The 57,671-nt window shown below is 53.5% G+C and carries 48 protein-coding genes and 1 pseudogene (1 of these 49 running past the window's edge); 26 read left to right on the forward strand and 23 right to left on the reverse strand.

The genetic code is table 11. From position 1 onward, the window contains the following. Nucleotides 1-383 precede the first annotated feature (383 nt). Nucleotides 384-1,550: a DUF418 domain-containing protein gene (locus BC440_RS04210; protein WP_007092559.1), complete on the forward strand. Its 1,167-nt coding sequence runs from the start codon at nt 384-386 to the stop codon at nt 1,548-1,550. A 77-nt stretch (nt 1,551-1,627) separates the two neighbouring features. On the opposite strand, the gene BC440_RS04215 is transcribed toward BC440_RS04210, so the two are convergent. Genes BC440_RS04215 through BC440_RS04225 form a run of 3 tightly spaced genes read right to left on the reverse strand, consistent with a single transcriptional unit; the run spans nt 1,628 to nt 5,261 of the window. Then, a complete protein-coding gene (locus tag BC440_RS04215; RefSeq protein ID WP_071239617.1) occupies nt 1,628-2,824 on the reverse strand; it encodes an aminotransferase class I/II-fold pyridoxal phosphate-dependent enzyme in 1,197 nt (398 codons plus the stop codon). Beyond that, nucleotides 2,821-4,179 (reverse strand): MATE family efflux transporter, encoded by a 1,359-nt coding sequence (locus BC440_RS04220; protein ID WP_007092382.1) that lies wholly within the window; start codon nt 4,177-4,179, stop codon nt 2,821-2,823. Before BC440_RS04220 ends, BC440_RS04215 begins: the two co-directional genes overlap by 4 nt. After that, nucleotides 4,179-5,261, reverse strand: a complete 1,083-nt coding sequence (locus BC440_RS04225) for a GNAT family N-acetyltransferase (RefSeq protein WP_071239618.1) — start codon at nt 5,259-5,261, stop codon at nt 4,179-4,181. Before BC440_RS04225 ends, BC440_RS04220 begins: the two co-directional genes overlap by 1 nt. Nucleotides 5,262-5,567: 306 nt before the next feature. On the opposite strand from BC440_RS04225, the gene BC440_RS04230 reads away from it, so the two are divergent. Further along, the gene (locus tag BC440_RS04230) at nt 5,568-8,177 is read left to right on the forward strand and encodes an amino acid adenylation domain-containing protein (RefSeq protein WP_071239619.1); all 2,610 of its coding nucleotides are present in this window, start codon (nt 5,568-5,570) and stop codon (nt 8,175-8,177) included. Between the two features lie 13 nt (nt 8,178-8,190). Next, the gene (locus BC440_RS04235; RefSeq protein WP_007092385.1) at nt 8,191-9,501 is read left to right on the forward strand and encodes a SidA/IucD/PvdA family monooxygenase; all 1,311 of its coding nucleotides are present in this window, start codon (nt 8,191-8,193) and stop codon (nt 9,499-9,501) included. 73 nt (nt 9,502-9,574) lie between these two features. On the opposite strand, the gene BC440_RS04240 is transcribed toward BC440_RS04235, so the two are convergent. The 9 genes and pseudogenes from BC440_RS04240 to BC440_RS22345 form a co-directional block, all read right to left on the reverse strand. Further along, nucleotides 9,575-10,213, reverse strand: a complete 639-nt coding sequence (locus BC440_RS04240; protein WP_139192071.1) for a sigma-70 family RNA polymerase sigma factor — start codon at nt 10,211-10,213, stop codon at nt 9,575-9,577. Between the two features lie 158 nt (nt 10,214-10,371). Next, complete coding sequence (gene fhuF / locus BC440_RS04245; protein WP_139192072.1) at nt 10,372-11,190, reverse strand: siderophore-iron reductase FhuF; 819 nt, start codon at nt 11,188-11,190, stop codon at nt 10,372-10,374. Continuing rightward, complete coding sequence (fhuB, locus tag BC440_RS04250; protein ID WP_083379299.1) at nt 11,154-13,160, reverse strand: Fe(3+)-hydroxamate ABC transporter permease FhuB; 2,007 nt, start codon at nt 13,158-13,160, stop codon at nt 11,154-11,156. Before fhuB ends, fhuF begins: the two co-directional genes overlap by 37 nt. Further along, complete coding sequence (locus BC440_RS04255; RefSeq protein WP_083379300.1) at nt 13,157-14,101, reverse strand: ABC transporter substrate-binding protein; 945 nt, start codon at nt 14,099-14,101, stop codon at nt 13,157-13,159. The genes fhuB and BC440_RS04255 overlap by 4 nt, the downstream gene beginning before the upstream one ends. A 14-nt stretch (nt 14,102-14,115) precedes the next feature. Then, a complete protein-coding gene (locus tag BC440_RS04260; protein WP_071239622.1) occupies nt 14,116-14,913 on the reverse strand; it encodes an ABC transporter ATP-binding protein in 798 nt (265 codons plus the stop codon). A gap of 98 nt (nt 14,914-15,011) precedes the next feature. Further along, the gene (locus BC440_RS04265) at nt 15,012-17,306 is read right to left on the reverse strand and encodes a TonB-dependent siderophore receptor (RefSeq protein ID WP_175484459.1); all 2,295 of its coding nucleotides are present in this window, start codon (nt 17,304-17,306) and stop codon (nt 15,012-15,014) included. Between the two features lie 347 nt (nt 17,307-17,653). Next, nucleotides 17,654-18,697, reverse strand: a complete 1,044-nt coding sequence (locus BC440_RS04270; RefSeq protein ID WP_071239624.1) for a FecR domain-containing protein — start codon at nt 18,695-18,697, stop codon at nt 17,654-17,656. A gap of 94 nt (nt 18,698-18,791) precedes the next feature. Continuing rightward, nucleotides 18,792-19,307: an RNA polymerase sigma factor gene (locus BC440_RS04275; protein WP_007092393.1), complete on the reverse strand. Its 516-nt coding sequence runs from the start codon at nt 19,305-19,307 to the stop codon at nt 18,792-18,794. A gap of 1,161 nt (nt 19,308-20,468) precedes the next feature. Continuing rightward, nucleotides 20,469-20,582: pseudogene (locus BC440_RS22345) on the reverse strand (transposase); the annotation flags it as partial. A 404-nt stretch (nt 20,583-20,986) separates the two neighbouring features. On the opposite strand from BC440_RS22345, the gene BC440_RS04285 reads away from it, so the two are divergent. The 12 genes from BC440_RS04285 (at nt 20,987) to BC440_RS04340 (ending at nt 31,394) form a co-directional block, all read left to right on the forward strand. Further along, nucleotides 20,987-21,199, forward strand: coding sequence for a hypothetical protein (locus BC440_RS04285; protein WP_175484460.1), 213 nt, complete (start codon nt 20,987-20,989; stop codon nt 21,197-21,199). Next, nucleotides 21,186-22,001, forward strand: a complete 816-nt coding sequence (locus BC440_RS04290; RefSeq protein ID WP_071239627.1) for a flagellin — start codon at nt 21,186-21,188, stop codon at nt 21,999-22,001. The genes BC440_RS04285 and BC440_RS04290 overlap by 14 nt, the downstream gene beginning before the upstream one ends. Nucleotides 22,002-22,079: 78 nt before the next feature. Next, entirely contained in the window at nt 22,080-23,768 is a 1,689-nt protein-coding gene (gene fliD, locus BC440_RS04295; protein WP_071239628.1) for a flagellar filament capping protein FliD, read from the forward strand. Further along, nucleotides 23,761-24,231, forward strand: coding sequence for a flagellar protein FliS (locus BC440_RS04300; protein ID WP_071239629.1), 471 nt, complete (start codon nt 23,761-23,763; stop codon nt 24,229-24,231). Before fliD ends, BC440_RS04300 begins: the two co-directional genes overlap by 8 nt. A 7-nt stretch (nt 24,232-24,238) precedes the next feature. Beyond that, nucleotides 24,239-24,850, forward strand: coding sequence for a sigma-70 family RNA polymerase sigma factor (locus BC440_RS04305; protein WP_139192073.1), 612 nt, complete (start codon nt 24,239-24,241; stop codon nt 24,848-24,850). 59 nt (nt 24,851-24,909) lie between these two features. Next, nucleotides 24,910-25,593: a hypothetical protein gene (locus tag BC440_RS04310; protein WP_071239631.1), complete on the forward strand. Its 684-nt coding sequence runs from the start codon at nt 24,910-24,912 to the stop codon at nt 25,591-25,593. Next, complete coding sequence (locus BC440_RS04315; protein ID WP_065702077.1) at nt 25,590-26,096, forward strand: periplasmic heavy metal sensor; 507 nt, start codon at nt 25,590-25,592, stop codon at nt 26,094-26,096. Before BC440_RS04310 ends, BC440_RS04315 begins: the two co-directional genes overlap by 4 nt. A gap of 163 nt (nt 26,097-26,259) precedes the next feature. Next, nucleotides 26,260-26,955 (forward strand): FlgD immunoglobulin-like domain containing protein, encoded by a 696-nt coding sequence (locus tag BC440_RS04320; RefSeq protein WP_175484461.1) that lies wholly within the window; start codon nt 26,260-26,262, stop codon nt 26,953-26,955. A 17-nt stretch (nt 26,956-26,972) separates the two neighbouring features. After that, entirely contained in the window at nt 26,973-28,268 is a 1,296-nt protein-coding gene (flgE, locus tag BC440_RS04325) for a flagellar hook protein FlgE (protein WP_071239633.1), read from the forward strand. Nucleotides 28,269-28,294: 26 nt separating this feature from the next. Then, a complete protein-coding gene (locus tag BC440_RS04330) occupies nt 28,295-28,717 on the forward strand; it encodes a hypothetical protein (RefSeq protein ID WP_063096052.1) in 423 nt (140 codons plus the stop codon). A gap of 31 nt (nt 28,718-28,748) precedes the next feature. After that, nucleotides 28,749-30,470 (forward strand): flagellar hook-associated protein FlgK, encoded by a 1,722-nt coding sequence (gene flgK / locus BC440_RS04335; RefSeq protein WP_071239634.1) that lies wholly within the window; start codon nt 28,749-28,751, stop codon nt 30,468-30,470. 12 nt (nt 30,471-30,482) lie between these two features. Then, nucleotides 30,483-31,394 (forward strand): flagellin, encoded by a 912-nt coding sequence (locus tag BC440_RS04340; protein ID WP_071239635.1) that lies wholly within the window; start codon nt 30,483-30,485, stop codon nt 31,392-31,394. Nucleotides 31,395-31,823: 429 nt separating this feature from the next. On the opposite strand, the gene BC440_RS04350 is transcribed toward BC440_RS04340, so the two are convergent. The 3 genes from BC440_RS04350 to BC440_RS04360 are packed head-to-tail and all read right to left on the reverse strand — an operon-like array spanning nt 31,824 to nt 36,444. Next, entirely contained in the window at nt 31,824-33,260 is a 1,437-nt protein-coding gene (locus BC440_RS04350; protein ID WP_071239637.1) for a TolC family protein, read from the reverse strand. 14 nt (nt 33,261-33,274) lie between these two features. Beyond that, nucleotides 33,275-35,257 (reverse strand): MacB family efflux pump subunit, encoded by a 1,983-nt coding sequence (locus tag BC440_RS04355; protein ID WP_071239638.1) that lies wholly within the window; start codon nt 35,255-35,257, stop codon nt 33,275-33,277. A gap of 2 nt (nt 35,258-35,259) precedes the next feature. Then, nucleotides 35,260-36,444: an efflux RND transporter periplasmic adaptor subunit gene (locus tag BC440_RS04360; protein WP_071239661.1), complete on the reverse strand. Its 1,185-nt coding sequence runs from the start codon at nt 36,442-36,444 to the stop codon at nt 35,260-35,262. A gap of 223 nt (nt 36,445-36,667) precedes the next feature. Here BC440_RS04360 and BC440_RS04365 point away from each other — a divergent pair, with 223 nt between their 5' ends. Further along, entirely contained in the window at nt 36,668-37,378 is a 711-nt protein-coding gene (locus BC440_RS04365) for a response regulator transcription factor (RefSeq protein ID WP_247643528.1), read from the forward strand. Continuing rightward, nucleotides 37,375-38,724, forward strand: a complete 1,350-nt coding sequence (locus BC440_RS04370) for an ATP-binding protein (protein WP_071239639.1) — start codon at nt 37,375-37,377, stop codon at nt 38,722-38,724. The genes BC440_RS04365 and BC440_RS04370 overlap by 4 nt, the downstream gene beginning before the upstream one ends. A 636-nt stretch (nt 38,725-39,360) precedes the next feature. Here BC440_RS04370 and BC440_RS04375 read toward each other — a convergent pair. Beyond that, complete coding sequence (locus BC440_RS04375) at nt 39,361-40,071, reverse strand: linear amide C-N hydrolase (RefSeq protein WP_071239640.1); 711 nt, start codon at nt 40,069-40,071, stop codon at nt 39,361-39,363. 35 nt (nt 40,072-40,106) lie between these two features. Next, nucleotides 40,107-40,379: a hypothetical protein gene (locus BC440_RS04380; protein WP_071239641.1), complete on the reverse strand. Its 273-nt coding sequence runs from the start codon at nt 40,377-40,379 to the stop codon at nt 40,107-40,109. A 298-nt stretch (nt 40,380-40,677) separates the two neighbouring features. Between BC440_RS04380 and BC440_RS04385 the strand changes: the two genes are divergently transcribed. Both BC440_RS04385 and BC440_RS04390 read left to right on the forward strand, forming a co-directional pair. Next, on the forward strand, nt 40,678-41,595 hold the full coding sequence (locus tag BC440_RS04385) for an SPOR domain-containing protein (RefSeq protein ID WP_071239663.1): 918 nt from the start codon (nt 40,678-40,680) through the stop codon (nt 41,593-41,595). A 2-nt stretch (nt 41,596-41,597) separates the two neighbouring features. Beyond that, nucleotides 41,598-42,491 carry a DUF1849 family protein gene (locus BC440_RS04390; protein ID WP_071239642.1) on the forward strand — a complete coding sequence of 298 codons (894 nt, stop codon included), beginning with the start codon at nt 41,598-41,600 and terminating at the stop codon, nt 42,489-42,491. A 97-nt stretch (nt 42,492-42,588) separates the two neighbouring features. On the opposite strand, the gene BC440_RS04395 is transcribed toward BC440_RS04390, so the two are convergent. Continuing rightward, nucleotides 42,589-42,906 carry a metalloregulator ArsR/SmtB family transcription factor gene (locus BC440_RS04395; protein WP_007090865.1) on the reverse strand — a complete coding sequence of 106 codons (318 nt, stop codon included), beginning with the start codon at nt 42,904-42,906 and terminating at the stop codon, nt 42,589-42,591. Between the two features lie 465 nt (nt 42,907-43,371). Between BC440_RS04395 and BC440_RS04400 the strand changes: the two genes are divergently transcribed. The 6 genes from BC440_RS04400 to BC440_RS04425 all read left to right on the forward strand — a co-directional run bounded on the left by BC440_RS04400 (nt 43,372) and on the right by BC440_RS04425 (nt 49,783). Continuing rightward, nucleotides 43,372-44,301 (forward strand): histone deacetylase family protein, encoded by a 930-nt coding sequence (locus BC440_RS04400; RefSeq protein ID WP_071239643.1) that lies wholly within the window; start codon nt 43,372-43,374, stop codon nt 44,299-44,301. A gap of 141 nt (nt 44,302-44,442) precedes the next feature. Then, on the forward strand, nt 44,443-44,706 hold the full coding sequence (locus tag BC440_RS04405) for an exodeoxyribonuclease VII small subunit (protein WP_071239644.1): 264 nt from the start codon (nt 44,443-44,445) through the stop codon (nt 44,704-44,706). Between the two features lie 14 nt (nt 44,707-44,720). Beyond that, nucleotides 44,721-45,617: a polyprenyl synthetase family protein gene (locus tag BC440_RS04410; protein ID WP_071239645.1), complete on the forward strand. Its 897-nt coding sequence runs from the start codon at nt 44,721-44,723 to the stop codon at nt 45,615-45,617. A gap of 16 nt (nt 45,618-45,633) precedes the next feature. Continuing rightward, nucleotides 45,634-46,602: an alpha/beta fold hydrolase gene (locus BC440_RS04415; protein ID WP_071239646.1), complete on the forward strand. Its 969-nt coding sequence runs from the start codon at nt 45,634-45,636 to the stop codon at nt 46,600-46,602. A 113-nt stretch (nt 46,603-46,715) separates the two neighbouring features. Further along, complete coding sequence (gene dxs, locus BC440_RS04420) at nt 46,716-48,635, forward strand: 1-deoxy-D-xylulose-5-phosphate synthase (RefSeq protein WP_071239647.1); 1,920 nt, start codon at nt 46,716-46,718, stop codon at nt 48,633-48,635. Nucleotides 48,636-48,706: 71 nt separating this feature from the next. Beyond that, nucleotides 48,707-49,783, forward strand: a complete 1,077-nt coding sequence (locus BC440_RS04425; protein WP_139192074.1) for a hypothetical protein — start codon at nt 48,707-48,709, stop codon at nt 49,781-49,783. A gap of 127 nt (nt 49,784-49,910) precedes the next feature. Here the strand turns inward: BC440_RS04425 and BC440_RS04430 are convergent, their stop codons facing one another. Continuing rightward, nucleotides 49,911-52,151 carry a TonB-dependent siderophore receptor gene (locus tag BC440_RS04430; protein ID WP_071239649.1) on the reverse strand — a complete coding sequence of 747 codons (2,241 nt, stop codon included), beginning with the start codon at nt 52,149-52,151 and terminating at the stop codon, nt 49,911-49,913. Between the two features lie 177 nt (nt 52,152-52,328). Beyond that, nucleotides 52,329-53,111 carry a glucose 1-dehydrogenase gene (locus tag BC440_RS04435; RefSeq protein ID WP_071239650.1) on the reverse strand — a complete coding sequence of 261 codons (783 nt, stop codon included), beginning with the start codon at nt 53,109-53,111 and terminating at the stop codon, nt 52,329-52,331. A 35-nt stretch (nt 53,112-53,146) separates the two neighbouring features. Here BC440_RS04435 and BC440_RS22580 point away from each other — a divergent pair, with 35 nt between their 5' ends. Further along, entirely contained in the window at nt 53,147-53,650 is a 504-nt protein-coding gene (locus BC440_RS22580; protein WP_139192075.1) for a hypothetical protein, read from the forward strand. A 617-nt stretch (nt 53,651-54,267) separates the two neighbouring features. On the opposite strand, the gene BC440_RS04445 is transcribed toward BC440_RS22580, so the two are convergent. The 3 genes in view from BC440_RS04445 to BC440_RS04455 are tightly spaced (at most 9 nt apart) and all read right to left on the reverse strand, a layout consistent with a single transcriptional unit that may run on beyond the window. Further along, nucleotides 54,268-55,809, reverse strand: coding sequence for a malonyl-CoA synthase (locus BC440_RS04445; protein ID WP_071239652.1), 1,542 nt, complete (start codon nt 55,807-55,809; stop codon nt 54,268-54,270). A 9-nt stretch (nt 55,810-55,818) separates the two neighbouring features. Beyond that, entirely contained in the window at nt 55,819-57,135 is a 1,317-nt protein-coding gene (locus BC440_RS04450) for a malonyl-CoA decarboxylase (RefSeq protein WP_071239653.1), read from the reverse strand. 1 nt (nt 57,136) lies between these two features. Continuing rightward, nucleotides 57,137-57,671 carry the 3' end of a TRAP transporter large permease gene (locus BC440_RS04455; RefSeq protein ID WP_007090879.1) on the reverse strand. The gene runs 782 nt beyond the window's last position, so only the last 535 of its 1,317 coding nucleotides appear in the window; its start codon lies beyond the right edge, outside the window; it ends in the stop codon at nt 57,137-57,139.

Genomic DNA, 57,671 nt, shown 5'->3' on the forward strand with positions numbered 1-57,671 from the left:
GGGGTGGAGCAGCCCGGTAGCTCGTCAGGCTCATAACCTGAAGGCCGCAGGTTCAAATCCTGCCCCCGCAACCACTTTTGTTATAACTCGCTCCTGTGCGAGATATAGCAGTGCTCTAGATTAAAACACCCTGCTCGGTGAAAGTCGAGCGGGGTGTTTTGTTTCATAGGTTACGGTTTACGAGTTGCGAATTTTATTTGCTTTAGGGATGGTTGCCTCAATTCGGGGCTATATTGATCGGTAGCTCTACTGTTCACGTAACGAAATTGATCGTAAAGATAGAGATGCGCTCTCGCTTTGAGATATAGCGACCGTCTTTAGCCTGAACTTACCGATATCCCAAACGTCTTTCCTTTAACGCGTTATCATCAAAGGAAAGATAAATGTTCAAGCAACGCGAACCTTCAATTGATGCACTTCGTGCGTTTGCCCTGTTTGGGATACTCGTGGTCAATCTGCCATTTTTTGCCATTACGTATGGCTTTGCCGGTGGGGTATGGCAGGATGCAACGCCACTTTGGGCGAATGTCATCGCTGCTGGTGTGATTCAGGGGCTGTTTGAAAGCAAGTTTATCCTGATCTTTTCTGCGCTGTTTGGTTTTGCTGCCTTTCAACAGTTTCAGCGTTACGGTCTGTCATTCTACATTCGACGTCTCGTGGTCTTGGCATTGTTTGGCGTGGTGAACCTGACGCTGCTGTTTGAAGCAGATATTCTTTTACCCTATGCGGTCATTGGCCTGTTGTTGGTCTTTGTGCGCAATCATTCGGTACGTTCTCTTCTGACCTATGCCATCGGACTATGGGCTTGGGCTGTTATTGGCAATGCCTTGTTTGGTGTAAACATGACGGTAAACCCTGTACCTTATGTTGCGCCGGACATACCGGTTTCCGAAGTGCTGGCGTCGGGGAGTTTTGTTGATGTCATGGCCATCCGGCTCGATAGCTGGAGCGGGTTCCAGCTTTACTGTCTTTGGAGCAATTACCTGTTGGTGGCGGCAGCGATGTGCGGCGGGTTGGCCGCCGCGCGATATTGTGATGCACTTGGATTTGATGTTCTGATTGGCAGGTTGCGATTGATTGCATCGTTTGCGGTCATTCCGGCAATTCTGGGTAGCGTGGTTTATGGCGTGTTGGCCGCCTTGCCAGCATCAGCAGAGCCAGAACGCTTCTTTATGATGGCCCTGATTTTGCGTCCGTTGTTCGCTGTGCCGCTGTCTCTTGTTCTGGTGTCAGTAGCGATGTGGGGCTTCATGTCGAGATCATGTAACGGTTTGACATCATTTATTGCGCCAGCAGGACGCATGTCACTGACCATCTACCTTGGCATGTCGTTGATCATGGGGTTTGTATTTTTTGGATATGGTGCCGGATTGCACAATCAGGTCAGTTTGGTCGACTGTTTGTGGATTTCATTGGTGATGTATCTGGGATGGGTTGTATTTGCACAAGTCTGGTTCAGGGTGGCATCGCGCGGCCCGCTTGAATGGATATTGACGTTGTTGACTCGACCCGGATCGCGACGGATTGAGGTTTCGGTGAGCAGCAGTTAGTTCTGTCTGTTTGGCAAAGAACGAAAAGGGCGCCGTCTGGGCGCCCTTTGCTTTTGGTCGTTCCGGAAAACCTGCGTCTACCGTTTCAGACCGACGGCAATTGCCTGTTTGAGGTCGGCAAGCAGGTCTTCGGGGTTCTCAAGCCCGCCATAGATGCGGACAAGTTGGGGGTTGAGTTTGAAGTGACGGAACGCGCTGACATCGTATTTCTGATGAAGTACCGCAGCCGCAGGCACGACAAGGCTTTCAGGGCCGCCCCAACTGACACCCAGGCGAAATATTCGAAGTGCGTTGCTAAAAGCCCGGATATCAACGGCGTCATCAAGAATGATCGAAAACAGGCTGGAATGACCGTGCAGGGTTTTACTTCCGGGGTGGTCACTGAAACCGGAATAAAGCACGGATGAAACCTGTGGATGCACGGCAAGATTTCTGGCCAGATATTCTCCGTTCAGGGCGTGCCTTTGCATGCGCAATTCGAGGGTATCAAGCCCACGCAGAAGAAGCCATGCTTCAAACGGCCCAAGCTTTCCACCAAGATAGGGGAAGGTCGATGCATTGATACGGTCGATCAATGATTGACGCCCTGTAACAACGCCTGCCACGGTATCGCTATGCCCTGACAGGAATTTTGATGCGGCATGAATGACAAGGTCAATGCCGTGATCCGCAGGTTTTTGAAAAACAGGTGTCGCCCAAGAATTATCAATGACCGTAATGACATCGTTTGCCCTGGCAGCAGTGGCGAGTTTTTCAAGGTCCTGTAGCTCGAAGGTCAGCGATGTCGGGCTTTCCAGAAACAGTAACCTTGCATCCGTAATAGCGGCAATAACGGCATCGGTATCTTTGCCATCGACATAGTCAATCTTGACCCCCATTGGCCTGAGCATCGTTTCAAACAGGCGATAGGCATCCGAATAGACATTATGGACAGTCACAATTCGATCACCTGGCGCAACAAGAGCCATGACCGTTGCGCTGATAGCACCCATCCCACTGGCAAACGCGCGGGAGGCTTCGGTATTCTCCCGCCGGGCGATTTCGCGCTCGAACGCCATGACAGTCGGGTTGTCGCCACGGGCATAGATCGGTCCCCCCGGATTCCCGGCATAGGCATTTGCCATGTCGTCAAAATCACTGAATGCGAAAAGGGATGTTTGATAAATCGGTTGAGAAACAGCACGGAAATGTCGTTCATAATTTGGGTCATGCGCACCCAAATGCCGTATTTCGCCCTGATGTATACTCAATGGTTTTGTGGGCAGTTCATTCATGATGAAAGCTCCTTGATGGGAAGTGATCTGATCCCCGAAAAGGTAAGGAAAACCGCAAGCAGGGTCGTCAGCACAGCGGCAAGTGCCGGTGCCATGACAATTCCATCAAACCCGACGGCCATTGGTAAAAGGATGGCGAGCGGGATCTGGATGTAACCTTGTGGGGCCATGCTTACCATCGCGGCGTGCCGGGCATTGTTGGCGGCCTGAAACCGCGATACCATTGGTTGGTAAATCCCGATGCAGGCGATCTGAATGGCGAGAATATCAAGCAGATGCCCTCCAAATTCGACAAGCTCTGCACGATCAACAAATGCCGTGATCAGTAGATCACCAAACAGAAATGCAATAAGGGCACAGCTTAACGAAAAACCAGTGCAATAAAGAACGATCCCTTTGAAAACGGCATCAAAGCGATTTTGATTATGGGCACCGGCCGCATAACTCAGGATCGGTTGTGCTCCAAGGCAAAAGCCGATGATTGGCAGGATTGCCAGCAGCACGATGCGAAGAGAAATGGCCAGTCCGGCCAGTTCATCCTCGGTTCCATGAACGTTTGCCGCCTGCATCAAAATGGCAAAGCAAACGGATGCAAGTACAGTCGTCGAGCTTGCCGGTATGCCGAGCTTTGCGAAAGGATAAAGAGCAGGCCGCCATTTCAGTTGACGAAGAGCCGATAACGCTGGGTGCACGCGGCCCAGACGTTTCCGGAAGTAACAGAGATATGCCCCAAGGGCAGCGATCTGTGAGATAACGGTTGCCCAGGCTGCACCGGCAACGCCCATGTCAAAACTGAAAATCAGGATCGGATCCAGGGCCATGTTCAGACCAAATGATCCGATCAGGGTGTACATGGAGAACCGGCTGTTGCCTTCGCCGATTGCAATGAAATCACATACGATCTGCAAAAGTACAAGGACGGCACAGGCTCCAAGGATGCGCATATAGATAGCAGCTTCACCAAAGACATCGCCGCTTGCACCAAGGATATGCAGGATCGGAACATGAAAGAGGAAGATCAGGGCCGCAACGACAATCCCGAATATGATCGCCAGCGCCAATGCGAGTGAAGCCGCACGGGTTGCATCATTTGCATTTCCGTGACCAAGCGCCCGACCAATTTCGGTTGAGGCCGTGATACCCAATCCATGGCCAATGGCACCGACAAGCATGAAGCACGGGATCGAGAGCGTTACACCGGCCATGGCACTGAGCGCATAATGCGAGACGAAAAAAGCGTCGACAACCTGATTTATCGCATTGATCGAAAGCCCCGCCACAGAAGGCAAGGCCAGTCGCAGGATCAAACGCATGATCGCAGGATCATTCAGGTCCGGAAGTTCACGTTTGCGCATCAGGATATATCCTCGTTACGAACAAAGTCCGGAACATAAAGGCGGTCATCAAAGAACCGTTCACGCAGCAGCATCACCAGAAGAGATGTCTTGTGCGGGAAGCGAACCTGTTTGAGACCGGCAAAGCCTGAACGTAAAAGATTGCGGATTTGCTGATCATGACCAGCGTCGGGCTCGCCGACGATCCGCTGGGTGCGAGGATCATCAAGGAACATATAGTGCATCAGTGATGGCAACCATGCTGTAAGGTATTCCTTGCCGCGAAAAGCTTCCTCACCGATTGCAACATGCCAGCCACGATCAAAATCCTCGGCCGTGTAGTGTTCGCCCAGCCGGTCCTCCTGGGCCCAATAGAGTTCGAAATACCCGAAAGGTGCATCATCAAAAAATCCGATAAGCGGTTCTGTCCGGGGATCATTCAGCCGGTTTTCAAGGAAGGCCTGATGCTTCGCTTCCGTGCCAGATTCTTCCCAGAAAACATCTACGCGTGGGTCATTCATCCATTTATGGAAATACCCAAGGTGGCGCGTTGGATCAGCCCGTTCAAAACGGATCGTTTTATTGATCCATGGAATGTAGCGGGAATAGAGCGTCTGGTGCGCGCTTGGTCGACGAACCGGATGGCGACGGCCATTCGTTGAGGTGTAGCGTAGCGGAAAGCTATTCCTTTCAGGATGCTCCAGCCAGTTAAGAGACAGTTGGTATAGGTCACCTGAATAGATGGTATTGTCGCCTGCAGTGTGAGTAATCAATCCACTTCGGGCCATCTGGCTAAGCCAGTCAGGATCAAGTTGATTGGGAAGGCGGATTTCATAGCGTGCCGGATGAACGGCAAAAAGCGCCTCGGCCAAAGCAGCCAAACCATATTGGTCAAGAACACATAAAGTCATACTGGCGATATCATCAAGGACGATCTGATTTGATGTCAGTGTAAAATAAAAGTCGTGATTCTCGTTTTCGCCAGACAGGTGCAGGTGCCCACCTTCGACTACGGAATGCCGCCTGCCCACCTGCTGGAAGTGTTTGATCTGAAATGTTTTCATCGAGGATTGTGTTGGGCTTTCTTGTGTCATGACATTCATGTCCGGGACTCCTTGTTTCCATGGTACCAGCCCATCGGGGCCGATTATCTTGCTCTAGTCCGGACGAGTGAGAGGGCAGGAAGTTCAGTGATCTTTTTTGCGTTTGCGTGCAGAAAAAACTGAATTTACATCCGAACGGATCGTCTCCCCTGCAAATGCAATAATTGCTTTGTCAGCATGGAGACGACCATGAACGGTTCTCAGGCGGTATCTGCCGCTTCTTTTGATTTGGCTACAAAGCCCTTTTCCAAGTCAGACCAGCACTTGATTGCGAATGGATTACCTTGGGCAGAGGCCCCTTGGCCCATGACGGGGTATCCACATGAAGTCATTGACCGTTTTTGCCAAAGCGATCCGGACCGGACAGTCATTCTGGCGACGAACGATGACTGGTCGCGCAAACGTTTGAAGCAAACCTCAGACGCGATTGCACATGCGCTTGTGGCAAGGGGTGTTGGGGTTGGTGACGTTGTTGTTGTTGTTTTGCCGAAGTCAGCGATGGCGATTGCCGCCATTCTGGGGGTCTGGAAGTCGGGTGGTGCGTTTGTTCCGGTGGACCCACTGCATCCCGAAACCCGCAACCGGCATGTGCTATCTGATTGCGGTGCGCGCTTCGCCGTAACCAGCCGCGATGGTTTGGCAAGCTTGGGCAACCATGATCTTGAAGCCGTTCTGGTTGAAGATGTCGGGACAGAGGAAGTCCGGTTTGAAGCTACAACACCGAGTGCAGATCAACTGGCCTATGTCATCTACACATCTGGTTCGACAGGAAAGCCAAAGGGCGTGATGGTTGATCACGGTCCTCTCGTTGATCATTTGAACGCGACTGGTCCGCTTTATCTTATGGATGAAACATCGCGGGAACTGCCATTTCTTCCTTTTTCTTCGGACGGTGGCCACGAACGATGGATTGTCCCGCTGATGGCCGGGGGCAGCATTCTGTTGCCAGATCAGCTTCTCTGGACACCTGAAGACACGGTCGGTGCGATCCGCAATCACGGCGTTACGCATGCATCGTTTGCGACAAGCTACGTTCATGAATTGGCCGGCTGGTTACGAGAAAAGGAACAGACACTTGATCTGACGCTTTGTTCTTTTGGTGGCGAGGCAATGCCAAAAGAAACCTTCAATCGCATCGCTCGTGCGATCAATTCACGCTATCTGATCAATGGTTACGGCCCGACCGAAACGGTGATGACCCCAATGTTATGGCGGGTTAATCAGGATCAGCTTTGTGAGACAGTAACCGCCCCGATCGGGCGTCCGGTTGGTGATCGTTGGGCCTATATCCTTGACGGTGATGGCAATCCGGTTGCCGATGGCGAGATCGGTGAAATCCATCTTGGTGGATATTGTGTGGCACGCGGCTATAACAATTTGCCGGAAAAGACCGACAGCCTTTTTGTTTATGACAAATTTGCGCTTGCCGATGACGCGCGGATGTATCGCACCGGTGATCTGGGGCGTTTCTTGCCAGACGGCATGATCCAGTTTGCCGGACGTGTCGATGATCAGGTCAAAATCCGTGGTCATCGGATTGAACCAGCGGAAATTGAAACTGTCCTGCGCGGGTTTGATGATGTTGCCAACTGCGTGGTTATCGCGGCGGATGTTGCATCCCGGCTTGAACTGATTGCCTATGTGGTTCCGCGATCGGGTGCGTCGGTTGATACCCGGTCAGTTCGTGCGCGCTTGCAGCAGCTTTTACCAAGCTCAATGGTGCCTGGTTACATCATTGAGATGACGATGCTTCCGCTCAATGCCAATCACAAGGTCGACAAGGCACAGCTTCCTCTGCCACGTCGGGAAGGTACGATAACGCTTCCTGCAAATGATGATGAGATCGCTGTGCTTGCGATCTGGAAATCGGCGCTGGGACTGGATGACATTGGCGTTAGCGATAATTTTTTTGAAATCGGGGGAAACTCGATCACCGCTCTTCGGGTGCTGGGAAAGATTCGTGAACAGTTCCCGGATAGAAATGCTGAAATCACGGATCTTTTCAATTTCCCGACAGTCCGAACCTTTCTGACGGCGCTTTTTGAACCGGAATGCAAACCGGGTGCTGACATTGTGCATTTGCAGAAAGGCAGGCCAGAGCAGCCCGTTCTTTATTGTTTTCCGGGGCTTCTGGTCAGCACGCGTGAATATATGAAGCTGGTTAAGAGCCTTGGTGCGGATCAATCGGCTGTGGGGTTCATGTGCCATTCGCTTTCAGACAGTCAGGAACTTGACGTTTCTGTATCAGACATTAGCGCACGCTATGCCGAGATCGTGCATCGCGAGGCCAAAGGACGATCCTGTGCATTTCTTGGCTGGTCGTGGGGAGGCTTGCTTGCCTATGAAGCCGCCCGGATGTTGGGCCGCGATATTGATCTGCGTCTGATCGGTATGGTCGATGTTTGTGACATGGATGATGATTTTGATCTGAATGCCCGACCAAAATTCCAACCGGGGGAGCGTGAGGAGATCGAAAGCAACATTCGCCGCTGGCTACAACAAACCGCAATGCGCGAGGAATGGGAACGCCTTTTGGCGCTGATGGATGATCTTGCCTATGCGCAGTTTGTCCATTTCGTCGGTAAAAGCGAATTTGGCCTTCCGATAGATGGTCCAGGAATTGGGACACGGGAGCACACTTTTTGGGTGCTGATTGATAATGCCCTTGTCTTTCGGCGCCATGAACTTCTTCCTTATGACGCACCAATCGCATCCTGGCTGGCAGGTGATACCGTAAGTCGCAAGCTTGATCTCATTGACTGGCAGGCCCTGTCACGTCGGGCGGAGCAACCAGAACACATTCCTGGCACAGACCATTTGACCATCATTGGTGACCCTGCATTTCACAGACTGTTTGGACGACGTTTGCAACGTGCGTTTGAACAGACAGTCAGCTCCGAATTTTCAGGCAATTAGAAGGACTCAGAAGATGGATAAGCTGGATCTGGTCGGGATCGGGATTGGTCCTTTCAATCTTAGTCTTGCGGCACAACTTGATGACGTTCGCGATGTGAAATATGCATTTCTGGAACAAAAGGCTGAATTTGCCTGGCATCCCGACATGATGCTGCCCGGTGTTGAACTTCAGACATCTTTCCTGAAGGATCTTGTGACCCTTACCAACCCGACAAGCAAATGGTCGTTTCTGTCCTATATGGTCAGCCAGAAACGTATGCTTGATTTCATGAATGCCGATTTTGCAGCCGTACCGCGTCGGGAGTTTGCAGCGTATCTGAAATGGGTTGCGGATCATCTTGGCGGGCTTGTGTTCAATAATGCGGTGCGGGAAGTCGAATTTGACGGCAATGACTTCCAGGTGCGTTCAGACAATGGCACCTATGTGGCGCGCAATCTTGCAATTGGCATCGGAAAGCCTGCTTTTGTGCCCGGTTGGGCACGTCATCTGCCGGTTGAGAAATGTTTCCATACAAGCCAGGCAAAATCGCGATTGCCTGATTTACATGGCAAACGGGTCGCGGTTATCGGCGGTGGTCAGAGCGGGGCGGAGCTTGTGGAGTATCTGCTTGGCGGAAATGACGGGAATGTGGAAGAAGTCCTTTGGCTATCGCGGCGCGATAATTTTGAGCCACTTGATGATACGCCGTTTGTGAATGAATATTTTACCCCCGGATATGCTGATATCTTTGCCAGATTGCACGATAGCCGGAAGCAGGAGCTTATGTCGCGCCAGAAGCTGGCAAGTGACGGGGCTTCGCTTTCGACATTGAAGTCGATCTATCAGCTGATCTATCGGCAAAGATATCTTGATGAGGGTAACGTCATTGCGCGATTGTTGCCGCAACGTGAGGTCTTTCAGGTTCAGCATGATGGGGAAGATTTCAGGATAGCGGCGCGCAACGGCCTTAATCAGGATGTTGAATTCTTCCATGTCGATGCATTGATCCTTGCAACAGGATATGAAACGGCCTTGCCGGAATTCATGGCACCATTGCGTGCACGTCTTGAAGAAGGTGTGTCTGGTGCCTACCGGCTTGATGCGGATTTTCGTGCCTGTTGGGATGGCCCGGCTGATCGTAGCATCTTCGTTCAAAATGCCGGGCGTATTGATCTGGGAATCTTTGAACCACAGCTCAGCCTGATGGCATGGCGCAGTGCGAAGATCGTCAATGCACTGATGGGGCAGAATGTGTTCGATCTCGATCAAAACCGGCCAATTGTCGATTGGGTTGCAGATGGGACGCATGTGGCAGATGGCGCTGTGGTTCAGGCGTGGGGATAGTATGGTGTGATAATTGATCGGCAAGCGGCCGGGACAAATATTTTTTATCCCGGCTGCCGATCCTCCTTACCAATCAGGCGGGACGCAACAGTTCGGCATTTTGCAGGGCCTTGCGACAACTTTGATCGGCCAGATGAATATAGGCGCAGACAGATGCCTTTGAAACGCCGATATCTCTGGCAATGACGTTTTGCGCATACCCATCGACACGGTGGCGATAAAAAGCATTGCGAACATGGGGCGGCAGTTCCTGCAAGGTGTGTTCAATGACGCGCAGGGCCTGACATCCGCTTAGTCGTGCTTCCGGACAATTGGCAGTACCTGCCGGGCAGAACTCGGTTTGGTCGCTGCCTGAAAACAGGCTGCGTTCAAATGTCATCTGCCGCACCTTGTCAATGGCCATGTTGCGTACAATGCGGGTGATAAATGCACTTGGCGTGGAGACTTCCTCGTCAATCTGTATAGTTAGAAGTTTGGCATATGTGTCCTGAACAATATCATCTGCAAGATGTGGGCATTTGACGATGGATTGGGCAATGCGACGCAACTTTCCTTCAATGTCCCGGGTTTTGATCAGCAGTTCGTGTCTCTGTTTGTGCTCAAAGGATTTCGGCTCAAGTCGGTTTGATAGGTGCATTTTCCAATAGTCTCCATTGGTTTGCTCATAAGTGAAATTAATAGTCACTTGCAAGTTTGGGACGTGGCTTTGCACTCTCCGTGAGGTCGATACATCTTTTGTTTTTTGAGCAGGGCCTGATGGTGCTCCAAACCCGCCTCATGATTCATGAGACGGGATTTCTGATCGCTTTCAGTAAGGAAAACTGCGTGTCCGGAAAGTGAACGCAGTTATGCAAGGGGCTTGTGGAATTTCTAGAGTTTTGCGAGCGGGCAGGTGGGGCAGATTTCGACACTGGTGAGCAAATACCGCAGGCAACAGACACGCCTGGAAAGGCTGCCATCTTCTGATTGTTTGGTGCTGTATGGATTTGCCAGAGGGTTGCGCATATCGTCGGGGCGTTTTGCGTCACTGATCAGCGGTACAAGCGAGATACGGCTGTCCTTGAGAACGTGTTTTTCGACATAGGCAATTACCACCCCAACATTTGACCAGAATACTTTGGGGGAAACCTTTGATGAGGTTGAAAGCGACATAATCAGAGGGGTGAGATGCATGGATATCAAATTATCAAAATGTACCCATGGACAAGGTGCAACAGGATCGGTAACCGTTTGGCGAACGTACCCGTCGGTTAAATCAAAGCCAACCGGGCAATTGACGTCATCTGACTTCATGCTGACAAAGCCAGCCTGAAACGGCAGTACTACTTCACCCCCGGAACCCATGACCAGCATAGGCGATAGAAGAAGCCCGAAATACCACTGTGACCACATCGAAACCGCGGCACGACGATCATCATTGGGATATTTCATCTTGCAATAGTGATCCAGCAGCGGGGAAAGGCATTCGGGATCATGCAAGTCAAAACAGTCAATACCGGCCTTGGCGTCGGCAGTAACGTGATGACGTTCGCCGAGCCCCTGATAGGGGCCCTGAAAAACCTGAGCCTTGATTTCCGAAAGCAGTTTGCTTTCTGTCCCGTTGATGGAGGGCTGCCGCGGCGGCAGGTTCGATTGATTGTGTGGTGCTGACATCATGATGAGGTTTGTCCGATACGCATAAGCAGCCAAACCAGAACCGGTCCGGCAATGATCGCAGCCATCAGGCCAGCAGGTATTTCCCACGGAAAGAACAACATCCGTCCAAGCCAATCGGCACTCACCATCAGGGCGGCACCGATAAAAGCAGCTCCGATACTATGTGAAAGCGCGTGGCGGAACCCGGCTAATCGCGCAAGATGTGGGGCAATCAAGCCGGCAAAGCTGAGCGGCCCTACCAGCAATGTTGCCGCGGCCGTCAGAATGGCAGCGAACAGCAACATGCTGCCACGTGACACCGACAGGTCCACACCCATCGACTTTGTGGTGATGGGGCCTAGCGGAAATAGATTAAGCCAGCGTGCAAGCGCAGGCAGGATTGGCAGGGCGGTAACAGCAACGATTGCAAGAATAGTGGCACGGTCGAAGCCCAGCCCGTAAGTGGACCCCGAACTCCAGGCCAGAAGGCGTGCGGCACGTGGATCGCCACCTGCCATCAGGAATGCAATGAAACCATCAAATAATGCTCCGATTGCAATTCCGGCAATGAGAATGCGCTCCGGTGCATATCCCGATTTCCGCGTCAGGACAAAAATCGCAACCAGTGTCACGAATGCGCCAATTGCGGCCCCGGAAATCTGAAGCCATGTAGATGGTGCATCAATCGCAAAGATGATGGCGATCATGCCAATTGCCGCCCCGGCACTAACACCGAGACTTTCGGGGCTGGCCATCGGGTTTGCTGTCATGCGCTGCAAGACGGTTCCGGCAATTGCCAGCATTGTTCCAGCCGCGATTGCCCCCAAAATGCGCGGGCCACGCCATGGCCAGACAGTTTGCAGATCATTTGTCCATTGAAGTTGCCAGAACCCATTTACGTCACGTCCTATGAATATCGCACCCGCAATGGCCAGCAGGACACAAGTTCCAAGGATCATTCTGCTTTGCCGAAGGCTCCTATCCTTCGTCGGGATTGCTGTTGTGCTGCGTGATGGTGGGGAATTGGCACGTAGTTGCCTTATGAGAATAATCAGTAATGGCCCGCCGAAAACACCGGTCAAGGCCCCTGCAGGAACAAGAGTTCCGAGATGACCCGAAAGGACCTGTACTCCTTGGTCGGCGGCACAAAGCAGTAGAGCTCCAAACAGTGCAGATGCGATCAGTTTGTGGCGCAGGCGTCTTATACCGATCATGCGTGTGATTGCGGGACCGGCCAAGCCAACAAAACCGACAATACCAACTGCGGCAACGGTAACTGCCGTCAGCCAGCAGCCGATCAGGAGGCACAGCATACGCAGTCGGGCCGGTGATGCACCAAGGGCCGTTGCCTGATGATCATTCAGGTTCAGCATCTCAAGCGGGCGGGTCAGCATAATTGCAACGACCATCCCGATCGCGACTTTGATGGTCAGCGGATTCAAAATGTACCAGCCATCCTGAGTAAGATCACCGCTGCCCCAGATAAACAGGCTTTTGAGCCATTCATGATGAATGATTGCAAGGGCGGTGGTCACAGCCCCGCAATAAAGCCCAATGATCATACCCGTCAGGATCACCACCAACGGCGAGAAACCGCTACGTCGGGCCAAGGCAAAAACCAACATACCGACCACTAAAGCACCCAGCAGGGCAATGATATCGTGGCCAATGACAAGTGCGCCGGGAACATACAGTGTTGCCAGTGTCAGAAACAGTTTTGCCCCACCAGCAAGGCCAAGTGTGGACGGTGACGCTAACGGGTTTTTGAGTGTGTGCTGAAACAGTGCACCGGCCGTCGCCAAACCTGCACCGGCGACAAAGGAGATCAAAAACCTTGGCACCCAGCCATGGGTTAGCAACAAGGATTGTGTACCCGACGCAGATGCAAGATCGAAAATTATTGCAGGGTTCAGGCTTCCCGTTTCGATATGCAGTGAAAGGGCGCTTAGCAGCAAAGCTGCAATGAAAATCGTCGTCGGTATGGTGCCCAGATATGCGGGGTGGTTACGCAATGTTGTTGTCATGATGATGTCGCCTCGGCATTCTCCGGCGTGGCTTGGGTAAGCGACTTTGCCAGCAGGTCGGCAAAACGACCGGCGGCAAACAGGCCACCAAATGTTGCAATCGGGGGCATCCTGATCAGCCCGTAGCGTTTGATCGGTGGAAGTTCGGAAAGAATGGGACTGTGATCAATTGCCCGGTCAACATTGTCAGGCACCGGTTCGATGGCAATCATTGCGGCATCGGTATATTGCGCGACCTGATCAATCGAAACGGTCGCAAACCCCCAATGATTGGTTGGGCCAGTCCAGGCATTCTGGATGGGGAGTTGCGCAATAACATCCTGCATCAGACTGTTTTGGCCAAATACGCGCATGTGTCTGGGGGACAGCATGCTGGTAATCAAAACCGAACGGGCTTTTGGAGTTGAAAGTTGTCGGGCAGCATGTTCAATTCGCGCAGCTGTATCAGCAACCAGTCTATCGGCGGCGTTCGGGTGACCGGTGACGTCGCCAATTTTGCGTGCTGCGGTAACCGCATTTGAAAACGGGGTTTTGCTGCTGCTGTAAATGTCGATTTTTTCAATCGGTGCCAGATCACGTAGGCTGGCATATTGGTTTGCATAGAAGCTGCTGGTCAGGATCAGATCAGGTTTAAGCTGTGCCAGACGTTCAAGGCTTGGCTGGAAACGTGCGCCAAGGTTAATGACCCTATCTGGAACAGCCGGTTCCTGCACCCATGCCTGATAACCCGGAATATCGGCCATCGCTAACGGAACAATCCCCATCGCCAGTGCCGTTTCGCTGATTGCGCCGTCTGCGATCACGATGCGTTTGGGAACTGCCGCCGATGTGGTTTCTGCCATCAGGCCGGATAAAGCGTAACCGCATCCTGATATAATCGATGCCTGCGTGACAAGGCGCAGGAATGATCTGCGTGAATATAAAGGGATTGGTTTATGCATTGAAATTCGTCCCGTCACACATTGGCCAAGGCAACAGGATGCCCATTGGTTGGATGGGGCTGGACAAGCATGTCGATGCCGAAAATATCGCGCAGAATATTGGGCTGCATAATGGTTTGAGGGGATGCATCCGCAATCAGATGGCCATTTTTCAAGGCAACGATTTGATCGGCAAAGCGCGCAGCCAGATTGATATCGTGCAAAACGGCGATGATGCACAAGCCATCTTGCTTGCTGAGTTCTTCAAGCAAAAGCAGGATTTCATATTGATGGGCAAGGTCGAGTGCTGAAATTGGCTCGTCCAGAAGCAGGCAAGGTGCCTGCTGGGCCAGCGTGACTGCGATCCATGCACGTTGCCGTTCTCCACCAGACAGGGTGTGGACAGCACGTTGACGTAATGATTCCAGCCCGGTCAGAGCAATGGCACGTTCGATTGCTTGTTTGTCGTGGTCCTGTAATCGCCCGAATGGTCCGTGCCAGGGATACCGTCCCAGAGCGACCAGTTCCTCGACGGTGTAATCCGCGCCGTCGCCGGGATCTTGTGCCAGATAGGCAACATTTTTTGCAAATTCGCGTGTGCCAAAGCTTGCAATATTTTCGCCATCAAGGGTGACGGTCCCCCCCGATGGTTTGTTCAGCCCAGCCAGCATTTTAAGGGCCGTCGATTTACCAGAACCGTTATGGCCTACAATCGCGGTCAGGCTGCGCGCCCGAAATGTGACGGAGACTTCCTTAAGAAGGATTGAGCCCTCTGATGTTTGGAAATGGGTGTCCTGCATGGCAAGAACGGCGGGGCGATCAGACAAATCCATGGCGATGAACCAGTTTCTTGGAAACGCAGAAAATCCGCGTTGGACGCGGATTGCGGAAAACGGACCCGGGGCGCGGTATTGCGCCCCGGGATGCGTGGTTACCAGTCGTATTTTAACGTTGCTGCAATGGTCTGCCCCTCGTTCTGGTAGCAGTATCCGTTGTTGCAAATGTCGGCTTTGTTGTCGGCGAGGTTGGTGCCGTTGATGGCGAGTGTCAGGCCTTCAAGCTTGTCGCTGACCGCACCGAAATCATATCGGATTGCGACATCAAGCAGTGTGTAAGACTTGTTCTTGCTGGTGTTGGTATAGTTGGCATAGCTTGAGTCGATGTAGCGAACGCCAACGCCAAGTCCGAAGCCACTCAGTGGTCCGTTCTGGAAAGTGTAATCCACCCAGGTCGATGCGGTTTTTTCCGGCGTTACGAGCGGCGTGTTGCCACGGTAGGAGCCTTTGACGATCTTGGCATTGTTATAGGCAAAGTTTGCAACAAGGCTCAGGCTTTCGGTCACATTTGCCTTGCCTTCGATTTCAAGCCCGCGTGATTCAAGTTTGCCGATAGGCTCATAATACGAACCAATTGTGGCACTGTAGCCTGCATAGCGGGCAACATTGTCCTCGGTCAGCCGATAGGCAGATACGGTGACTAAACTATCGAACCCGATTGGTTCGTATTTGACGCCAACTTCATATTGTTCACCTTCGGTCGGGGTGAGCATCTTGCCGTTGATATCCTGACTGGTGCTTGGCAGGAATGAAGTGCCCCAACTGACATAGGGCGATACACCGTTATCGAACGCGTAAAGTGCGCTGGCATTAAAAGTCGTTGCGGTGTTGTAGTCTGTTGAGCCGGTATTTGTCAGGCGGCTGATGCGTTTGCGCTCTGCATAGTCGAAACGAACGCCGCCATTGAAATGCCAGTTCCCGTATTCCAGCTGATCCTGAACATAGACGCCTGTCTGGTTATAAGTAACATCATCCAATGTCGTGTAGGCAGGCGTGCTGCCGGAAATTGATCTGTTTGGGTCATCAAGATAGAAGCTGTAGTCGCTCAGCACCGCACTTGAACCAAATCGATAATCGGATTTCGAGTACATTAAATCCAGACCGGTCAGCAATTCATGAGAAACCTCTCCGGTTTCAAAGCTGGTAATTGCCTGATTGTCGACCTGTGCGCTCCAGAGCGTTTCCTGGACGGCCTGCGCCACGCGTCGATATTCGTTGGCGTCAGAAGGATTCCAGCCAGCCCCGGCAACGCCCCCGGTGAGATAGCGGGCCGTGAGGTCAAAATAACCAAATCGGGTGTTTTGAGCCAGGGTGACCGGCACGGAGTTCAGATGGTGGGTGAGTTCATAGCCGACCTGAAACTGATCTTGCTTCTGATAGTCGTAATCTGCGTCACTGGTACGATAGTCAAGGACTTCGCCATTCAGGTTCAGCAATGTCGCAGATGCGTCCGTCTCGTCATGTTGTAAAAGGGTATAAACGGTCAGGTCCGTGTTCTCATTGGGTTGCCAGCGAATGGTTGGCGAGAACATCTGGCGATCATCCTGGATGTCATTGCTTGTTTCGCCATAACGCGCCATGCCGACAAATCGCGAAGCCCATTCGCCATTCTCGCTGATATCCAGATTGTAGTCGAAACCACCTTCATAGGATTCCGTGTCGGTGAAACGTCCATAGACGTTGTTTTTGGCATCTTTGTGCGGGCGTTTGGTGACGCTATTTAGCAAGCCGCCGGGTGTCGTCTGACCATATAGTGCCGCCGTTGGTCCCTTCACGATCTCAAGCTGTTCAAGGCTATAAGGTTCGGTTCTGAAGGTTGCGTAAACGCCGGTCATCTGCCGCAGACCGTCGCGATAATCGCCATAGATATGAACCGGATAGCCACGGACATAGACCTGATCGAAGCGTGGATCATAGCCGTAATTATTGGTTGCGACACCTGCGGTATAGGCGACTGCATCCTCAATGCTGGCGACTGCGCGGTCTTCAATTTCCTGTTCGGTCACGACCGAGATGCTTTTGGCGGTTTCGATCAGGGGAGTGCTGGTTTTGGTTCCCGAACTGCTGGTTGTTGCGACGTAACCATGCGCCAGTTCGCTTGAGCTTTGTGCATTTGCTTCGACATAGACCGGATCAACAACAGTCGACGCATCAACATCGGAAGTTTCCATCTTTGACAGGGAAACAGTGCTCTCGCCCGTGAACCGATAGGTCATACCGCTACCCAGCAGCAGGACTTTAAGTGCATCAGAAGGCGTGTAACTGCCTTCCAGTTCCGAACTTTGCAAACCGTCGACACGGTCCAGATCGTAGAACAATTGCAAATTTGCCTGATCGGCAAAAGTCAACAGCGCCTGATTAAGGTCCTGTGACGGGATTGAAAATTCCATCGGTGTTGCGCTGCTCGCCGACGTTTTGTCCTGTTGTGCTTTCGCCGTGGCTGGAACCCCCGTAACGATCAACCCGGCAGCAAGTGCAAACAAACTTGCACCACATATCAACTGATATGCCAAACCTTTTACCAACCGGGCTTTGCCGGCTTTATTTACCTGCATTATGCAGACCCCCATCTTCGATATTTTCTTAATAACGCAAATGATTTGCATTTGCTGATGTTAGGTGAGACGGGATTTGCATTCTGATTCAGTAAGATAAATTTCTATTTTTTTGTTTTTCTTCAGGAGGAAGGTCGGGAAATGGCCGAAATGCGGCTTTTCCGGGAGACTGGGCGTCCGATTTAGTAAAGGAATGTCAGCAGCGGTGTGATGGAAACCTTGCGGATAGACAGCTCTGTCGCAATCAGGTCCAGCCCGATTTGTGGATCGCTCATGTCGAAAACACCACTGACAAGCTTCCGTGCAACGGCTTCATTGGCGATCAGGATTTTTCCATGCTGATAGCGGGAAAACTCGGCAACCACTTCACGCAAGGCAACCCGGTCAAAGATCAGCTTGCCCTTTTGCCAACTCAGAACACGGTCCGAATTGACGGGATAGATATCTTCAAGTGAATATCGGCTGTATCTGACAGCCTCATTGGGGCTCAGAACGAGCGATTTTGTGGGGCGCGCGCCGTTTGTCAGGCTGACTTTCACGTTGTGTTGCAATACGGAGACCGACGCATAATCATCGAATTTGTCGATGACAAAACGGGTCCCTAAAGCGCGTGCGATACCGTCGCCGGTGGACACGACGAAGGGACGATCACCGGCATTCTCCATCGGAACTGCCTGAAAGTCGACGAGGCCGGTCAAAATTTCGATCCGTCGTTCCTGTTCACTGAATTTGACGTCAATGGCGCTATCGGGGCCAAGTGTTATCTTGCTGCCATCGTCAAGGGTGATCGTTCTGATTTCGCCAGGTGCAGTATGATAATCTGCCCCCCAGACCAAAGCCGGATCACCCATCAGCACCCTGCCGGAAAACAGTGCGATGAGCAGACAGGCTGCCATCGCAATCGCAGCCCATTTTCCGATACCCGGGCGAGGCGGTTTTTTGCCTTTGCCTGTAATTACCGTAAATGGCCGGATTTGCGTGTTCTGCTTGTCGGTCTCATGTATAGAGCGCTGCGCCGCATTTACGTCGTCAGAAAACAGACTGGCATCCATCATCGCAAGTGCGTGATTGGCATCGGCGAATGCTTGCTGGTGGGAATGGGATTGTGCAAGCCAGGCATCAAGAGCTTTGTGTTCTGCATCATTCAGGCCGCCGTCAATCATCCGCGCAACCCAGTTGGCGGCACAAAGATCAATGCTTTCCTGCGTCTGTTGCGTTTGATTCACGTTACTGATCCGCGCCCGAAAATCGCTGTTTCATTTGGTCCATAACTTTAGGACGTTCAAAGTACAAGAAAAGGCTAAAAAATTTTGCACCAGATCACACGCCTTTCTTGCCCAGCCGTGCCATGACGTGGGCAATGGCACGGGCAATATGCTTTTGGACCGAACTGTCGGAGATACCAAGTCTCTCGGCAGCCTGATGATAGGTAAGCCCATCTACGCGCACCAGCACGAAGATATTGCGCGTCCTTTCGGGAAGTTCATCAAGGGCACGTCGCACGAAATCAAGTTCAGACTGATCGCCGACAATTTGTTCTGGCGAGGGAGCATTGTGAGGGATCGTTCCCAGATTGCTGTCATCAGCCCTATTCACCGGGTTACGCTTTTGTGCGCGAACATGGTCCACGGCAAGATTGTGGGCAACCCGATACAGGTAGGAGCGTACATGCGTCACATCATTCGATTTATTCTGCCGGGCGTGTTCGGTAACCCGCAGGAATGTTTCCTGTGTCAAATCCACAGCAATATCAGCGTCGCGCAACAGGCGAGTGAGATAAATCTGCAATTCCCTTTGATGGGAAAGGAATAGCGTTTTGATGTCGGTTATTGCCAAACCGAAAACCTGACTCTAATGATCCGATACTTGTTGAGTTATCAAAAATAATACTCATTCGCAATTAAATTGGGCCGCGTAACGGTTTAAAGAATGTGAAATATGCTGTTAGATCGCTGTTCTGCTGATCAATCCACGCCCTTCAAGCAGAAGAAAACGAGCAATAACTTATTCATTCTGCAGCATTAAATCCGTGCCATACGACAATTCCCTTTTCTAAGGGCAACCAGATTTCAATTGTCAATTTCAGGCGTACGAATTGGGGGCAGCCCTGGGGCATATATAAAGTTTTTCAGATTTTTCGAAAAAAGTTCTTGATTTGTTCTTTTATTTGTGGCATAAGAGACAAAGTCAACGGGAGAAAAGCACCCGGACCGAAACCCGCGCGGCCTTGAGCTTCGCGGGTTTTTGCATTTGGGGCTGGATGAAAGAGGTGATCAGGATGATGCGGCAAAGAGACGGACAGAGACACGGGCAGGGCGGCGAGGTGACCCGCAGGATATGGGGCGGCGGATGGCGGAGCCATTACGGCGGGATTCTGCCCAAGGACTAAGGGGACTAACCCGGTCATTTGTCATGACGGGAGAGGTGCGTCTTGTTGGAAAAGGAGCGTTAGATTTGCCGGGAGTGGCAGTAATGGCAGCAGCGGGCAGCGGTGATCTGTGACCCGTCGATGGTGGACCAGTGGGGGCCGTGCGCCCGAAGTGTGTCCGGGCTCCATCGGTAGCGGGAAGTGTTGCCATTGCCGGAGGTGATAGGAGCGTGCCGTGAAGCCGATGCGGCATGTTTTTGAGGTTGGGGGAGGCACGGGGTCTGCCCGGACTTCCGGGAGGCGGGCGTTTCGGTTTTGGGTTGTGTGTTCTGCTGTCGCATCGGCTATCGCTTGGCGGTGGCCCGGATGTCTTGGTCATGTTTCCGGCGGTAAAGATCATTGACCGAGGTGTCATTCGCAGCGTCAGTCCCAGGCTAGGGCCAGCGTGGCCGAGAGCCTGTGATCTTTCTGTGTTCCGGGCCGGGGCGGGTAAACGGATCAGATTTGTTCAGGGCCAGCAGCAATAACGTTTTCTTCGCTCATGCCGCGTCGCCAATCTGATCGATCTCGAGATTTCAAAGATGGGGATTGTCTCCTCCGATACCGCCGTATTTGGCTTTGTTCTTTTAAAATGTGGCTTCCGAGATGCCATGACGACGGCAAACATCCGCTGTCTTCTGCCCGGATTCCTGCTCCCGGGTCATCCCGATGATTTGCTCTTCCGTGAACCGTGATCGTTTCATATCGTCTGTTTTCTTCGTTAAGACAGACCTACTCATTTCTGGGCGAATTTTAAGGGCTCAGGTCAAACCCATTCTGCTTCAGAGTCTTTTCTAATCAGTCTCTTAGCTGAAAGTATGGGGTCAAGATATACGTGGTCGGGTATTGATGCCGTTTTGCAAGGTGGCATGCGCTGTTGAGATGCCTTGGTGCACTTGCGAGTCAGCGCCTCAACGGTTTGAAATGGGTTAAGGCTATCACTCAGGAAGGTCGTGCTAGCCCACTCTGCCTTATCCGCCGTTGGTGACAAGTTGTTGCCGCGGACCAAGGCAAAGGCAATACGTGTAAATGGTAGAAAAAACACGAACATCATAGAAAATGTTCGTGCCTCTCAATGCATAAGGTTGCCGTTTCGGCGGCCTTTTTCATGACAGGCACAAAATTTAAATCTGCTGCGAAATCCGGGAAAACAGCCATTTATCGTGTGGCATTGGCAGTTCTCGAAAAAAAAACAACAGAAGCGTCGCCAGTTTTATCGCCTGCACGCGTGGATATGAATACCGGCCCGATTTTGGGTCGGTTGGCAGGTATGTCACTTCCATTCTTCCATATAGGAGATCGCGAAAATGGCGAGCATTAACACGAATATGTCGGCGACCCTTGCGGTGTCGAACCTCAACAAGACCACCGATGAAATGACTTCCGTTTTGACGGCGATGTCGAGCGGCAAGTCCATCAACTCTGCATCGGACGATGCGGCGGGTCTTGCCGTTTATACTGCAATGTCTGTTGATTATGCGGCATGGGAACAGGCGGGTGATAACGCCGAAGTTGCCACGGCTATTTTGGAGACTGCCGACGGTGGCCTTGCCGAAATCGCCGATATTCTGGAACGTATGTATGAGCTGGCCTCAGAGGCGTCGTCTGGTTCTGTGACGGATACGGAACGTGCATATCTGGATGATGAATACGGGCAGTTGTCATCACAGATCGATTCCATCGTTGCGTCCACGACGTATTTCGATACGGCATTGCTTGATGGTGCGTATGATGAAAGCTTTGTTGTTTCAGCCGACTCAACAGTTGCTGCGATTTCCGTGACCCTGGCCCAGGATTATGACGCGGCCGGTCTTGGTATTGCGGCTGATGTGACCAGTTCCACAAACGCGACCACCGCACTTGGGGAAATCGAAGCTGCCATCGAACTGGTTTCGTCTGGCCGTGCAAACATCGGTGCGCTTGAGTCGCGCTTCGATTATGCCGCGAGCAATATCGAAACCGCTCAGACCAACCTTGAAGCAGCGATGAGCGTTTACATGGACGCCGATATCGCCCAGCTGAGCGCGGATCAAACCGAGTTGGGTGTCAAAATGGACTCTGCCATTCAGGCACTGTCAGTTTCCAATGACAATCTCGAGAAGCTCTCGCGGTTGCTGAGCTAACTCGTTGCAGGACCGCCTGGTCTTAGAGCCGCCGGGTGGTCCTGTTTCTTCTGGTATCGTGTGACAAGGGAGGGCTGAATGTCGACAGTGAACTCATCTACGTCGTCAAGCTATGTATCGTCGTCCTACGTTTCAGGTCTGACAGACCTTAATACCGCAGAGTTGGTTGAAGACGCCTATAACGCCAAGATGGAAGTTGCCGACACCATCGAGACAGAGGTTGACGAGCTTGAACTTGAAATTGCGGCGTTTGAAGATTTGCAGGATCTGCTTGAGGCGCTGGAAGATGCGGCAGAGGCCCTGACCGCCTCGGCCGAGCTTGACAGTTTGCGCGATGATGTCTGGGTTGGAAAATCGGCCTATCTGTCATCGTCGGATGCCAACACCACCGCATCGGATGTACTGGGTGTTTTGGTTGATGACGAGGCCGCGGTTGGTAGTTACACGATTGAAATCAAACAGATGGCAACCGCCCACAAGCTGGGTGGGGATACCTATGCCGATGCTTCATCGGCTGCTGGTTTGTCGGGCACCCTCAATCTTGTGGCCGGGGATGATTATACCGCAACGGATATCGAGATATCCGATGACATGTCGCTTGACGATATTGCCGATGCCATTAATGACCAGAGTAGTGCAACCGGGGTACGTGCCAGTGTGCTTCAGGTTTCCGATGATGAATATATGCTGGTGCTATCGGCTATTGATACCGGGCAGGAGATCACCTTTGATACCGATGGAGCAGACACGACGCTGGCTGCGTCTTTGGGGTTTGTCAATGACGATGGCGGTTATGCGAACGAGCTGGTGGCAGCTGATCAGGCGATTTTCTCCGTCGACGGGGTAGAGGTAACCCGCAGCAGCAATACGGTTGATGACGTGATTGATGGTGTGACGCTTTATCTGTATGCGGAGGAAGAAGGTACCGAGATTACGCTTGAAATTGATGAGGACGCGAGTTCGGTCTATGACGCGATTGAGGCTTTTGTCGACGCCTATAACGAGTTGCGCAGCTTTGTCATCACCAATCAATCCTATGAAGCCGGTCAGGGCGCGGATGAGGATGCGGTTTTGTTTGGTGATTCATTACTGAGTTCTGTTGTTTCATCGGTATATGACGCGCTTTCCTTCAAGGAAGATAGCGACACATATGCGACCTTGTCGTCGATTGGCATCACGTTTGATGAGAGCAATTATCTGGTCATTGATACCGAGACGCTTGAAGACGCGTTGGTGTCGAATTTTGACGATATTGCCGATCTGTTTTCTCTTTCCATCGATACCGGTTCCGACAATCTGTTGGTGTCGGAAGCCGACGGTTCCTATACGGGCACGTTCACGATCGATATCGAGGTAGATGTCGATGGCAACATGACCTCGGCTAGTGTTGGCGGCGATTCCAGTCTTTTTACGATCAGTGGCAACAAGATCATCGGGGTCGCAGGTTCGGCGTTCGAGGGGGTCGAACTGTATTTTGGCGGTGATAGTTCTGAAAGCGTCGATGTCACGATTTCAAGCGGCCTTGCCAATGAAATGGTTACCGCGCTCGACAAATATACCAACAGTTCGGACGGCCTGATTTCCGCCCGTATCGAGCGGTTGGAAGAACAAACCACCAATCTTGAGGATGAAATCGAAGATGTTACGGCCGACGCAGAAGAATATGCCGAGAAACTGACGGAACGTTATTCGGCTCTTGAGACCAAGATGTATCAGCTTCAACTGCTGCGTGAACAACTTGAAGCCTTGTGGGGTGAAGATGACTAAGAATTCACAGGCGACTGCACAACAGGCTTATCGTTTTGCCGGTGCCAGCGCACAATACAACAATGCATTGCGCACGACGTCACCCCTTGCGATGATGGTGATCGCCATTACCCGTACGCGCCAGCATTTGCGGGCGGCGAAACAACATCGCGAAGAAAAGCGTTTCGATCTTGAACGTCAGGAAAAGTCAATTGTCGTCAATCGATTGCGGGCTTTGCAGGCAATCGTCTCGCCGAAATCGGCCCCTGAATTGTCTCGTGATCTGTATGCGTTCTATGCGCGCATGATCAAACTTCTGGCTCGAAACGGGCGGAAAACACCGCTTGAGGAACGTTACGAAATCGTGGACCGGAACCTCGAAACACTGGCAAAACAGTGGGAGAGTTTCAAATCGGTAAATTCGCAGGCCGCTGGACCGCAACAGGTTCGTGGAACACGTCATATCGTGGAACAGGTGTTGTGAGGGGCAGTTGAGTGTAGGCATCCGTCGCGAAATGACAACGGGATCGCAAGCCTCCGAGGCGGCAAGACAGAATGCCACCCTGTCGGAACTTGCTGATCAGGATCTTGTGGCCCTGATGGTTCGGGGTGACAAGCACGCCTATCGCGTGCTTGTCGAGCGATACTATCGCGGGATTATCGGGATTGCGCGGCGTATGGGCCTTACAGGCAGTGACGCGGAAGATGTGGCGCAGGATGTTTTCGTCCGGGTATGGTTGCATCGGGAAAAATGGCGTCCGGAAGGAGCCACCTTCAAAACCTGGTTGTATCGGGTTGCGGTAAACCGGGTGATTGATCTGAAACGCAAGCCGCAATTCGTCGATGGCAGTGATCTTGAAAACGTGCCTGATGAGGCGATTTCACCAGTTGAACAGCTGGCACAACATCAGGAATTCAGGCGGCTTCGAACTGCGATCAAGCTGTTGTCTGAGCAACAACAAATTGCCATCAATCTGTTTTATGATCGCGAACTGTCCAATCAAGAAGCGGCTGCTATTATGGGGGTTTCCGTCAATGCGATGGAATCATTGTTAAAAAGGGCACGAAAGCGACTGCGTGAAGAGTTGAAAGCAATGGGATAGATCGTTAACTTCAGTTGCGTTCGAACAGGTAGGTTCGTCCTAGGAAAAAGCGGTGTGCTGTGAAGATCGAGAAATTTGAAGAATTGCTGGATCAGTACGGGTGGGACATTACATCCTGGCCGGAGCCGCTTCGCCATGAGGCCAACATTCTTGTTGCCCGGAATGATGAAGCAGCAGAATTGCTGAAATCCCTGAAATCTGTTGAAGATTTGCTGGCCGATGATCCCTTGCCGTTGGGCAAACATCGTGCGATTGACGATATTTTTGCGGTGATTGAGGCAGAAGAAAATGCGGCAGAGCCGCGACGCCATGACGCGAAAAGCGATGTCTTTTCCTTTAACGACGCGCGCCGCGGAAGTGGTGCAGAGCTTCGGGTGGCGGAACATCAGGGTGATTCTGTTCAACAGCGTCAGACTTATCCGTCCGAAAGGACCGCCAATCCGGTTGGTAGCGTGACAGGACCAACTGACCCGGCTCTTGCAATATCAGGTATCCGGGTGAAGTCATCGCGGGCATTGTTGCGGTATTCAGCGACCTTTGCTTCTGCCTTCGGGATGGTGCTTTGTGTGATGTTCGGTTTTGTGGTCGGCGTTGTGTTTACGTCCGAACAGGAAATCCAAACCAACGCCCAAGCAATCGAAATGCCGATGATGCAAGCTCTGGAAAATCATGTTTTTGATGAGGCCTCGCAAGGCATGGGAATCGGTTCGAATGGTGCAAACACGCAAACAGGGCGGGAATGATGATTTTAGATGATCGTCGCAAGCCTGATGCCACCCGAAGGTTCTTGTGGGCATCGCTTGCTTTGAATCTGTTCCTGATTGGGACAATTGCGGGAAGTATTGCCGCGGGTAGTACGATCCTCCACAGCTTTCTGGGGGGCTCGCCGCCGATGATTGGTCCGGACAATGGCCCGCCGCCGCCGGTTCGCATGCTTTCAGAAGTACGCGAGAAGCTGAGCCCGGAAGGAAAGGCCATTTTTGACGCCGAGTTCGCGCCGGTGATGGAAGATTTGATGAAACGTCGTGATGACCTGAAAAAGTTCAGAGAACTGCGCGAGGTTTTGCTGCGCGACGATGCAACGGATGCCGAAATCCGTGGCGTTTTTGAAAAAATGAAGAACGGTATCGGGGATGATTTTGGTCGTATACTTACGCACATGGCCAATGTCGCGGTCCAGCTGTCACCCGAAGATCGCGCAGAACTGGCATTGCATCGTCCTGGACCGCCACCGCCGCCGCAGTAACTTTTGCCGGGAACGAGCCTAAGATGGAAAGGAGTGCAAATGCGCTCCTTTTTTTGTTTTTGGATTTATTTTCTAAAAAAGTGAATTTGCTACGCCAGTTTTTCCGTCCGTCAGCGTGAAACGAACATAAGACCCGTTCAATGTTCGCTTCATGGAGGCGGTGATGAGTTACCTCAGCGGCCTGACATACGATAGCCTGACGGCTTCGACGACCTCGTCGTCAAGCACATCGACTTCGTCGAGTACGAGCGAGAGCTCGACCTACGAAACCTATATGACGCTGTTGCTGACGACACTTCAGAATCAGGATCCGACCGATCCGGAAGATGTCTCGGATATTACCGATCAGCTTGCCACCTTTGAACAGCTTGAACTGTCTGAGCAGAATAATGCGTTGTTGTCCGATTTGTCGGCTTCGCTGACGGCTTTGCAAGGGGTTGTCGATAACAGTGCGGCACAGTCCTATCTGGGGACTGATATCGTTGCTGTCGGGGATACTGCTCCGCTCGAAGGTGGTGAGGCCGAATGGTATTTCGTCCTTGATGATGATGCCTCGAATGTCAGCATCGAAATTACCGATGAAGACGGCAATGTTGTCTATGAGACGACGGTGACCGGTGCCGAGGGTGCGAATAATTTCACATGGGACGGGGTGACGGACGGCGGAAGCACGCTGAGTTCGGGGACCTATACCCTTTCGGTCGAAGCGACCGATTCTGACGGAAATTCCGTTGATTCTGAAATTCTCATGACCGGTGTGGTGTCGGCAATCGACCTGACCGGCGACGAAGCCGTGCTGTATGTCAACGGGGTCGATATCGCGATCTCGGACGTTCAGGGCACGCAAACAGTTTCCTGAAGTGAAGGATCAAGGCCATGAGCTTAAGCAGTGCACTGAATTCCGCCGTTTTGGGGCTGAATGCGCAATCGACGTCGCTTGGCGTGATTTCGGGCAATATCAGTAATAGTGAAACCGTCGGCTACAAGGACAGTTCGACCTCTTTCTCGTCGCTGGTAACGACACCCGGTTCGACGACGACCGGCTACTCAAACGGCGTAACCACATCGACCCAGACGAATATCAGCTCGCAGGGGTTGATCCAGGCCGACAGTACTGCGACGAGCCTTGCGATCTCGGGTGATGGTTTCTTTGTCGTGACCGATGGCAATGGTGACGTTTATTACACGCGTGCCGGTGACTTTGACACTGATGCCGAAGGCAATCTGGTTAACAGTTCTGGCTATTATCTTATGGGATACGCCCTTGACGATGACGGTAATCCGGCAAGCGGCACCGTTCCGACCAGCACATCGGCCCTGACGACAATCAATCTTGAAGATCTGACCGGAACGGCAGAAGGCACGACCGAAGTTTCGATGGTGGCAAATCTTCCGGCAGATGCGGCAGTTGGCGATACATTTTCCGTTGATGTCGAAGTGTTTGACAGTCTCGGTACCAGTCATACGGTAACCTATAACTACGAGAAAACGGCGGCGAATGAGTGGGAGCTGACTTATTCTGATCCGGTTCTGACCTCGGACGGAACGACGGTTACGGGTACGTCTTCGGGTGGTCCATTGACGATTACCTTTGACGGGGATGGCAATCTTTCGGCGATTACGGATACCAGCGGCACTGATGTGACGGACAATGCAACTCTGTCCATCACCGGCTGGACCACCGGGGCTAATGATAGCTCTATCGTTTCCGATCTTGGAACGGCTGGCGATGACGACGGCTTGCAGCAATTTGCGTCCGACGAAGAAGACGGCGACATGACGCTGTATTCGGTTGACCAGAACGGTTCGAATTACAGCGAGATCGCCGAGATATCGATCTCGGACGATGGGGTTGTTTCGGTGACCTATGAGAACGGCGAGAGCGAACCGGTCTATCAGATCGTACTGGCCGATTTTGCCAACGCGGATGGCCTGACCGCTTATAGCGATACTGTCTACAAGGAAAGCAACACATCGGGCAGCTATGTGCTGAAAACCCCGGGTGATGGCGGAACCGGAACGCTGGCGGATTATTCGCTGGAAAGTTCCACCGTCGATACTACCAGCCAGTTTTCCAAAATGATCATCGCACAGCAGGCCTATTCGGCGGCGGCACAGGTCGTTTCAACGACCAGCGATATGTATGACACGCTCATTTCGGCAGTGAACTAAGTCGTGAAGCAAGGGGATTTCAGGTTATGACAGCAATGGCTTTGGCACTTCCAAACGATAGCGACGCCGTCACGCAGATCATTGCGCGTCTCGAAGAACTTCTCGATGTCGAATGGCGGATCCTTGAACAGGGTCAGTATGACCTTTTGCCCGATATCACGGCGGAAAAGACTCTGCTGGAAGATGCTCTGAAGTCCGAACTGCGTGCTCAGAAACAGGCCGATCCGGAAAATCCGCTTGCTGGCCAGATCATCAATTTTGATTTGGTGCGCAGTCTTCGCAATAAGCTTGATCGCAATAATATCCGCCTTATGGCCAAGCGCGATGCCTGCCTGAAACGTATTCGTGCCGGTTGGGCCGCAACGGCAGGTGATCAGGCAACGTCATATGACCGCGATGGTGATTTGCATGGCAAATCAACGCGCGCCATTCTGAATTTGAAGATGTAACTGCACTTTTGACAACTGACAGGTCAGAAAAATGTCGATCCGTGCTGCCCAATCTGCTGCGTTCAGCGCATTGCAATCAAGCCAGACCGGGATTGCTGTATCTTCGAACAACATCGCGAATGCGTCGGTCGAGGGATACACAACCAAGTCGACCAGTCTGGCCAGCAATGTCAGCGGTGGTTCGGCTGTGGGCGTTTCGGTCACTTCGGTGGGATCAAGCGTTGACAGTTATCTGATCAAAGCGATCAACGAAGCCGCGTCGGAAAGTGGGTATGAATCCGTGTTTGCCGACCCGCTTGAGATTGTTTCAAGCAATTTCGGATCGGTTGGAGATGATGACGCAATTTCAACCCTGATTACCGACCTTGAGACATCAATAGCATCCCTTGCGGCCAGTGCAGACAGCCAGTCGGCCAAGTCGCTTGTTCTGACCGATGCAGAGCAGATTGCAAGCGAGCTTACCAGCCTTTCGGCAAGTGTTCAGGATCAGCGTGCGGCGGCCGATCAGTCGATCGAGGATACGGTCGATCAGATCAATTCGCTGTTAAATGAAATCCAGTCCTATAACAACCAATTGACCGGAACGGACGGTACGACACTGGCGGCAAGCGAACTTGAAGATGCGCGTGCGGTTGCCATCCAGGAACTGTCTGAACTGGTTGATGTTTCCTATTACACCAATTCATCCAACCAGACGCAGATCTATATCGGCGGGACGCTTGTGGTTGGTAGTCAGGTGCAGGAACTTGAATATAACGCGGTTGGTACGGTAAATGCCGACACGGTGTTTGGCGAAATTACCGTGAATGGTAATTCGATCACGGATGATGTCAGCGGTGGCGCGCTGGGAGGACTGATTGAACTTCGTGATGAAACCCTACCTGCCATTCAGGATGAACTTGATGCCCTTGCCGTGACTCTGATGGACAGCGTCAATGCCGTGACCAATCTTGGCACGTCCTATCCCGGCCCGAACGAGCTAACATCAAGCGAGACAACGGCGCTGACAGATGCCTTTTCCGGAACCGGCACCGTTCGGTTGGTGGCGACGGATGAGGATGGCAATGCGGTTGAAATTCTTGATATCGATCTGACTACGGTGACGACGGTTCAGGATCTGGTTGATCAGATCAATGGATCAACAAACATGAGTGCTACGGTAAATGCGGATGGCACTTTAACCATCGCCAGCACGGATGATGATTACGGTGTATCGATCATCAATATGGATGCCGAGATTGGTGCGGATGCGCAGGGATTGTCGGATTATTTCGGTCTGAACGACATGTTCACTGGAACCGGTGCCGATGATATTTCGGTTAATAGCGCGTGGCTGGCCGATTCCAGTCTGGTGCCAACCGGATCGGGATCGGACGACGCGACTCTTGCCGTTGGCGATAGCGTGATTTCGTCGGGAAGCTCGGATGTGGCAGAGGCATTGGCCAATGTTTTTGATACCAATGTCAGTTTCGATGCGGCCGGGAACCTTGGCAGTACCAAAACGACGCTTTCGGATTATGCATCAGAAATACTGTCTGATGTTGCCCAACAGGCTTCGACTGCCGAAACCAAGGCCAGTGTTGCCAGCACCGCGTTTAGCGATCTGGTTGAGAGTTTTTCCAATCAATACGGGGTCAATACTGACGAAGAGGCGCTGACATTGGCCAATCTTGAAAGTGCCTACGAAGCGGCCGCGGCGGTCCTGGAGATCACGCAGTCTCTGATGGACACGTTGCTTGAAGCTGTCCGGTAAAGGGTAAAGAACATGAGAGTTTCGACAGCCGCCATGCAGCAAAATCTGCTGAATCAGATGCGAAGTGTTCAATCACAACTTACAGATGCAACCAACCAGTCAAGTTCGGGAATGAAAGCGGACTCCTATTCCGGTGTTTCGGATAATTCCTATGTCATCAGCACACTAAGCGCGGAAATATCGGAATCGTCTGCCTATGCCGATTTAGCAGAGCAAATTCAAAGCCGGGTCGAAATGTATTATTCGACGCTGAATGATATGGTCGATCTGATGAGCGATATGCTGGCCGATATTTCGGGCGCACTTAGCACTGGAAGCACCGATGTTGCTGGGATTAATGAGTCCGCGACGGCAGCACTTTCCACCATGGCATCTTTGCTTAATACCCAATATGAAGACCGGTATCTGTTTGCCGGGTCGGCCACCAATACGGCACCGGTTTCTGTCGATGTGGCTGATTATCCGGCCATGACAACGCCCAGTGCAGCCGATACCAGTTATTATTCCGGCAATAGTGATATTGCATCGGCCAAGGTCGCGGATGGCACAACCATCGAATATGGCCTTACCGCCGATCAGGAACCGTTCGAGCAGGCATTGCGGGCGCTGAACCTGACAGCTTATGCATCATCCGATCCGATTGACGAAGCTGCCCTGACCGAGGCCATGACCCTGATCGAGGATGCAGTTGCGGGCATTGCAGATCTGCAAACGCAGGTATCCCTGACGCAGGATGAACTCGAGGCGATTGTTGACATGCATACCGACTTCCAACTGACCGCCGAGGGTATCGTGACCGACCTTTCCGAAGTCGACTTGGCCGAGGCCATGGTGAATCTTGAAACCCTGTCAGTACAGCTTGAGGCATCCTATTCGGTCGCCGGTCAAATCGTTGATATGTCGCTGTTTGAATATTTGCGCTGAATTTACCACATCGGATCTTAGTTTGGTTGCTGGTTGTGACGGTCGATAAAGGCCTCATACCTGCATGACGCTGCCAAACGCTTGCAGTTGTAGCCGAGCGCCATGAGCTGTCACTCAGCCTTGACATTTCTGATGCCGCGCACGTGGAAACGGGTGAAGCCGAGGGGGCGGATCTGATAATGTCGAATACGGGTTCGGTGGTCTATTTTCGTTTCCTGTATTCGGTTTTTGTTGGGGGCGGCTCGATCTTGCGCGTTTCAAGGAGACGATCTGATCCAGTGTCATCCTTGCAATGCTGTGCCGCCCGGCTTGCGCCAAGCAGGATCGCGGTTGCGCATAGTCCTGTACCCAAAAGGATCAGGACATGACCGATATGGTGCGAAAGGTTTTGAAAACGCATCATCATGTTTTCGTGTGTGACAGTTGCTGTCAGGCGGCTGTGGTGTCCGGTGCCGGGCTGGTTTGGGCATTGGCAGGTGTCGCATCGCCGCCCAATGCCTGATAGAGCGTGATCAGGTTGGTAATGCGATCAAGCTGATTTGAAAGAACGGCTTCCTCGGCAGTTCGTCTGGTTTCCTGCGCGTCCAGCCAATCCTGCATGGCGACCGCACCGGACCTGAACCGGGTTTCATAAATCCGTTCGGCATTGCGCGCGGCATCAAGGGCAGCTTCAAGCCTTGCTGCACGGCGATCATATTGTGTGCGGGCCGAAAGCGCGTTTTCAACGTCGCTCATGGCTTCGTAAGCTGTTTGGCGGAATTCGGCGATGGCCTGTTCATATTCGGCTTCGGATACCTTGATATTAAGCTGTCCCTCGTTCCAGTTCAGGAAAGGTAGGGCAAGGCTGGCACCCAATGTGCCAATCGGGTTTTGCAACAGATTGCGCAACTGGTCGCTGCTGGTGCCCAATTCCCCCGTCAGGGTCAGGGTCGGTAGCAAACTGGTTTTGACCGAATTCAAATCCGAAACGCGTTCCTTAAGGCGCAATTCAGCCGCCCGTACGTCCGGGCGACGCGACAGCAATTCCGATGGCAGGCCCGCCGCCACATCGGGCAGGGCACCGGACGGCAATGTCATGCGCGGAATTTCAATATCACCCGGTGCGCGGTCAAAAAGGATCGATAGCGCGTTTTTGGTTTCCGTTAGACTTTGTTCGATCTGGGTATAATCGGCCAACTGGCTTTCAAGGTTCTGGCGGGCTTCGAACAGTTCCAGCGATGATGTCGAACCGGACGCATATTGAACATCCACCAGATCAAGGGTTTGCTGCGCATAGTCGATGCTGGCCTGGGCGATATCCAGGCGTTGCTGATAATAGACAGCCTGCCAATAAAGGGTGGCGGTGGTGCCGATCAGCGATAATGCCGTGCTTTCACGATCTTCAAGGGTCGCCAGTGCTTCCCAGCGGGCGGCATCGTAATCATGGCCAAGCTTGCCCCAAAGGTCGAGCTCGTAACTGATTCCGGCATTGGTGCCAAAGCTTCGCGTACTGCCATTATCCTCGTCCAGATCGCGCGAAACCGACGCATCCGCACCACCGGAAAAATCTGGATACAGGTCATCTTCGGCAAGGCCCGCGGTCAATTGTGCCTTGCGGACTTTGATGGTGGCCGCCGCTAGGTCGTTATTGCGTTCAAGCGCACGGGCGACAAGTTCATCAAGCTGGTCATCGCCGAAATTCTGCCACCAGTTTTGCGAGGCGGTGATGGTTGCTGCGTTGCTGTTGTCCGATGCGGTGGCGGCTCCGTTCCAGCCGTTTTCCGACGTAATATCCGGACGGGAATAGCGGGTTTCGTTCAGGCTGCTGCACCCTGCAAGTGCCATCATCGAAAGGATGGTTCCGGTCTTTAAAATTCGTGTGATCATTTTTGTATTCTCCGTCAGTCGCGCGACAGGGCGTCGACCGGATCAAGCCGGGCGGCATTGCGGGCAGGCAGGAAGCCGAATGCAATCCCGATCAATGTGGCGCAGGCAAAGGCTGCGACAATCGAGGTCGTCGAATAGACCATCGAAAACGAGCTTCCCATCGCGTCAAACAGAACGCCGATGCCAAGGGCAGTCAGAACGCCAAGTGCCCCGCCAAGGATGCAGACCAGAACCGCCTCGATCAGGAATTGGCGCAGAATGTCGCTTTGACGTGCGCCGACCGCCATCCGAACCCCGATTTCACCGGTGCGTTCTGTAACCGACACCAGCATGATATTCATAACGCCAATACCGCCAACGATCAGGGAAATCACCGCAATTGATGAAATCAGAAGTGTCATGGTGCTGGTGGTTTTTTCGATGGTTTCACGGATGGTGTCGGTATTGATCGTGAAAAAGTCCTTTACCCCGTGCCGCTGGGTCAGAAGGGTTTCGATGTTCTGTTGGGCCAACGCGGTTTGGACTGCGTCATCAATACGGACGGTGATGCTGCTTAGGTAATTCTGGCCGAGAATTCGGGTCAGTGCGGTGGTGTAGGGAACCCAGATATTCAGGCTGTCATTATTGCCAAAAGTGCTGTCCTTTGGCGCGGTTACACCAATGATGCGCACCGGCACGGTGCCAAGGAAAATCACCTGCCCCAGCGGGTCTTCGCCGTTCGGGAACAGTTTTTCACGTGTATTGTCGTCAATGACCGCGTCCTGACTGCGTTTATCGACGGCTAGGCTGTTAAACCAGATGCCGTCGGCCATTTCATAGCCGCGTACCCGGTAATAATCGGTACCGACACCGGCAACCGCGGCATCGACTTCGATATTGCCATATCGCAGGGTGACGGTGCTTGAAACCTTTGGTGTGACGCTGTCGACATAATACTGGGTCGCCAGAATATCGGCATCGGCGGCGGTTAATGTCCTGATCTGGCTGGCATCGCGATCACCGAAATCCTTGCCGCGATTGACATCAATCGTGTTGGTCGCAATCGAACTGATATCGGCAAGGATGCGATCCTGCGACCCTTGCCCAAGGGCAACGACCGAAACCACCGATGCGATCCCGATAATAATGCCGAGCATGGTTAAAAAGGTCCGCAACCGATGCGCATTCATGGCCACCAGTGCCATTTTGAATGCTTCGGTAAAGCGATCTATTTCGGCCCGGATACGCGATGCGCGGTGGGTATAGTTTTCAGCTTTTTTGCTGGCGGCGCGTTCGACAAAGGCTTGCGTCTGGCGTTCATCGCGGATGATTTCGCCGTCGCGGATTTCAATGATGCGTTGGGCATGGGCGGCAACATCATGATCATGGGTGACCAGAATGACGGTATGGCCATCGCGATGCAGGTTCCGCAACAGTTCAAGCGTTTGTGCGCCGCTTTGGCTATCAAGTGCGCCGGTCGGCTCATCGGCCAAAATGACATCGCCGCCATTCATCAACGCGCGTGCGATACTGACGCGTTGCTGCTGCCCGCCTGAAAGCTGGCTGGGGCGATGATGAATGCGATCCCCAAGTCCGACACGGGTCAGGATATCCATTGCACGGTCGCGCCGGGTTTCGGCGTCAAAACCGGCATAAATTGACGGCACTTCGACATTGCCAAGTGCGCTTAGATCCGACAGCAGATGATAGCGTTGAAAGATAAATCCGAAATATTCGCGCCGAAGGGCGGCCAGTTCATCTGGTTCCAGATCGCCGGTCAGGCGGCCATTAACCCGGTATTCCCCGCCAGTTGGTCGGTCAAGACAGCCCAGAATATTCATCAGCGTCGATTTGCCCGACCCGGACGCGCCAATGATCGCAACCATTTCGCCGCGTTCAATCGTCAGGTTGACACCCTTTAACACGGCAATGCGATCCTCGCCCGCCGGGTAGTGCCGCCACAGATCGCGGATTTCGATCAGCGGGGTGTTAACCGTGTTTCTCGCTATCTGGTTCATGATCAGAACATCCCCCCCGGGCCGCGACGTATGGACTGGCTGGTTGCGACTGCGCCACTGGTCGCGCCAATGACAATGTCGTCATTTTCGGAAATGCCACTGATGATCTGGGCGTTGATATTGGTGTTCATGCCAACTGTGACCGGCTTTTCAACCGGGTCGCCTTCGTTATCAAGAACCCGAACGGTATATTGCCCGTCCTTTTTCGGGCCACTCAGCGCGGCGGACGGTATGATCAGGGCATTTTCCACTTCGTTTAACGTGATGGTGACTTCGGCCGTCATCCAGACACGCAGGCGGTGGTCCGGATTGGCGATGTCAAACAGGCCATTATAATAAACCGCCTCGTCGTCGGTATTGTCGTCATCATCCTCGATCCCGGTCGGGGCCGGTTCGATGGCGCGAAGCGTGCTTTCATAATGCGTGGCGGGATCGCCCAGAATGGTAAAGCTGACCGGTTGGCCTTCACGAACGCGGATGACATCTGCCTCGGATATTTCGGCCTCGACCGTCATGGTATCAAGCTGTGCGAGTTTTATGATGGTCGGGGTGGATTGGGCGGCGTTGACGGTCTGGCCTTCCTTGACTGGCAGGGCAACGACCGTACCGTCCATGGGGGCCAGGATTTTGGTATATCCAAGATCGATTTCGGCGGTATCAACGGCGATTTTTGCCTGATCAATTTGCGCATTGAGCGCTGCGATTTCAGACTTGGTCACATTTAGGGTTGCCTCGGCACTTTCGAAATCTTCCTGTGGCGAGGCATCAAGGGCGCGCATCTTTTTCTGCCGTGCATAATCAAGTTCCGCTTGTTTCAGTTCGGCCTGCTTGGCGGCAAGCTGTGCCTTGATGTTGGCAAGGGCGGCTTCGGCATCGCGTAAATCGTTCTGCTGGGTCGATGGATCGATTTCTGCAATCAGATCTCCTTCCTTGATTTCATCACCGAGATCGACATGCAGTGCCTTGATCTGCCCTGATACCTGTGCGCCAACACTGACCAGTTTGGAGGCTGTGATGGTGCCACTTGCCAGTACCGTATCGGCAAGATTGCCGATACGGGGTTTGGCGGTCACATAACTGGTTTTGGCTTCGGACGGGAACAGATAGGCCTGTGCCATCCATCCTGCCGCCAATATGACGATCAGGGCGATGACAAGGTTGCGTGCGGTCCTGGATGATTTCTTCATCGTGCTTTCATGTCCTTGGATGAGACGCGCCCGACGTTGAAAGGCAATTGAGCCGTCGGGCATACCAGACATAGCAACCCCTTTGTCAGAACGGGGTGAGGGGGATGAAAATGATCTGTAAGGAATGTGTAAAGTCTGGCATCCACGCCTTTCGTTAGGCGGTTTAAGCGCTAGAATGTCATCATGAACAGGAATTAACCCGCATTTGAAAGACCCGTTGCCCGTGACCAGAATTCTGCTTGTTGATGATGATGTCGAACTCGGCGCGATGCTGGGCGAATATCTTGAAGGCGAGGGGTTCGAAATAGCCAACGCCTATAACGGCGAGGATGGCCTGCGCATGGCGCTGGCTGGCGGGTTTTCCGTTGTGTTGCTTGATATCATGATGCCGGGCATAGGCGGAATTGAAGTGCTGCGCGAATTGCGCACCAAAAGCCGGGTGCCGGTGATCATGCTGACCGCCAAGGGTGACGATGTCGACCGGGTTGTCGGGTTGGAACTTGGTGCCGATGATTACATCCCCAAGCCATACTATCCGCGCGAACTGGTGGCTCGCATTCGTGCCGTCCTGCGCCGCGTCGAACCGATTGCCGAGGTGCGCCGCGATACGAGTGACTCTAATATGGACGATGAAGTCGTTCTGGGAAAATTGCGACTGAATACTGCGCGCCGGGTGGCACAGTTTGATGGTCGCGACTTGGACCTGACGGTATCGGAATTCAATCTTCTGGAAGTTCTGATGCGTGCGCGGGAACGTGCCTTATCGAAGAACGAGCTTTCAATGAAGGTATTGGGACGCACACGCGAGGTTTATGATCGTTCGATTGATGTGCATATGAGCAACCTTCGACAGAAATTGCAATCCGTCAGCAATGATGCCGGTTTGATTGAAACCGTGCGCGGCTTCGGCTATCGCTTGAGGCAGGACATATGAGAGGCCGGTTATTCTGGAAAATCCTGATCGGTTTTGCGTTGACCTTTATGGCAATCTGGCAGGGGGTGTGGCTTTTATTCACACTGTATGGCGATCCGCCGAAGCCCTATCATGTAGGATATCTTCAGGAGACCGCGCGCGGTTATGTCGAGACCGCGGCCCGCATCGTCGAGGCCGAAGGTATTGGCGCGCTTGAAAAAGCGATTGCCCATTGGCCCGAAGATGAACGCATACGTCTTAGCATCGAGCCTGATGCAAATCGCACCGCAAGGCCGGTGCCTGATTTTATTCCCGAAGAGCGGTTCGAGGAAATCCGCGAAAACGGATTTCTGTCGCGTGATGCGGTCAGCCCGGTCGGATTGCTGGTACATCTGAAATTTGATGTGTCCGATATCGTTGCCTCTATCCCGGAACGGAGGCGGTTCAATGTTCCGACACCGTTGGTGATTGCGGGTGTTCTGGGAGGGCTGGTGTTTAGCGGTGTTTTGGCCTGGTACCTGACACGCCCGATCCGGCAGCTTCAGGAGGGGTTCGAACGACTTTCGAATGGTGATCTGACATGGCGGCTGGGCGAAAAGATTGGACGCAGGCGTGACGAGATTGCCGATCTGGCGCGTGACTTCGATGTGATGGCCGTGCGGTTGCAGCAGTTGATCGAGGCACGTGACCGCCTACTGAACGACGTATCGCACGAATTGCGATCCCCGCTGGCGCGGATGCAATTGGCCGTTGGGCTGGCGCGTCAGAAACCGGAACGGATCGAAGGATCACTTGACCGGATTGAAAAGGAAACCATTCGGCTGGATGAATTGGTAGGTGAACTTCTGACCCTGTCACGGGCCGAAAGCGGTGCCAGCCAGAACCAGACATGGCTTGATATTGATCATCTGCTGGGCCGGGTTGTTAGCGATGCCCGGTTTGAGGCCGAGGCAACCGGGATCAAGGTCCAGACCAATCTTGCCATCAAACGCAACTGGCATGGTGAAGTGCCGGTGGTGGCGGGCAATGCTGAACTTTTGCGGCGGGCCTTTGAAAATATAGTGCGCAATGCCTTGCGCCATTCACGCGAAGGCCAGCTGGTGCGGATTTCTGCCGAAGCAGACGCCGACCGCAATGTGTTCTGCATCACCATATCCGATCAGGGGCCGGGCATTCCTGCTGACCAGCTTGAAAATATGTTTGAACCATTCATTCGCGGGGAGCCGGGAATAAATGGAGCCGGTTTCGGACTGGGTTTGTCGATTGCACGGCGGGCGATCAAGGCACATGGTGGAGAAATTTCCATTCGCAACCGGGATGGCGGTGGGCTGGATGTTTTGATTACCCTGCCATTTTCAATTTTGTAGACCCTAACGTGTTTGGCTCTGCAATTTGAAGGCTGTCTTATGTTGGTTGCGCATTATCCTAAGGAGGAAAGGGCTTGGGAGTAAATAAGATAGGCTCCAATGGTGATTGGCGCAGATGAGCATACTTCGGTGCGCGCGCCCGCAACCAAACGATCAAACCCCGCCATCTGGTGGGGTTTGATCGTTTTGGCTTTGGGGATGGCGGATGTTGAACCTGTAACAAGCCAATGCCTGTTTGCAGGTTCTTTGCGGAGCCCGTCGGGCGGAGCTGAGCGAACAAAGTGAGCGCTAATCCTCTCTCCGCAACCACTCTTTCCGAACCGTCGAGTTTTGAGATATCGACTCGACGGATTTGTGAAACAAGAGAAAAAGTTCGGGGGTACCCCTCAAAAAGAGGAGACAGCACTTCCGAGTTTTATTTTTTCGGACTTTTCAAATAGATAAAAACCGTCGGCTGCAACCACGGGCTTCTGAAAAGGCTTAGACTGCGTCAGCTCCAAAAACTGTGGTCAAGTTTAAAGCATTTTGTCTTTAAGCCGTCCAGTTTTACGAAGTCAGTTCATAATGCGAGGACTTTGCCAGAAGTCTGAAAGGCTCGCCATTCTGCTGGCCGTTTGTTTGTTTTTGTCGGATTGATCAGTTGTTCCGAGGCAAGTCAGCGACGCTTTTCGGGATTTCGGTTGCCCCAAGTTCTTCGCTGGTCATATTACCAAATCCGTTTGATGCGAAGGGCACTATCATGCCATTGAGTTCATCGAGCGGGCCGGATTGTTTCAGTTCGGTCAGATTGATCGGGCGGACCTGCTGGGATTGGTAAAAACGTACCGAATATATTTCGCGTGCTGCATCGCGCACAGCAACCCACTGGGTATAATCTATGTCAGGCAGGATGGATTTGTTGGCTTGGTTGCAGGCAACAAGACCTTTGGGAATATCGACAGTGTTCACAATATGAAAGGCAAGATGCGTGCCCGCGTCGAGTGTTGTGACCGGTGCGGCGAAACTTGTCATAACCGTCGCCCGAACAAACCTGCTGGGTGGGGGCGGATCGCCCGGAAGGCCCGAAAGGCCAGAGCCATGCCCCGTTTGAGTGACGGCATATCCGTTGAAGGTTGCTTCGTTGGCGTCATAGGGCGAGAGCGATGTGTAGTTGCGCAGATTCTCGAGATGCCAGGGAAATTCGGGCTGATTGGTCAGCACACTGACCGGATTATTGTAAACCATCGCTTTGCCGTCGGTGAATTCAATAACAATACAGTTTCCGTCACTGTCATGGATGGGGAAATGAAGGGGCAGTAATCCCGCTAAAAGTGTCGATGCACCGACTTGGACCGTTTCGTCCTTCAATGCCTGTTTGACTTCATCGCAGATTGGAAAGGAACTCAGTATTCAGGCTGCAAAATTATCAATGCAAAGGCCTTTTGCGGATCGGTGATGGTTTGGTACTTGCTACCGGGTAGCCAGAGGTTGCTTGTTGAAAGGCCCGCTGTGTTCATGCCATCCGTGACGATATCCGGATCAAAGCAGTTCATGGCAACGAAGCCGTATTTTCCAGTCCAGCTATAATCGAAATTCTTGCCCCACAGGTTTTGAGTATATTTGTGTCCGACGCTGCGGAAGAAGAATTTGGAATTCAGGTTCAGGGCAAACTCCATGGAGCGACCGGAAACGTAGCCTTACTGGTCAACGTGGATTTGAAAGTCCGTGCACATTGGGAAACCTCGGCTCAATGATGAATGATAACGTGAAGGCGACACAATCAATCTTTGCGTGAGTGGGGCCTGTGTTAATTTACCCTTAAGGGTGGTTGAGGCGAGTTCAGGACTCTATGCTGGGAATCGTCAATGGGGAGGGGCAGGAGCGCGTTATTTTATGGCGGATGCTTACGTAATCTTAACCCGCCGTAATCCACATTCAGGGTGGAACAATTTATATCCTGCGGGGGATTACGGTTTGAAAAAGATACTTGTGGTGGTGGCACCGTTGGCATTGGCGGCGTGCGGTGGTCCGGTGGAACTGACCGTTGCCAAGCTGGCCGGCGATCTGATCAGCTATGTGACCACGGGCAAAAGCACCACCGATCATGCGGTTTCAGCGGTTGCCGAGCGCGATTGCGCCCTGCATCGCCCGTTATTCGAAGAAGACGTCTGCCGCGATAATGTCGTGCTCGATGATGCGGTTGCTCTGGCCGAACCGGGCGCGCAATCGGTGAAACAGAAAATCCGCGACGCCGAACCTGCAATTTATGCCGTTAACGCACCCGGCGAAGACTGGTCAAACCCCAAAGCCGGTGCCCGGACATCGGCCGTGATTGTCAAAACCGATCTGCCGCCGCGCGCAACCTCCCATGCCGAAGCGACCGTTGTTCCGCAAACAACCCCGGTCGAAGTCGCCAGCGCACAGGCGCAGTTCACCCCCGATCATGACCGTACCCCGCTTCGCAACGAAGGTCCCCTTGATCCGCAGGGCGAAGCCGATGCCGCGGTTGCCGGATATGTCGCCCCGCCAAAGCCGGTCGCACCTGTTGCCAAAACCCAAACCGCCGCCCTGACCGATACCGGCATCATGACCGACGAGGTCAGCGTGATCGCGCCGGAAAACGCCGGGCAGGACAAGCTTGTTGCAGTGCCGCTGCCGGGAGACTATGTAATACTGGCAAGCTTTGCAGATCAGCTGCGCGCGCAAAATGCCCTGTCGCTTTACCGTGAATATCAGCCGCGCCTGATTAGTGCGACGGTTGCGGGCCGCGAATATCTTCGTGTTGCTGTTGGTCCGCTTTCGCATGAGCATGCAAAAGATTTACGCCATCTTGCTGCCAAAAAGGGTGTCAAAGATCCTTGGATTGTCGGGATCGACGCTGCCGGAGAATAGAGTTGCCAGTTATTACGGTTTGTCCTGAAAATCGACAGCGTTCCGTCTTCGGGGCGCTGATCTTTTGTGTTGCCCTGGCGGGATGTTCCGCGCAGGCAGGGCAATCCTTTGCCGCCGGTCCGGGCGGTTTTGACCCGGCCCATGTGCGCAAGGCGGCTGATATACAGGCCGAACTGGTGCCGCATATGGCGGAATACCGGTTTTCGATGGTGTCATCGGATGTCGGCAGCTCCGTTGTCGGTGTGCGCGGTGCGCTGGGTTACCGGTTTGAAAAGGTCTGTGATGGCTGGATCACCGAGATGCAGCATCTGATGGTTCTGCAAGGGGCCGAGGGCGGTTCGATCAATTCCGCCTATTCGATGACCCAGTGGGAAAACTTTGACGGATCGAAATACCGCTTCCGCATGCGCGATTATCTTGATGGTGTACAGGTCGACGAGGTTGTTGGCGATGCGGTGCGTGACAAGGACAAGGTTCTTGTGACCTACGAAGTCCCGGTCGAAGTGACCGAGGAACTGCCGGCCGATACCATGTTCCCGACCCAGCATTCCCTAACCCTGCTGAAGCGCGCGCTTCAGGGGGATAAATTTGCCAATGATCTGGTGTTTGATGGCAGTGGCGATACACCGACCAACCGGATTGCTGCGGTGATTTCGGCAGCCAGACCATCGCAGAACACGGCCGAAGATGCCGATGGTATCGCAAATCGGCCCTATCACAGCCTTAACCTGGCCTATTACCCGCTTGGCAATGCCGAAAACGGCCCGTCGACCGAGATTGCGGTTGATTTCGGTGAAAACGGTGTTGCCCAGGAACTGCGGATGAATTACGGCAGTTTCCGCGTGCGCGGCGACCTTCAGAAAGTCACGCGGCTTGCTGCCCCCGAATGCGGTTAGGCACAAACCGGATTATTGCCGCAATAACGGCCCGATAACGCAAAAAAGCCTGCCGGATGTCCGACAGGCTTTTTTGTGGGGGAAGTTCCATAAAGTCTTAGGCGGCGACGGCGCTGCTGTCGTCGCGGCAATACAGACCATAAAGTGTCTTGATGACGGTGACGGCTTCATCGCCTTGCAGCGAATAAAAGATCGTCTGTGCCTCGCGCCGGGTTTTAACCAGCTTGTCCCGCCGCAATCTTGCAAGATGCTGTGACAGGGCGGACTGGCTCAGTCCGACAATGCGTTCAAGTTCACCGACCGATTTTTCGCCATCGTTAAGCTGGCAAAGAATCATAAGTCTGCTCTGATTGCTCATGGCCTTCAGAAGCGCGCTGGCTTGCTCGGCCTTTTTTTCGAGATGGGTAAGTTCCATTTGGCTCCCTTTAGCCTGGCCATATTCGGCTTTTGTCCCAACTGGGGCATCGGGTGTATCACATTCGTGGTGATAATCTCCGATGGGATGTCCCCGATTTTTTCCAACCAACGAGGTCTTTGTGCCTCAAACCCATTAATGAAATTCAAGAATGGGAAGATTCCTATTCTCAAGTATAACATCAAACTGTCAAGACACTCTTTGTCTTGTGGACAGAGATTATGGCGATATTTCGTTCTGAGTCACCGAGTATACAATAGACAGTTCATACAGGGTCTTAATCTGTCATTCAGTTTGAAAACTTGCAGTATTTGTCTGATTCATGATGATCTAGAACAAAGCAGCAGATAACGTCGGCTGGCACGATGAAACAATAATAACCAGGGTCGCCGTCCGTAAGGCAAGGTGACCGGCAAAAATCAAACTTGTCTGACTGGCATCTATTCAGGAAGGTATCCGCAAAACATGGCGACATTATTTGTCACGCATCAAAGCTGTATCGACCACGATACGGGGCCGGGCCACCCGGAACAGTCTGATCGTCTTCGCGTGATCCAGCGGGTGCTTGAAGCCGAAGAATTCATGTTCCTGCACCGGGAAGAAGCCCCAAAAGCCGATCTTGATCTGATCAAAAAGGTGCATGACCCTGCCTATGTCGACCGGGTCATGGCCGCGATCCCGCAAAGCGGATATGAATCCCTTGATGGCGATACCTATGTTTCACCCGCCTCGGGCGAGGCGGCATTGCGCGCGGTTGGCGGTGTCTGCGTCGCGGTCGATGCGGTCTTGGCCGGCCATGAACGCAATGCCTTTGTCGGCGTACGCCCGCCGGGACATCATGCGGAATATGACCGGGCGATGGGGTTCTGCCTGTTTAACAATGTGGCGGTCGGTGCGCGTCATGCCCGCGATGCCCATGGCATCAAACGTGTGGCGGTGATGGATTTTGACGTTCATCACGGCAATGGCACACAGGATCTTTTCTATAACGATCCCGACCTGTTTTACTGTTCAACCCATCAATGGCCGCTTTATCCCGGCACCGGTGCCCCCGATGAACGCGGATGCGCCAATAACATCCTCAATGTCGGGCTGTCGGCCGGGGCGGGAACGGCGGAAATGAAACACGCCTTCGAACAATCGGTTTTACCCGGCATTGCCGCCTTCAAACCGGAATTGCTGATCATTTCGGCTGGCTTCGATGCGCATCGCAATGATCCGTTGGCGGGACTTTCATTCATTGAAAGCGACTTTGCCTGGATGACCGAACATCTTCTCGCCCTCGCGGGCGAGGTTTGCGATAACCGCGTCGTCTCGGTGCTTGAAGGCGGCTATGACCTGCCATCGCTGGCAAGTTCGGTTCAGGCCCATGTGCGAACCCTGATGACGGCATAATGCTTCAATCCCGGCCCAAGCTCCGGCCGGGCAGGGGCACGCTTCGCACCTGCGAATTTCCTTTGGGAATTCCGTTCTGGCCGGTTGCCCTGCCGGGACGGTCGGCGTAAACTCCGCGCCAATCAAATCAATGGAGCAGATATGTCCACGCCAACCCCATCCACCGCAATCCCCGATGATATCGCCAAACTCAGCTTTGAAGAGGCCCTTGGTCAGCTTGAAAGCCTCGTGCGGCAGCTGGAACAGGGGCAGGTGGGGCTTGATGATGCCATTGCATCCTATGAACGCGGTGCGGCGCTGAAACGTCATTGTGCCGACAAGCTGCGCGCCGCCGAAGAACGCATCGAGAAAATTACCCTCGGTGCCGATGGCCGTCCGAACGCAACCCCGACTGAAATCGAATAATTCTCGCGGAGAATATGGTGAGTTACGACCTGCTTGCTGAGCTGAGTACTGCTTCTGCTGACCTTGGCGAAACGCTTGATGGCATTCTGCCGCGTCCCAATGGCCAGATCGAGCAACGCCTGTTTCAGGCGATGCGTTATTCAACCCTGGGCGAAGGCAAACGCCTGCGTCCGTTTCTGGTGCTAAGCTCCGCCGGATTGTTCCGGGTATCGCGCCAATGCGCCTTGCGAGTCGCCGCCGCGGTTGAAATGGTGCACAGCTATTCGCTGATCCATGATGACCTTCCGGCCATGGATGACGATGACCTTCGGCGTGGCAAGCCAAGCTGCCACAAGCAGTTTGACGAGGCGACCGCCATTCTGGCCGGTGACGCGCTGCTGACGCAGGCCTTCGAAGTACTGGCCGATGAAAGCACCCATCCCGATCCGCGTGTCTGCACCGATCTTGTCCGCGCCCTTGCCCGTGCGGCCGGGCCGTACGGCATGGTCGGCGGTCAGATGATCGATCTGGCGGGCGAGGGGCAAAGCCTTGATCAGGCACAGGTCACCCATTTGCATCTGCTGAAAACCGGCCGGATGTTTGCCTTTGCCTGCGAAGCCGGGGCGATTCTGGGCAAGGCCCCCAAAAGCATGCGCATGTCATTGCGATCCTACGCCCATGACATGGGGCTGGCCTTCCAGATCAAGGACGATCTTCTCGATGTGGAATCCAGCAGCGCGGAACTGGGCAAAACGGCCGGCAAGGATATCGATCAGGACAAATCGACCTATGTGAAGCTTCTGGGCCTTGAACAGGCGCGAGAGCAGGCAACCATGCTGTGCAATCAGGCGATCAATCACCTGAACTGCTTTGACGGCGAAGCCGAACCGCTGCGCGAAATGGCACGTTTCGTGATCGAACGCGGGCGTTAAGGCCAGTCCCCCTGACATGAGCCAGCAAACCAGATATACAGCCGGTTTTCGTGACCGGCTGTTTGACAAGGACCCGTTCCCGCTGGCGATCTGGTATCCGTCGCATGCCGCCGAAGGCTCCGTGCGTCATATGGGTGTCACGTCAACCGCGGCCCGCGATGCGGATTTTGCTGATGACGGGCCCTATCCCCTGGTGATGTTCTCGCACGGGTCCGAAGGGCACCGGTTCAATCAGTTCTGGCTGGCGGAATATCTTGCACGGCGCGGCTATATCGTCGCCGCCCCGCAGCATCATGGCGACAATTACCTTGATCCGTCCGATGCGCGGCAATTGACGATCATCGAACGCCGTCCGCGCGAAATGCGCTTGGCTCTTGATCTGTTGCTGGGCCATGACGGGATCGCAACCCATATCGATACGGATCGTATTTACGCGCTCGGCCATTCGGCGGGCGGGGCGACGGTGCTTAAAATGGCGGGCTGGCGGTTTGATGCCGCCGCCTGGCAAAGCTATTGCGCGATCAATGCCGATCTGGATCGCGTGATTTGCCAGCATGTACCGGGTGATGACATGGTCGATGAGTTGCATGATCGTTATGGCGGCCCGGTTGTTTCCGCACGCGATGACCGGATTGCAGGCGTGATTGCCGTAACCCCGGCCTTTGGCGTTGCCGCGACCGATGCGGGCTTTGCCGATGTCACGGTGCCGATGCTGTTTATCGAGGCCGATACCGATGAAATCCTGCCCGAAACCGCCAATGCCGCGCATTTTCGCACCCTTCTGCGCGGACGGGCAAAGTTTGTTAAGGTCAAGGGGGCCGGGCATTATTCATTCCTGCCACCCTGCACACCCTATATTGCTGAAAACTTTGGTTATTTATGCCGGGATTTCGGGCGCGAACGCACTGATATTCACCGCACTGTTGAACAGGTGGTGCTGAAGTTCCTAAGTGACATCAAATCATGTGATTTTCAGGGTCGCTAATTATGGCGAAGCTGTTTATTTTACGCTGCTTGCAATAGGGCTTAGGAAACGTCACCCTGTTGGTTTGACGACTATATAAAAAACGCCACACAAAACTGAAAATCGAGATCGGTATGAGCACGACCTCCAAGACCCCGCTTCTGGACACGATTAAAATCCCGGCTGACTTGCGTAGCCTTCAGCCCGCGCAGATGAAGCAGGTCGCAGATGAATTGCGCGCCGAGGTGATTGATGCCGTGTCCGTCACCGGCGGGCATCTGGGGGCCGGGCTTGGCGTGGTCGAGTTGACCGTGGCGATCCATTACCTGTTTGATACCCCTGATGACCGACTGATCTGGGATGTCGGGCATCAATGCTATCCGCATAAAATTCTGACCGGGCGGCGTGATCGTATCCGAACCCTTCGTCAGGGCGGCGGACTTTCGGGCTTTACCAAACGGTCCGAGTCCGAATACGACCCGTTCGGTGCCGGGCACAGCTCGACCTCGATCTCGGCCGGGCTTGGCATGGCGGTTGCCAATCAGTTATCCGATGACAAACGCAAAAACGTCATTGCCGTGATCGGCGATGGCTCCATGAGTGCCGGCATGGCCTACGAGGCGATGAACAATGCCGCCGCCGCCGATCAGCGCATGATTGTGATCTTGAATGATAACGACATGTCGATTGCCCCGCCGGTGGGCTCCATGTCGGGTTATCTGTCACGCCTGATTTCGGGCAAGGGCTATCAGGGCCTTCGCAATGCGGCCAAGGGCCTGACCAAACACCTGCCGCGCCAGATCGAAGAAGCCGCCCGCAAGATCGAGGAATATACCCGCGGCATGGTGACCGGCGGGACCCTGTTTGAAGAAATGGGCTTCTTCTATGTCGGGCCGATTGACGGTCATAATCTGGACCATCTTCTGCCGGTGCTTAAAAACGTCCGCGATGCGGATGTCGATGGCCCGATCCTTGTTCATGTCGTGACCCAGAAGGGCAAGGGCTATGGCCCGGCCGAAAATGCCGCCGACAAATATCATGGTGTCGCCAAATTCGACGTCGTCACCGGCAAGCAGGCCAAGGCCACACCCAATGCACCATCCTACACCAAGGTTTACGGCGAAACGCTGACCCGTCTTGCCGAAACCGATGACAAGATCACCGCGATCACGGCGGCCATGCCGTCGGGTACCGGGGTTAATATCTTTGCCGAACGGTTCCCCGATCGTGCCTTTGACGTCGGCATCGCCGAACAGCATGCCGTGACCTTTGCGGCGGGCATGGCGTGCGAGGGTTACAAACCTTTTTGCACGCTATATTCGACCTTCCTGCAACGCGCCTATGATCAGGTGGTGCATGATGTGGTCATCCAGAACCTGCCGGTTCGTTTCGCCATGGACCGTGCCGGGCTTGTCGGCGCGGACGGGGCAACCCATGCCGGGGCCTATGATATTGCCTATCTTGGCTGCCTGCCCAATATCGTTCTGATGGCGGCGGCGGACGAGGCCGAACTTGTCCATATGACCACAACCGCATGGGCGATTGATGACCGGCCCAGCGCGTTCCGCTATCCGAGGGGCGAGGGTGTTGGCGTTGAAATGCCGACCGAGGGCAAGGTTCTTGAAATCGGCAAGGGTCGCATCCTGCGCGAAGGCGGCAAAATCGCCATCCTGTCCTACGGCACCCGTCTGGCAGAGGCGATGCTGGCCGCCGAAGACCTTGCCGCACGCGGCCTTCCGGCAACGGTTGCCGATGCCCGCTTTGCCAAGCCGCTTGATCATGCCCTGATCGCCGATCTGGCCCGCAACCACGAAGTCCTGATCACGATTGAAGAAGGCTCCATCGGCGGCTTTGGTGCGATGGTCCTGCAACATATGGCGGGCAACGGCCTGCTGGATCACGGGCTCAAAGTCCGCACCATGGCCTTGCCCGACGCCCTGATCGATCATGACAAGCCCGATATTCAATATGCCAAGGCAGGACTTGATGCGCAAAGCATCGTCAAAACCGCCCTTGGCGCACTTGGCCTTTCCGAAAGCAAGGCACGCGCCTGAGACCACTTGGGAAAAGGTCTAAACGTGGGCAGGAAAGCTATTTATAGCGATCATTCATGGGGAGGTTTCGTATGAATGATCCTATCTTTGCTTATGCTCGTGAAAAACAAATAGAACTCTCCAAGTTAGTTTTGGGGCGCTTCAAGATCTACCTAGATACCAAGTTTTGGATTCTCTTGCGGGAAACCAAGACCCCTACGTCAACTGAACTAATCCGTTTGCTACGTTTTGGGGTGAATTCTGGACGATTGATTTGTCCGGTAAGTGCCAGCACTGTTATCGAAGTGGCAAAACAGAAGAATACAAGTTCGCGCAGGATCGGTTCGGCCAGATTAATAGATGAACTAAGCCTAGGAGTTACACTGCTCCCAAGCGAACAGCGTGCAGCAACGGAGTTTGCTCATTTCCTTAGTAAGTTTAACGGAAGCTGTAATCTTTACGAGGTCCGCGAGCTTATCTGGACTAAAATCCCTTACGCACTTGGTTATCTTTTTCCGACTAATTCTGAGTTGTCGGCTGACGAAAACTTTTCGTTCCAGAAGTACTTTGTGGACACATTATGGAACTTGAGTCTCACTGATTTTTTCGGACGATTATCTGAGGAGAAAATCGGTTGGGATCAGCAGCGTTCCCAAGAATCCGCTAGGCGCCTGTCTGCTGATATCCATCATCACTCAAGCGAAATCAAATCCTATCAACAGGTCTACATTGATGAGGTTGCTGGTGCGGTTGATCTGTTGGGTGATGAGTTTGCTGGATTTGCGGTTTACCAAGCTCGTAAAGATGGACGCCGTGCGCCTGTTAGGGATTCTGAGGAATGGCGAGAAGCAAAGAGATTGTGTTGCAACATGGTGGGCAACCTACTGCGCTTGTCTCCAAAGGCACGTTTTTGGTTTCCTACGATCCACGTCGAGGCCAGTCTTCACGCAGCACTGCGCTGGAACAAAGGTAGGAATTTCAAAGCCAATGACTTCTTCGACTTTGAGCATGCAGTAAGCGCTTTAGCCTACTGTGATACTTTTTTTACAGAAAAATCACTCTGCCATCTAGTAACTGCAAAAAACACAAATTTGCAGGAAGTTAATGGGTGCTCAGTGACCGCAAACTTGGATGAAGCGGTCTCTATTGTCTCCAATCTCCTTTACTAATCTACAGAAATAATCTTACACAGCACGTTGCCATCGTTGCAGATGTTTTCGTCGGTTATAAGTCCGATTTATTGACATCAGGCAAGACGGAAACCGTCTGCCCGATGCTTCGACCAACCAAGATAAGTCAGAAATCCGCCGTCAGAGACAGCTTTGCCGTCAACGGTGCCCCCATCGTCAGGTAACCGCCATTGGCCGATGCCCAGTAATCGCTATCCGTGACGTTTTCGATATTGGCACGGATGGTAACGGGATATTCGTGCACCTCGGTGGTGTACCGCGCACCAAGGTCAAGGCGCGTCCATGACGGGATCGAAAGGGTATTGGTCGCATTGACATATTGCGATGCTGTGTGAACCGCACGCGCATTGACCGTCGCACCTTTAAGGAACGGCAGGTCATATTCGATGCCAAGCTTGGCAACATAATCGGGAATGCCGATGGGCGTGTTGCCGTCATTGGTGCCGTTCTGGGTATCGGACAGTTCCGCATCATAAACCGTGATACCACCCAGAATGCGGGTGCCGGTCACAGGCTCGCCAAAGACCTGAAATTCAACGCCACGGTTCTGCTGTTCGCCGTCCGCGGCAAAGGTGTTGCTGGCGTTTTTATAAGAAAACGGTTTGGAAATCTGGAACAGGGCGACACTACCGCCAAAGCTGCCGAAATCGGCCTTTGCCCCGATTTCATATTGTTCGGACGTGTAAGGCGCCAGCTGTTCGCTCGGGTTGGTCAGGGTGGCGTCACTTGCCGCACTGGCGGCTGTTTCGCCGGGCGACAGGGATTCCATATAGTTGGCATAAACCGACACCTGATCGGTCACATTGCCGACAATCCCGACCATTGGCGTATATTCGTCCGCGTCATAGTTGCTTGATTGTGCACCGCTGGTCAGATCGAACTGCTTGGTATTGACCGACTGACGGCGAATACCGCCCGTGACACTGACGCGGTCGTCAAGGAAGCTGACGGTATCAGCCAGAAAATAGCTGGTCAGTTCGTTGATATTACGAAGCCCCGGATCACTCAGATTGCCTGATGGCGCTGCCAGCGCCGGATAGCCTGTGGGTGTCGGCCCGTAAATATTGCCGGTAAACGCCGACGCACCGGGCGAAAACGCCCATGCCTGATGGCTTTTGTTCTGAAGATAGGAAACCCCGGCATTCAGTTCATGCTTTACCACGCCGGTTTCAAATTTAACGCGCGCACCGGTCAGCGCACTATTGGTCGTATCTTCGCGAATGATGGTCGAACCGCCATAGGTCATGGTGCCATCAGTACCGGTAATGCGCGGGGTCGAATAAATCCCGGATTCTTCCATGTGGCGGGTGCCTGCGGCGGCATAGGCCATAAGATAGTCGTTCACATCATGCTCGATCCGTCCCTGGACAAAGTTGTCCTCGAGGTCGGCCCATGTCCCATCCGCATTATAGTTATGGCTTGCATCCGGCGCATCGGGGATGTTCGTAAGCGTGCCGAGCAGATTTACCGATGTCCGCCCATGATCAATATTCTTTTCATTATGCCCGGCATCGACCGTGATGCGGGTATCATCGCCACGATAATCGAATGACAGCGACCCGATCTGGCTGTTGCGGTCTTCGTCATTGATGGCGGTTTCACCGTCGCCATATTTCAGATTGGCACGAATGCCGAACTGGTTATCTTTGCCAAAACGCCGTCCGAAATCGACATGCCCGCCGGTCTGGCTGTTCATTTCATAGAATGTCGTGACACTGGTGATCGGATCATCTGTCGCGCGTTTGGGGATAAGGTTAATGCCGCCGCCAATGCCGCTGCCGCCCGGTGACATGCCGTTGATGAATGCCGATGCGCCTTTGACAACTTCGACCCGCTCATACATCGACATATCGATCAACTGGCGCGGTGCCGTGCCATAAAGGCCGTCCAGCATCACATCATCACCATCCAGAACAAAGCCGCGGATCATGAAGCGGTCACCCGATCCGCCATAGCTATAGGATGTCAGAACGCCCGGATCGTTATCAACCACATCGGCAAGTGTATCGGCCTGCTGGTTCCTGATCACTTCGCTGGTATAGCTGGTGATGCTGACCGGGATATCCAGATTATCCTTGTTGCCCAATACACCGGCCCGGCCACCCGTCGCGACCTGACCACCGGCATAGACCGGCGGGGTCGGATCGCCTGCCTGTGATGCTGCCTGATCTTCGACCCGGATCGGGGCCAGTCTGATGGCATCGTCGGTTTCGGTCTGTGTGCTGTTTGTGCTGCTCTCCGTCGCGTCCTGCGCATGGGCGGGAAGGGCAACAACAGCAGACATACTGACAGATGCCAGCAATAGGGTACTGAATGTATGACGTTTGAAAATCGGTGTGATCGGCATGAAAAACCCCAAGGTCGAATTTCCCCGCCCCCCGGCGGGATCGATATGGGGTGCTGATTATCACTATTGATAATCAATCTCAATATAAATGATTATTATTATCAATATTGATGTAATTGTTCATTTATTCAATCATGGGGTGGATCGTCGCTGTTTGGTAAGCCGGGCATGGCCCGCTTAATCGGCATAAATCATTTTATGCGTCATGCCGCCATCAATACGGATGGTTTCGCCGGTCATGAAGCCTGATTGTTCATGATCAAGCAGGAAGGCGACCATTTTTGCGATGTCATCAGGTGTTCCGATGCGCCCCGCCGGGTGTTGCTGCCGGTCGATATCCCGATGTTGCGGTTCTTCGCGGGCGGATGATTTCTGCCAGTCACCAACTTCGATCCAGCCCGGCGCAATGCCATTGACCCGCACCGCCCCCGAAAGGCTGACCGCCATGGCATGGGTCAAGGCAACCATGCCGCCCTTTGACGCGGCATAGGCTTCGGTATTGGCTTCGGACTGAAAGGCGCGGGTCGATGCGATATTGACAATCGCCCCACGGGTCTTGCGCAAATGCTGTGTCGCATGTTTGGCCGCCAGAAACGCCCCACCCAGATTGACATTGATCACCCGTTGCCAGCTTTCCCAATCCAGATGTTCGAACGATCCCGAATGCGGGTCGGCAATCCCGGCATTATTGACCAGTCCGTCAATACGCCCGAACCGGTCGACGGTCTGCTGAACCGCAATGGCAACATCGCGTTCATTGGCAATGTCGCCCTTGAAAAACAGGGCACGTTCCTGCTGATCTTCGGGAAGGGCGGTGATGGCTTCATCCCCGGCATCCGCATCCAGATCAAACAGCATGACCTTCCATCCCGTCGACAGAAGATGCTGCGTAATCCCCAGCCCCAAACCCTGCGCAGCACCGGTGACGAAGGCGACCTTGGGATCAGGGAAGTTGTTCATGTTCTGCTTTGCCCGTATCAAGATGGAAGGAATTGGTGAATTTTATCAACGCATTGAAAATGGACCTGTTCCGGCCCGATGCAACGCATCAGCCGAAATTTAATCGTTTGCATGATCCGTTGGTGTTGAGTGTCGATCACGGAGCCTCTTCACACAACCCTTTTGCCGCGGTCAAAACCATCTGCCGGGATGCGCCGCCATCCTTCGATTTTGCTGAACACGTTTTCTGCCGTGTGGTGCCGCGCCCAAACCTCCCTAGACCTGCCCAAGCCAGTCTCGACCCGTCGTCGTCATGCCCTAGCTCACCGGGCAGGGGAAGGGGGGCGTTTGGGCGGACATCGATCATCCCGCACTGCGATCCTGCTGTCGCGCATCCGGTCGTCGCGCATCTGGCTTTCCCTCAGCAGGATGGCAAACTGCCCGCCTTGACGATCCTCCCATGCGGCACCTGCCCCGGACTTCTGCACGCCTTTGCTGCGTTCGATACATCGGGGAATATCCCTCGTTTTGTGAACACGGAAAACCAGACCGCAGAATGACCTCTGGCAGTTGTACCAACCGACCCATCACCCGCTGCCATTTGCCAGACATTCCCAAACGCTGCCAAATGCCACCAGACGCAGCCCGGACGCTGCCAGATCGCAATCTCGCCATTACTTTGCTAACAAGACGCACCTCTCCCGTCATGACTCATCTCCGCCACCGCTTGCCAGATGCTGCCCGGCGCAGCCCAGCCGCTGTCGATCACAATTTTACCGGTTGCCTTGCCAACAAGGCGCACTTCTCCCGTCTTGACCTTTGGGGGACCTTGGGGTGGGTTAGGACACGGGCGCAAAACCTCCGTAATGGCTTTTCCACCCGCCGGTCATCACCCGGCGATGTTGCTGCCGGATCGGTCTGTCTTTGTGCTGCTGCATCATCATCACTTTCATCTGGCCCCAAACGCAAAAACCCGCAAAGCGAATCACGCTTTGCGGGTTTTGGTCCGGGCGCTTTTATCCCGTTGACTTTTCTTTTCTACCACAACAAAAAGAACAAATCAAGAACTTTATTTAGGTAGCTCAAAAAAACACCGGCCAGAATTTCCGACCGGTGAGAGAGTTTGGCTGTCTGCAAGACAGCAGGGAGACACGGGAAAACGAAACAGAGTGTGCACCTATCCGTTGGCAGTCTTGCCGGACGGGGTTGCAAAGGTATCGGCATAGTCCTTGCGCAACTGCGCCTTTTGAATTTTGCCCATCGTGTTGCGCGGCAATTCGTCGAGCATCCAGATGCGTTTGGGCACCTTGAATTTCGCAAGCTTGTCCTGGGTGCGTTTGATGATCGCCTCGGCATCGGGCTTGGTGCCCTTGGCCGGGACGATCACCCCGGCAACCGCCTCGCCAAAATCGGGATGCGGCAGGCCAAAGATCGCGACTTCCTCGACCTCGTCATATTCGGCAATGATTTCCTCGACTTCCTTGGGATAGACGTTGAAGCCGCCCGAAATGATCAAATCCTTGTCGCGCCCGACAATGGTGACATAACCGTCTTCGCCGATGGTCGCCAGATCGCCGGTGATAAAGAATCCGTCCTTGCGAAACTCGGATGCGGTTTTTTCCGGCATCTGCCAGTAACCCTTGAAAACGTTGGGCCCGCGAACTTCAAGCACGCCGATTTCACCGACCGGCAAAACATTGCCATCCTTGTCACAAACCCGCGCCTCGATCCCCGGAAGGGTCGGGCCGACCGCCCCCGGACGACGTTCCCCGTCAAGCGGGTTTGACGTGTTCATGCAGGTTTCGGTCATGCCATAACGTTCAAGGATCTTGTGCCCGGTCCGGTCAAAGAACGCATCATGGGTTTCCGCCAGAAGCGGCGCGGACCCCGACACGAACAGGCGCATATTTGCCACCAGATCCTTGTCAAACTTCGGATGCGCCAGAAGCCTTGTATAGAAGGTCGGAACCCCCATCAGAACCGTGGCATTCGGCAGGCGTTCCACCACGTCATCGGCATCGAATTTCGGAAGCAGGATCACCTTGCCGCCATTGACCAGCATGATATTGATCGCAACAAACAGACCATGCGTGTGAAATAGCGGCAGGGCATGCAAAAGCGTATCACCCGGTTTGAAGCCCCATGCCTTATGTAGGGTTAACGCGTTGGACCCCAGATTGCCATGCGTCAGCATCGCCCCCTTGGACCGGCCCGTCGTGCCCGACGTATACAGAATGGCGGCAATGTCATCCTTGGTCACGTCGGCAACGTCGCCATGCGGTTTGGCATTGGCGGCCAGATCATTTAGCGTGCCATCGCCCTTGTCGCCAAGCGACAGGACCGCACCGACATTGTTCTGCGCGCCAAGGGTCTTGGCAGCATCAATATGGGCCGGACGGCAGACAAAAACGCGCGGTGCGGCATCGCCAAGGAAATAGGCGATTTCATCACCGGTATAGGCCGTGTTCAGCGGCAGGTGAATGGCGCCAAGCTGCAGGCAGGCCAGATAAAGCGCGATCACATCGGATGATTTGTCGATCTGGGCGGCAACACGGTCACCCTTGACCACGCCATGATCGGCAAGAACCGTGGCATAACGCGCGGTGCGATCCAGCAACCAGGCAAAGCTGCGCTCGGTGCCATCACGTTCGATCAGGAAGGTACGAGCGCGATCCGCCGGGAAACGTTTGGTAAATTCGTTGAAAAGATTATCCGACATGGTTCTGTCCTAGTTTCCCGTAAGCTGCATGACCGATTTCGAAACGGCGATTTTGCCGTCATTCATCAGCGCTTCGTGGTTTCGTTCAATATCATCAAGGTGATAGGCGTAATTGACCATCATCCCGCCTGCCTGACGCAAGCCTTTGGACGACGTATCGCCCAGCCAGTTGAGGCGTTCAAGCTGTGCCCCATTGCCAAGATGGAAGCGCGCGGTGGGATCAAGCGGCGATTTGCCGCGCTTGCAGGTCGCAAGATAGCGCGCACACAGCATCATCGCCGGTTTTTTCAGTTCGGCGGTTTTTTCCGCATCCTCGATCCAGCTGTCGTCTTCCATCGCGGCAAGGACGATGGCGGCGATATCGGCGTCGTCAGACTTGCTTTTCTGGCGGGTGCGCAGCCATCCCATGAAGCCCGGAATCGGCGACAGGGTGGCGAATTGTCTAAGTTTCGGGAACTCGCGTTTAAGCTCCTCGACCACCTGTTTAATCAGGAAATTGCCAAACGAAATGCCCTTAAGGCCCGATTGGCAGTTGCTGATTGAATAGAAAATCGCGGTATTGGCCTTTTGCGGGGCCGTTTCATCGATTTCCGGTGCCAGAAGCGCCTGAACACTGTCAGCAAGGCCATGCACAAGGGCAACTTCGACGAAAATCAGCGGATCATCGGGGATCGCCGGATGGAAAAAGGCAAAGCACTTGCGATCCGTTGCCAGACGACGGCGCAGATCATCCCAGCCCTGGATTTCATGAACCGCTTCGTAGCGGATCAGTTTTTCAAGGATGGAGGCCGACGTATCCCAATCGATATGACGCAGTTCAAGGAAGCCCCGGTTAAACCAGCTTGTCAGCAGATGCCCCATATCGGCATCAAGCGGTTCAAGATGGCGGTTTTCCTTGATCAGGCCCAGAAGCGTTTCACGCATGTCGACAATCGCGCGCGTGCCGCCCGGTGCCATGTTGATCCGGCGCAGAAGCTCCTGCCGGGCGGGTTCCGACGCATGGGTCAGAACCGCCAGATTGGCTTCGGACGGATCCTTGGCAAAGGCTTCGGCGGCCTTTCTGACTTCGGTGCGGTTGGCGCTGAAATCGTTCTGCATCATTTCAAAAAAGCGCAGATGATCCTCTTCGGGCAGGATTTCCCAGAGGCGCACCACTTCGCGCGCAACGGCGGTGCCGCGGGCTTCGCCCTTTTGCGACACAAGGTCCTTGCACATTGCCTTTAGCTGGGCAAACGGGTCCTGCGGTGTCGAAAGCGGCAGGTCAAGAAGCTCCCGGCCGCGATCGGCAATACTGGAAATCCAGCTTCTGACGGAAATTCCGGACATTTTAACTTCCTCCTATGACCGTTTCGGGAAGCCATGTGGCAATTTGCGGGAAGAAGCACAGGATCACGATGGCCACCACCATGCACAGCACATAGGGCATCGCACCTTTCAGGATGGTCTGCAGGCGGATGTCAGGTGCAATCCCGTTAATGACATAAAGGTTCAGGCCAACCGGCGGCGTGATCAGGCCGATTTCCATGTTGATCGTCAGGATCACCGCAAACCAGTAGGGATCAAAACCGGCATTGACGATCACCGGCAAAAGGATCGGGGCCGACATCAGGATCACGGCAACCGGCGGCAGGAAGAAACCGCTGATCAGCAGGAACACGTTGATGAATCCCATCAGAACCCAGCGGTTGACGTCAAGGGCGGAAATCCACTGTGCGATGGATTGGGTGATGAACAGCGAGGACAGCATGTAACTGAACAGACCGGCAGCCCCGATGATCAGAAGGATCATCACCGATTCACGGGTCGTGTCGCGCATGATGTTCCAAAGCTTGCCCGGCTGCCACATGCGATAGATGATCATC

The organism is Thalassospira sp. MIT1004, assembly GCF_001858545.1.
In the GTDB taxonomy this organism is placed as follows: domain Bacteria; phylum Pseudomonadota; class Alphaproteobacteria; order Rhodospirillales; family Thalassospiraceae; genus Thalassospira; species Thalassospira xiamenensis.

Coding starts and splice junctions, on each gene's coding strand:
- BC440_RS04260 (WP_071239622.1), bottom strand. CDS start 14,913: ATGGATTTGTCTGATCGCCCCGCCGTTCTTGCCATGCAGGACACCCAT.
- BC440_RS04405 (WP_071239644.1), top strand. CDS start 44,443: ATGTCCACGCCAACCCCATCCACCGCAATCCCCGATGATATCGCCAAA.
- BC440_RS04400 (WP_071239643.1), top strand. CDS start 43,372: ATGGCGACATTATTTGTCACGCATCAAAGCTGTATCGACCACGATACG.
- BC440_RS04350 (WP_071239637.1), bottom strand. CDS start 33,260: ATGATCACACGAATTTTAAAGACCGGAACCATCCTTTCGATGATGGCA.
- BC440_RS04290 (WP_071239627.1), top strand. CDS start 21,186: ATGGCGAGCATTAACACGAATATGTCGGCGACCCTTGCGGTGTCGAAC.
- BC440_RS04215 (WP_071239617.1), bottom strand. CDS start 2,824: ATGAATGAACTGCCCACAAAACCATTGAGTATACATCAGGGCGAAATA.
- fhuB (WP_083379299.1), bottom strand. CDS start 13,160: ATGACAACAACATTGCGTAACCACCCCGCATATCTGGGCACCATACCG.
- flgE (WP_071239633.1), top strand. CDS start 26,973: ATGAGCTTAAGCAGTGCACTGAATTCCGCCGTTTTGGGGCTGAATGCG.
- BC440_RS04445 (WP_071239652.1), bottom strand. CDS start 55,809: ATGTCGGATAATCTTTTCAACGAATTTACCAAACGTTTCCCGGCGGAT.
- BC440_RS04410 (WP_071239645.1), top strand. CDS start 44,721: ATGGTGAGTTACGACCTGCTTGCTGAGCTGAGTACTGCTTCTGCTGAC.
- BC440_RS04355 (WP_071239638.1), bottom strand. CDS start 35,257: ATGAACCAGATAGCGAGAAACACGGTTAACACCCCGCTGATCGAAATC.
- BC440_RS04220 (WP_007092382.1), bottom strand. CDS start 4,179: ATGCGCAAACGTGAACTTCCGGACCTGAATGATCCTGCGATCATGCGT.
- BC440_RS04370 (WP_071239639.1), top strand. CDS start 37,375: ATGAGAGGCCGGTTATTCTGGAAAATCCTGATCGGTTTTGCGTTGACC.
- BC440_RS04210 (WP_007092559.1), top strand. CDS start 384: ATGTTCAAGCAACGCGAACCTTCAATTGATGCACTTCGTGCGTTTGCC.
- fliD (WP_071239628.1), top strand. CDS start 22,080: ATGTCGACAGTGAACTCATCTACGTCGTCAAGCTATGTATCGTCGTCC.
- BC440_RS04415 (WP_071239646.1), top strand. CDS start 45,634: ATGAGCCAGCAAACCAGATATACAGCCGGTTTTCGTGACCGGCTGTTT.
- BC440_RS04395 (WP_007090865.1), bottom strand. CDS start 42,906: ATGGAACTTACCCATCTCGAAAAAAAGGCCGAGCAAGCCAGCGCGCTT.
- BC440_RS04330 (WP_063096052.1), top strand. CDS start 28,295: ATGACAGCAATGGCTTTGGCACTTCCAAACGATAGCGACGCCGTCACG.
- BC440_RS04380 (WP_071239641.1), bottom strand. CDS start 40,379: ATGGAGTTTGCCCTGAACCTGAATTCCAAATTCTTCTTCCGCAGCGTC.
- BC440_RS04300 (WP_071239629.1), top strand. CDS start 23,761: ATGACTAAGAATTCACAGGCGACTGCACAACAGGCTTATCGTTTTGCC.
- BC440_RS04320 (WP_175484461.1), top strand. CDS start 26,260: ATGAGTTACCTCAGCGGCCTGACATACGATAGCCTGACGGCTTCGACG.
- BC440_RS04265 (WP_175484459.1), bottom strand. CDS start 17,306: ATGGAATTTTCAATCCCGTCACAGGACCTTAATCAGGCGCTGTTGACT.
- BC440_RS04425 (WP_139192074.1), top strand. CDS start 48,707: ATGAATGATCCTATCTTTGCTTATGCTCGTGAAAAACAAATAGAACTC.
- flgK (WP_071239634.1), top strand. CDS start 28,749: ATGTCGATCCGTGCTGCCCAATCTGCTGCGTTCAGCGCATTGCAATCA.
- BC440_RS04235 (WP_007092385.1), top strand. CDS start 8,191: ATGGATAAGCTGGATCTGGTCGGGATCGGGATTGGTCCTTTCAATCTT.
- BC440_RS04315 (WP_065702077.1), top strand. CDS start 25,590: ATGATGATTTTAGATGATCGTCGCAAGCCTGATGCCACCCGAAGGTTC.
- BC440_RS04225 (WP_071239618.1), bottom strand. CDS start 5,261: ATGAATGTCATGACACAAGAAAGCCCAACACAATCCTCGATGAAAACA.
- BC440_RS04430 (WP_071239649.1), bottom strand. CDS start 52,151: ATGCCGATCACACCGATTTTCAAACGTCATACATTCAGTACCCTATTG.
- BC440_RS04360 (WP_071239661.1), bottom strand. CDS start 36,444: ATGAAGAAATCATCCAGGACCGCACGCAACCTTGTCATCGCCCTGATC.
- BC440_RS04450 (WP_071239653.1), bottom strand. CDS start 57,135: ATGTCCGGAATTTCCGTCAGAAGCTGGATTTCCAGTATTGCCGATCGC.
- BC440_RS04340 (WP_071239635.1), top strand. CDS start 30,483: ATGAGAGTTTCGACAGCCGCCATGCAGCAAAATCTGCTGAATCAGATG.
- BC440_RS04230 (WP_071239619.1), top strand. CDS start 5,568: ATGACGGGGTATCCACATGAAGTCATTGACCGTTTTTGCCAAAGCGAT.
- BC440_RS04435 (WP_071239650.1), bottom strand. CDS start 53,111: ATGAACAACTTCCCTGATCCCAAGGTCGCCTTCGTCACCGGTGCTGCG.
- BC440_RS04255 (WP_083379300.1), bottom strand. CDS start 14,101: ATGCATAAACCAATCCCTTTATATTCACGCAGATCATTCCTGCGCCTT.
- BC440_RS04285 (WP_175484460.1), top strand. CDS start 20,987: ATGACAGGCACAAAATTTAAATCTGCTGCGAAATCCGGGAAAACAGCC.
- dxs (WP_071239647.1), top strand. CDS start 46,716: ATGAGCACGACCTCCAAGACCCCGCTTCTGGACACGATTAAAATCCCG.